Genomic DNA, 56223 nt, shown 5'->3' with positions numbered 1-56223 from the left:
AGTCCAGGGCGGTCGGTGACTGGATGATCGTCGCACCGCGCTCGACCCACAGGGCGTGCAAGGCATCCACGGCGGCCTTGTCGGCCAGGGACACGCCCACTTCACCGCCACCGCCCGTGAGCTGGGCCGCCGGCTGTACGGTATGGCGCGACCACAGCCCCAGTTTTACCCCATTGTCGAGAATGAACAGGGCGAAGGTCGGGTTGAGCTCCACCGGTGGCTTGTCCAGCAGACGGCTATAGAAGTTGGCGCTGGTGGCCGGGCTGTCGACGTACAGCAGGAAATAGTGAGCGATGGTGTTCATGCGGGCTCCTTGGACATGCGTGTTTGGGGAGCCGAGTCTATAAGGCGGTGCTGTCAGTTCCTGTCAGGAGTCTCACCGGTGTAGAGCTGGATGAGTTGATCGATCTCGCCCGACAGCTTCATCCGCAATAAGGTGCGCAGGATCTGCTGCACCGGCACATCCGGGTCGTTGCGTACGGCGCAGCCCAGGTGCTGTTCATCCATCACCGCCACCTTGTGCAGCCGTTTGCCGACCGGCATCCGCTGGTTGAAACGGTCGAGTATCCATTCATTGGCCACGGCGAACTTGAAGCGCCCGGCCACCAGTTTGTGCAGCACTTGCTCCTCGCTGCGCGCATCGTCGCGGCTGAGCTGGCCACTGGCAAACAGCGGGTCGAGGGTGGCGTAGCGGTAATTGAGCACCGTGCCGATGGCTTGCGGCGCGAGTGTGCTGACGTGTACGGGCTGCGCGGGGATGTGGGTGCTGACCAGCAGGTTGCGCTGCACCATCAGCGGGACGCTCCAGCTGTAGTCGCCGGACAGGTTGTCGACCCAGGCCTGGGTGACATAACAGCGCACATCAATGTCGCCATGCTCCATGGCGCCGGAGATGCGCGCCCGCGCCAGCACGTGGAATTCGGCCGGTCGGCCAACTTGGGTGGCCAGGCTCAACATCAGGTCATACAAAATACCCTGGGTCGGCCGGCCGTCCTCCAACTGCACTACGGGCATGGCCCAGCTGTCGGAGACCGAGAAGCGCAAGGGGGCGGGGGCTGCAAGGCAAGCCGAGGTGATCATCCATAAAGCGCCCAGGACTCCGCGCATACACTCTCCGGGTTCAGGCCTTTTTGGGGCCAATCAGGCAAGCTTAGTCAGATTAGGCGAGCGTGCCGGATGCAATTTCCCCCTTGCTCCGCTAGCATTACCGGCTTCCGCTTCCCAGTTGCGACGGTTTTCGATGAGTTATCAGGTTCTTGCACGTAAATGGCGTCCGCGCTCGTTCCGCGAAATGGTCGGCCAGACCCATGTGCTCAAGGCTCTGATCAATGCCTTGGACAGCCAGCGGCTGCACCACGCCTACCTGTTCACCGGTACTCGGGGGGTGGGCAAGACCACCATTGCGCGCATCATCGCCAAATGCCTGAACTGTGAAACCGGTATCACTTCGACGCCCTGCGGCACGTGCTCGGTGTGCAAGGAAATCGACGAAGGGCGTTTCGTCGACCTGATCGAGATCGACGCCGCGAGCCGCACCAAGGTCGAAGACACCCGCGAACTGCTCGACAACGTGCAGTACGCGCCAAGCCGCGGCCGCTTCAAGGTCTACCTGATCGACGAAGTGCACATGCTCTCCAGCCACTCCTTCAACGCCTTGTTGAAAACCCTGGAAGAGCCGCCGCCCTACGTCAAATTCATCCTGGCCACCACCGACCCGCAGAAACTTCCTGCAACGATTCTGTCGCGGTGCCTGCAGTTCTCCCTGAAAAACATGACCCCCGAGCGGGTGGTCGAGCATTTGACCCACGTGCTGGGCGTCGAGAACGTACCGTTCGAAGACGATGCCCTGTGGCTGCTCGGCCGCGCCGCCGATGGTTCGATGCGTGACGCCATGAGCCTCACCGACCAGGCCATTGCCTTTGGCGAGGGCAAGGTCATGGCCGCCGACGTGCGCGCCATGCTCGGTACCCTGGACCACGGCCAGGTATTCGACGTGCTGCACGCGCTGATCGAAGGCGACGCCAAGGCCTTGCTCGAGGCCGTGCGCCACTTGTCGGAGCAAGGCCCCGACTGGAATGGCGTGCTCTCGGAAATCCTGAATGTGCTGCACCGCGTTGCCATCGCCCAGGCGCTGCCTGAGGGTGTCGACAACGGCCATGGCGACCGCGACCGCGTGTTGGCCCTGGCCCAGGCGTTGCCGGCCGAAGACGTGCAGTTCTACTACCAGATGGGCCTGATCGGTCGCCGCGACCTGCCCCTGGCCCCCGATCCGAGGGGCGGCTTTGAAATGGTGCTGCTGCGGATGCTGGCCTTCCGGCCCGCCGACTCGGCAGACGCGCCGAGACAGCCGCTAAAGCCAGTGGGGATCAGCCAGGCCACAGTTGATTCCGCCAAACCAGTGGCTGGCGCGGCGGTGGTTGCGCCAGTGGTTGTTGCACCCGCGCCGGTTGCTTCGGTGCCTGAACCTGAACCTGAACCAGTGTCTGCTGCGCCGGCGGTTGAGCCGGAACCGGTCAGCGCGCCTGAGCCGGTCGTCGACCTGCCTTGGAATGACCCGGTGGAGGCTGACGCCGACGTCGAGCGGGTGCCTGCCGTAGAGCCCGTGCTGGAAACCATCGGCGAGCAGCCCGAGCTGACGCCGATGCCCACGCCGACCCCGGACAGCGTGGTGCCGGATGCCCCCGAGTGGGTGTCCGCGCCGGTCCCCGAGCCTACCGTGGCCCAGGTGGAAGCTGCCACGCCGGGCATCGACCTCGACGACGAACCGCCGCTGGACGAGGACTACATCGAGCCGGACATGGATTCGGCCTACAGCTACCTGGACGACCTGGCCAGCGAACACACCGCCGAGCCGGCCCCCGAGCCCGAGGCGGAACCCGCTGCGGCCCCGGCCACCGGCCTGGCCCTGCAATGGCTGGAGCTGTTCCCGAAACTGCCGATTTCCGGTATGACCGGCAGCATTGCCGCCAACTGCACACTGATCTCCATTGAGGGCGACCACTGGCTGTTGCACCTGGACCCGGCCCACAGCGCCCTGTTCAACGCGACCCAGCAACGCCGCCTCAACGATGCACTGAACCAGTATCATGAGCGCCCGCTGACCATCACCATCGAGCTGATCAAGCCCGAGCAGGAAACCCCGGCCCAGGCCGCGACCCGCCGGCGTATCAACCGCCAGCGCGAGGCCGAGGATTCGATCCAGGGTGATCCACTCATCCAGCAAATGATGCAACAGTTCGGTGCGGTCGTCCGTCACGATACTATTGAACCCGTCGAAGCCCCGGTGCCTCAGGCGTCATAACACCGGGCTACTAATTGATCCACGTACTTTGAGGTGATTCCCATGATGAAAGGTGGCATGGCCGGCCTGATGAAGCAGGCGCAGCAGATGCAGGAAAAGATGGCCAAGATGCAGGAAGAACTGGCCAACGCCGAAGTCACCGGTAAAGCCGGTGGCGATATGGTCAGTGTGGTGATGACCGGTCGTCACGACATCAAGCGCGTGAGCATCGACCCAAGCGTCCTGCCGGGCGTTGGCGAAGATGACCTGGAAATGCTTGAGGCGCTGTTCGCCGCGGCCGTTAACGACGCCGTGCGCAAGATCGAAGCCAACAGCCAGGAAAAAATGGGCGGCGTGACCGCCGGCATGCAACTGCCACCGGGCATGAAGCTGCCGTTCTGATCGATGTGTTTTAGCTACACTCCACTGCCAGGCCACGTGCCTGGCATTTTTTTGTGTGCCAATTGGATCGAACCCTGGTACGCCACGCAGGGTCTGCACCCTATACCGATACATTCGATAAAGGAGCCCCTTCATGCCTCAAGAACCGATCCTGAACCAGCGCATTGTCCTGGTCTCACGCCCTCAAGGCGCACCGACCCCGGAAAATTTCCGCCTGGAGCGTGTGAATCTGCCTGACTTGGCTGACGGCCAAGTCCTGCTGAAAACCCTGTACCTGTCCCTCGACCCCTACATGCGCGGACGTATGAGCGATGCACCGTCCTACGCAGCTCCGGTGGAAATCGACGAAGTGATGACCGGTGGGGCTGTCAGCCGTATCGAACAGTCGCGTAACCCGAAATTCGAAGTGGGCGACCTGGTCGTTGGCGCTACCGGCTGGCAGAGCCATAGCATTTCCGATGGTCGCAACCTGATCCCGGTGCCTAGCGGCCTGGCGAGCCCGTCCATGGCCTTGGGTGTGCTGGGCATGCCGGGTATGACCGCCTACATGGGCCTGATGGACATCGGGCAGCCCAAGGCGGGCGAAACCCTGGTGGTGGCCGCAGCGTCCGGCGCGGTGGGCTCGGTGGTGGGGCAGGTGGCCAAGCTCAAAGGCTTGCGTGTCGTGGGCATCGCGGGGGGCGCCGACAAATGCCGCTACGTGGTGGACGAATTGGGCTTTGATGCCTGCGTCGACCACAAGAGTGCGAATTTTGCCGATGACTTGGCCCAAGCGTGTTTCAACGGTGTGGACATCTATTTTGAAAACGTCGGCGGCAAGGTCTTTGATGCCGTGATGCCGCTGCTTAACCCCAAGGCGCGCATTCCGTTGTGCGGCCTGATCGCCGGCTACAACGCCCACGAGGCGCCCAGCGGTCCTGACCGGTTGCCGGCACTGCAGCGTACGTTGCTGACCAAGCGTGTGCGCATCCAGGGCTTTATCGTGTTCGATGACTACGGTGATCGCCAGCCGGAGTTCCTCAGCGCCATGGCGCCTTGGGTGCGCGATGGCAAGATTAAATTCCGCGAGGATGTGGTCGACGGCCTGGAGCAGGCACCCGAGGCCTTTATCGGTTTGCTGGAAGGGCGCAACTTCGGCAAGTTGGTGGTGCGCGTCGCGCAGGATTGAGGATTTGACGCTAATCCGGGGCGCGGGTATAAACCGCGTCTCGTTGTTTTGTCGGACCATTGCCCATGAGCTTCAGCCCCCTGATTCGCCAACTGATCGACGCCCTGCGCACATTGCCGGGTGTCGGCCAGAAAACCGCCCAGCGTATGGCGCTGCAATTGCTCGAGCGTGATCGCAGCGGCGGCACCCGGTTGGCCCAGGCCCTGAGCCAGGCCATGACCGGCGTGGGCCACTGCCGCCAGTGCCGCACCCTCACCGAGGAAGAGCTCTGCCCGCAATGCGCCGACCCGCGCCGCGACGACACACTGCTGTGCGTCGTGGAAGGGCCGATGGATGTCTACGCGGTAGAGCAGACCGGCTATCGTGGGCGCTACTTTGTGCTCAAGGGCCACCTGTCGCCGCTGGACGGCCTTGGCCCGGAAGCCATCGGCATTCCGCAACTGGTGGCGCGCATCGAAGAGCAGGGCACCTTTACCGAAGTGATCCTGGCCACCAACCCGACGGTGGAAGGTGAGGCGACCGCGCATTACATCGCCCAATTGCTGACCAACAAAGGCCTGATCACCTCGCGCATCGCCCACGGCGTGCCGCTGGGTGGCGAGTTGGAGTTGGTGGATGGTGGGACGCTGGCGCATTCCTTCGCCGGGCGTAAACCCATCGCCCTCTAAAGACCACCGCACTACGAATGTGGGAGCTGGCTTGCTGTGGTGAGCGGGCTTGCCCTGCGCTGGGCGGCGAAGCAGCCCCATTAGATTTGCTGGGAGACTGGCTCCTTCACCACAGCAAGCCCCTTTCCATATTGGGTTTGTGCCATTAGCAATAGCTGAGTACGGCTTGATAACCAAGCAAGCGCTTGGTAATTTCCCTCCACCCCCTCCGTGGAGTTTGCCGATGTCTGCCTACCTGGACTACTTCGACCCCAACCACCAATTGGTCCGCGACAGCGTGCGTCGCTTTGTCGAGCGTGAGCTGTTGCCAGGCATCGAGCAGTGGGAGGAGGCGGAAAGCTTTCCCCGCGAGCTGTACCTCAAGGCCGGCGCGGCGGGGATTCTCGGCATCGGTTATCCCGAAGCCCTGGGGGGTAGCCATGAAGGCGATCTGTTCGCCAAGGTGGCCGCCAGCGAGGAGTTGATGCGCTGCGGCTCTGGCGGTGTCGTGGCGGGGCTGGGGTCGTTGGATATCGGCCTGCCGCCCGTCGTCAAATGGGCCCGGCCCGAGGTGCGCGAACGGGTGGCGCCGCAGGTGCTGTCGGGTGAAAAGATCATCGCCCTGGCGGTCACCGAACCGGGCGGCGGTTCCGATGTGGCCAGCCTGCAGACCCGCGCCATTCGCGACGGTGACCATTACCGCGTCAGCGGCAGCAAGACCTTCATCACCAGCGGCATCCGCGCCGATTTCTACACCGTGGCCGTGCGCACCGGCGGGCCGGGCTTTGCCGGTATCAGTCTGCTGCTGATCGAAAAAGACACCCCCGGTTTCAGCGTCGGCCAGCCGCTGAAGAAAATGGGCTGGTGGGCGTCGGACACGGCTGAATTATTCTTCGACGATTGCCGCGTGCCCGTAGGCAACCTGATCGGCGCCGAGAACATGGGCTTTGCCTGCATCATGGGCAACTTCCAGAGCGAACGCCTGGCCTTGGCCCTGATGGCCAACATGACCGCGCAGATGGCCTTGGAGGAAAGCCTCAAATGGGCGGCCCAGCGCGAAGCGTTCGGCAAGCCTATCGGTAAATTCCAAGTGCTCAAGCATCGCCTGGCAGAGATGGCCACTGCCGTGGAAGTCTCCCGCGAATTCACCTACCGCCAGGCGGCAAAAATGGCCGCAGGTATCAGCGTGATCAAGGAGATTTCGATGGCCAAGAACCTGGCCACCGACACCGCCGACCGCGTCACCTACGACGCGGTGCAGATCCTCGGTGGCCAGGGGTATATGCGCGGCAGCCTGGTGGAGCGGCTGTACCGTGACAACCGTATCCTGTCCATCGGTGGCGGTACGCGTGAAGTGATGAATGAGATCATCAGCAAGCAGATGGGGTTGTGATGTGCTGTGCTGCGGATGGCCTCATCGGGGGCAAGCCCCCTCCCACATTTAATTGGGTTCACAGATTCATATCTGTGAATACGATCAAATGTGGGAGCGGGCTTGCTCGCGAAGAGGCCGGCCCAGGTAAACCTTAACGTTCAGTCAACGCAAACTGCGTCAAGCAAAACGTCGGAATCCCCATCTCTTCCAACCGCTGCGAGCCACCCAGCTCCGGCAGATCAATAATCGCCGCCGCTTCGAAGATCTTGGCCCCCATGCGCCGCACCAGGTTCGCCGCGGCGATCAGGGTGCCGCCGGTGGCGATCAAGTCATCGAACATCAACACCGAGTCGCCCTCGCACAGGCTGTCCGCGTGCACTTCCAGGAAGGCCTCGCAGTACTCGGTCTGATAACCCTCGGCCAGCACGTCGGCGGGCAGCTTGCCCTGCTTGCGGAACAGGATCAGCGGCTTGTTCAGTTGGTAGGCGATGATCGAGCCGATCAGGAAGCCCCGTGCATCCATCGCGCCGATATGGGTGAAGTCGGCTTCGACATAACGCTGGGCAAAGCTGTCCGCTACCAGGCGCAGGGCGCGGGGCGATTGGAACAGGGGAGTGATGTCACGAAAGATCACCCCAGGCTTGGGGAAGTCGATGACGGGGCGGATCAGGGATTTGATGTCGAACGAATCGAAGGTCATCGTCGAAGAGTCCTGGGCTGGAAACGGACTCGAAGTATACCTGCGACCTCGCCGATTGGCGCGCCGCAGGTGTCTGGATCAATCCTTCTCTTAACCTTCGAGTGCCTTAACCTTCGAGCGAACCACCGGCCAGTGCACACAGCTGGATCGGGTCGAGGATATGCACTTCCTTGCCTTCGGCGGCAAGCAGTGTGTTCTGCTGGAAGCGGGTGAATACGCGGGACACGGTTTCCACCGCGAGGCCCAGGTAGTTGCCGATTTCATTGCGCGACATGCTCAGGCGAAACTGGTTGGCCGAGAAACCACGGGCACGGAACCGTGCGGACAGGTTGACCAGGAACGTGGCGATGCGCTCGTCGGCGGTTTTCTTCGACAACAGCAGCATCATTTGCTGGTCGTCGCGAATCTCGCGGCTCATCACCCGCATCAGCTGGCGGCGCAGTTGCGGCAATTGCAGGGCCAGTTCGTCCAGGCGTTCGAAGGGGATTTCGCACACCGATGTGGTCTCCAGGGCCTGGGCCGACACCGGGTGAATCTCGGTGTCCATGCCCGACAACCCCACCAGTTCGCTGGGCAGGTGGAAACCAGTGATCTGCTCTTCGCCGCCATCGCTCAGGCTGAAGGTCTTCAACGCACCCGAACGTACTGCATAAACGGAATCGAACTTGTCACCCTGGCGAAACAGAAACTCGCCTTTTTTCAGCGGGCGACCGCGTTTAACGATCTCGTCCAGCGCATCCATGTCTTCCAAATTCAGCGAAAGTGGCAAGCAGAGGGGGGCCAGGCTGCAATCCTTGCAATGGGCCTGGCTGTGAGCGCGCAGTTTAACTGGCTCGGACATTTCTTAAATCCTTGTGGGAAAACACACATAAGACGTAAGGGTAACGCACTGGGTGGCAGTGAGGCCAGCCTGTACAAAAAAACGACAGCCGTATAAAGCTTTTTGTATCGATGCCGATACACGGTTACTACCTCGTGAGCCTGGGAGGCTCGAATCATGATTTCCATTGGTGCAACCAATCCGGCCAGTACTGGTGTTCAGTCCTTTTCGGAGCCTAAAGATCTGGTGGCGGAAGCCAAGGCTGCCAAGGCCGCCAAAGATCTCAAGGACAGCACTACCGCTCCGCTGCGCGCGCCCAAAGAGGAGGAGGGCGTGAAGGTGACCATTTCCGGTGCGGCGTTAAAAGCCCTCAGCGATGTTAAGCAATCCAACAACGATATCGAAGAGAGTGGTCTGCCGGACAACGTCCAACAGGTCCTCAAGATGATTCGCCAGATCAAGGCGCAGATCGCCGAAAAGCAGGCCGAGCTGCAGGCGGTGATGGCGGACAAGCGCCTCACCCCGGAAGAAGCGCGGATCAAGATCAGTAACCTGCAAGGCGCGCTCAGCAGCTTGCAAGCCAGCCTTGTGACCGCGCAGACCTCCCTGGCCAAGACGATGAAAGGTCTTAGCAGCCAAGATGCGCTCAAGGCCGCTTCGTTATCGGTATAACTAGATCACCCGTGAAAATCGTTGCCTGTTCTGGTGCTCCAGGTAGGCATCGAACACCATGCACACCGAACGTACCAGCAGTCGCCCGGCGGGCAATACACGAATGCCCTGGGCGTCGAGTTCGATCAGGCCATCTTCGGCCATTGCCTGGAGTTGCGGCCAGATCTCCTCGAAATACCCACGAAAATCAATGTTGAATGCCTGCTCGATGTTCGCGAATGCCAGGCTGAAATTGCAGATCAACTGCTGAATCACTTCCCGTCGCAAGCGATCGTCCGTGGTGCAGACCAGCCCGCGGCTGGTGGCCAGTTGCGCGCCCGCCAAGGTGTTCTGGTAGCCGGTGAGGTCACTGCTGTTCTGGCAGTAAAGATCACCGATCTGGCTGATCGCCGACACCCCGAGCCCGATCAAGTCGCAATGGCCGTGGGTGGTGTAGCCCTGAAAGTTGCGTTGCAGGGTGCCTTCTTCCTGGGCGATGGCCAGTTCGTCGTCCGGCAGGGCGAAGTGGTCCATGCCGATGTAGCGGTAACCGGCCTGGGTCAGTTGCTCGATGGTGGTTTGCAGCATCAGCAGCTTTTCCGCCGGGGAGGGCAGGTCGTCGGTGTTGATGCGCCGCTGGGGCATGAAGCGTTCCGGCAGGTGGGCGTAGTTGAACACCGACAGGCGGTCCGGTTGCAACTTGATCACTTCCTCTACCGTGCGCGCGAAGTTGATGGGCGTTTGCTTGGGCAGGCCGTAAATCAGGTCGACATTGATCGAGCGAAATTGCAGCGTACGTGCCGCATCGATCACCGCGCGGGTTTCCTCCAGGCTTTGCAGGCGATTGACGGCCCGTTGCACCTCGGGGTCGAGGTCTTGCAGGCCGATGCTTACGCGGTTGAAACCCAGCTCACGCAGCAGGCCCATGGTGGCCCAGTCGGCTTCACGCGGGTCGATCTCGATGCCGTAGTCGCCGGAGTCATCATCCAGCAGGTTGAAGTGCTGGCGCAGGCAGTTCATGACCTGGCGCAATTCGTCGTGGCTGAGAAAGGTCGGCGTGCCGCCGCCGAAGTGCAGCTGTTCCACCGGTTGTTTCGGGTCGAGGTGGCAGGCCACCAGCTGTATTTCCTGCTCCAGCCGTTGCAGGTAGGGCAGGGCGCGGCCGCGGTCCTTGGTGATCACCTTGTTGCAGGCACAGTAATAGCAAATGTTGGCGCAGAACGGCACATGCACATACAGCGACAGCGGCCGCGCGGCCTTGCGGCTCTCACGCAGGGCGTGGAGCAGGTCAAAGGTGCCGACCTGGCTGTCGAATTGTACGGCGGTGGGGTAGGACGTGTAGCGCGGTCCCGCTAGGTCGTAACGGTGAATCAGATTGGTGTCCCAACGAATGGCGTCGAGCATGCGGGCGTTCCCCCGGATAGGCTAGTGGGCCGAGTCTAGGGGCTGGCCGGGGGGCGCACCTTGATTTGCATCAACAGGGAGCGGCGCTATGCCACAGCGCGTTAGTGGCCCATCAACCAGTGCTGATGCGGACCGGGCAATGTCCATATGCCGAACAGCATCACCAGCAGCCCTCCGGCCATGCGCACGCTGCGTTTGCGCAATAGCGCCGTGACGCGCTCAGCCGCCAGGCCGGTCGCCAACAGCACCGGCCAGGTCCCCAGCCCGAACGCCAGCATCAACAGGCCGCTGTCCAGCGCATTGCCCTGGCTGGCTGCCCACAGCAACGTGCTGTAGACCAACCCGCACGGCAACCAGCCCCACAACGCGCCCAGCAGCAATGCGCGCGGCAGGCTGGAGACCGGCAACAAACGGCTGGCCATGGGCTGGATATGCCGCCACAGGCCGCGCCCGAGGCGTTCGATGCGGGTGAGGCCGCTCCACCAGCCGGCCAGGTACAGGCCCATGCTGATCAACAACAGCCCGGCCAGTACGCGCATGAACATCGCCGCCGGGCTGTTCGCCACCGCCCAGCCGGCCAGGCCGATCAACACCCCGGCCGCGGCGTAGCTGAGCACTCGGCCCAGGTTGTACGCCAGCAGCAGTTGAAACCTGCGGCCACGCTGTTCCTTGGGAATCGCCAGGGTCAGCGCGCCCATCAGCCCGCCGCACATGCCCAGGCAATGGCCGCCCCCCAGCAGGCCGAGGATCAGCGCGGAGACCAACAGCGGCGCCAGCTCAAGCATGGGGCGGGTCTTTGGGCTTGGACGGGTGTTCGGCATCGTTGGCTTCGTCGATGGCAGCCAGGTGGTTCGGGTCCTGGTCGTCGAACAACACGCTATGGGCCGGGCCGTCGAGGTCGTCGTACTGGCCGCTGTCCACGGCCCAGAAGAAGATGTAGATGGCCACACCCACTAATAGCAGCGCCGCCGGAATCATCACGTATAAAGCTGGCATCTGCACTCCATGCTCGCGCGGTTCACACCGGCAGCGGGCGGGTTACTGAGGGGGCTCGGGCCGTCGGCGCGTTCGGCAGGCGAGTCAGGCGCAGGGCGTTGAGCACCACGGTCAATGAACTGAGGGACATGCCGATCGCGGCCCAGATGGGGGTGATCCAGCCCAGGGCGGCAAACGGCAGCATAAGGCCATTGTACAGCCCGGCCCAGAGCAGGTTTTCAATGATCACCCGGCGGGTGCGTCGTGCCAGGGTAAAGGCGTGTACCAGCGCGTCCAGTCGATTGGACAGCAGCACGGCATCGGCGCTGGTCTTGGCCAGGTCCGTGGCCGTGCCCATGGCCACGCTGATGTCGGCGGCGGCGAGTACCGGCACATCGTTGACCCCATCGCCGAGCATCAGCACCTTGCGGCCTTCCTTGTGCAGGTGTTGCAGCACGCGCAGCTTGTCATCCGGGCGCAGGCCGCCGTGGGCTTCATCGATACCCAGCTCGGCGGCGACGCTGGCGACCATCGGCGAACTGTCCCCGGACAGCAGCAGCGTGCGCCAACCGCGCGCCTTGCACGCGGCCAGCAACGCAGGGGCGTCGCTGCGCAGGCGGTCATCGAGCACAAACCAGGCCAGGGCGCCTTCGCGGTCGCCAAGCAGCAGCCATTGGCCGGAAAGCTCCGGCGCAGCGGGAATCGCGCAGCCACTGAGTTCGCAGACAAAGCCCGGTTGACCAATGCGCAGTAGGCGCTCGCCCACGCGGCCTTCAAGGCCCAGTCCTGGCGAACTGAGCACCTCGTCGGCGGCCAGCGGTGCACGCCCAAAGGCACGCGCAATCGGGTGTTCGGAGCGGTTTTCGAGGGCGGCGGCGAGGCTCAGGCACAGGTCGGTGCTCAAGCTGCCCAAGGGCCGGATCGCTCTCAATGCCAGGCGCCCTTCGGTGAGGGTGCCGGTCTTGTCGAAAATCACTGTATCGATCTGGTTCAGCCCTTCCAGCACATGGCCCCGGGTCAGCAGCAGCCCCAGTTTGTGCAAAGTGCCGGTGGCGGCGGTGAGGGCAGTGGGCGTGGCCAGGGACAATGCACAGGGGCAGGTCGCTACCAGCATCGCCAGCACAATCCAGAACGCCCGTGACGCGTCCAGCTCCCACCACAGCAGACCGATCAGCGCGGCCGCGATCAGCGAGCACAACAGGAACCACTGCGCGGCGCGGTCGGCGATCTGCGCCAGGCGCGGTTTCTCGGCCTGGGCCCGTTCCAGCAGGCGCACGATGGCGGACAGGCGCGTGTCATGGCCCAATGCGCGGACTTCGACGGTCAAGGCACCTTCGACGTTAAGGGTGCCCGCCGTGACCGCATCCCCGGTCTGGCGCGGTTGCGGCAGGTACTCCCCGGTGAGCAGGGATTCATCAATGCTCGAGTGGCCGTCGAGGATCACGCCGTCTGCCGGCAGCACCGCGCCAGGATGCACCAGTACACGGTCGCCCAGCGCCAGTTCGGGGAGCAGGATGCGTTCACTCTGGCCATCGGCCTTGAGTCGCAGGCAGGAGGCGGGCAGCAGGTTGACCAGCTGCGCGGTGGCGGCGGCCGTACGCTCGCGGGCACGACGCTCCAGGTAGCGACCGGCCAGCAGGAACAGCGCAAACATGCCCACCGCATCGAAGTACAACTCACCCACGCCGGTGATCGCGGTCCAGATCCCCGCCAGGTACGCACCGCCGATGGCCAATGACACCGAGACATCCATGGTCAGGTGGCGCGTGCGCAGGTCGCGCATCGCACCCTTGAAAAACGGTGCGCAGCTGTAGAACACGATGGGCGTGGTGAGAAACATCGCCACCCAGCGCAGGATTACATGCAGCTCCGGGCTCAGGTCGATATTGAATTCCGGCCAGGTGGCCATGGTTGCCATCATCGCCTGGAACCACAACAGCCCGGCCACACCCAGTTGGCGCAGGGCCAGGCGGTTTTCGCCGGCCAGTTGCTCGGCGGCGCGGTCGGCTTGATAGGGGTGGGCGGCGTAGCCGATATGGCGCAGCTCACTGAGCAGCTGGCTCAGCGGCAGTTGCCCATCCGCCCAGCGCACCTGCAAGCGGTGGTTGGACAGGTTCAGCCGCGCCTCGGCCACGGCGGGCAGGCTGCGCAGGTGTTTTTCGATCAGCCAGCCGCAGGCGGCGCAGCTGATGCCTTCCATCAGCAGGGTGGCTTCGGCGAGGTCGCCTTCGTGGCGCACAAAGGGTTTTTGCACGTCGGCGCGGTCATACAGCGCCAGCTCGTCCAGCAACTGCACCGGCAGCGTTTCGGGGTTGGCCGAGGCTTCACTGCGGTGCTGGTAATAACTTTCCAGGCCCCCGGCCACAATCGCTTCGGCCACGGCCTGGCAGCCGGGGCAGCACAGCTCGCGGCGCGCGCCGAGGATCACGCTGGTAAACCGGCTGCCGGAGGGGACGGGGAGGGCGCAGTGGTAGCAGGGGGTGGTCATGATCTGGAATCTATAGGGGCTGGGAGGGCCTCATCGTGGGCAAGCCCACTCCCACAGGGGACCGCGATCCAGGGGGAGCGGGCTTGGCCGCGATGCACGAAGCGCAAGTGTTTATTTTTTCAGGTCTTCGGCACCCTGCAACGGTTCATCACCCAGCAGCAAGTCCTTGTCGTGGCTGACCTGTTCTTCCTCAAACATGCGCCAGGTGCGATCGCCTTCCACACCGAGCAACTCGACGAAGCGCCGGCCTTCGACCTTATCGGTGACCTGGCCGATGTAGCGGCCGGGTTCGCTGTCGCTGCGGGCCAGGTTGATCTTGCGATCCTTCTCTGGCTGGGTCGGGGAAATCAGGTTCAATTCCAGGGTGGTCGGGTTGCTGTTGCCGGTGAGGTTCACCTCGACTTCACCGGTCAGCTCATCCAGGTGCACCTTGGCGCGCAGTTGCAGGGTCTGGGCCAGCAGCTCGCGGTCCAGGGAACGGTTGATGCCTTTGCCGGCCTCGTAGTAGTTGTCGTTGACCAGGTTGTCCGGGTTATTCACCGCGATGGTCACCATGGACAAGGTCAAGGTCACCGAGCAGGCCAGGATCCCAATGATGATCCAGGGCCAGAGGTGCTTGTACCAAGGGCTTGCGGCAGTTGCTACGGACATTGTTCGGTTCTCTGTTAGCGATTAGCGGACTTGGGGGCCGATGAATCGGCTCTTGGCTTCAATGTGGACACTGGCGTTATCGGCATCGGTGAGGATGAATGTCACCTCGTTGGTGCTCGACGGCAACTGTTCCGGCGCACTCGACAGCTCAACCGGCATGCTGACGATATCGCCGGCAGCCACCTTGATTTCGCGACGGCCTTGCAGCTTGAGGTCCGGCAAGCCCGCGGCATCGAGCACGTAGGTGTGGTCGCGCTGGTCCTTGTTCATGATCTTCAGGCTGTAGACGTTTTCGATACGGCCTTCGGCGTTCTCGCGGTACAGCACACGGTCCTTGCTCACGTCGAAACCCACCAGCGAGCGCATGAAGAATGCCGCCGCCAGCAGGCCCATCATCGCCAGCAATACCAGGGCGTAACCGATCAGGCGCGGGCGCAGCTTGTGGGTCTTCTGCCCCGACAGGTTGTGCTCGGTGGTGTAGCTGATCAGGCCGCGCGGGTAGTCCATTTTGTCCATGATGTTGTCGCAGGCGTCGATACAGGCGGCGCAGCCGATGCACTCGATCTGCAGGCCGTCGCGGATGTCGATACCGGTCGGGCACACCTGCACGCACATCGTGCAATCGATGCAATCCCCCAGGCCCTGAGCCTTGTAGTCGATGCCTTTTTTGCGCGGGCCACGCACCTCGCCACGGCGTGGGTCGTAGGAAACGATCAGGGTGTCCTTGTCGAACATCACACTCTGGAAGCGCGCGTACGGACACATGTAGATGCACACTTGTTCGCGCAGCCAACCGGCGTTGCCATAGGTGGCGAGGGTGAAGAAGCCGACCCAGAAATACGACCAGCCATCGGCCTGGCCGGTGAAGAACTCGAACACCAGTTCGCGGATGGGGGAGAAGTAGCCGACGAAAGTCATGCCGGTGACAAAACCGATCAGCAACCACAGGGTGTGCTTGCTGAATTTGCGCAGGAATTTGTTGGCGCCCATCGGCGCTTTATCCAGCTTGATGCGCTGGTTGCGGTCGCCTTCGGTGACCTTTTCGCACCACATGAAGATCCATGTCCATACGCTTTGCGGGCAGGTATAACCGCACCACACGCGACCGGCATACACGGTGATAAAGAACAGGCCAAACGCCGCAACAATCAAAATACCTGAGAGCAGGATGAAGTCCTGGGGCCAGAAGGTCGCGCCAAAAATAAAGAACTTACGTTCGGGCAGATTCCACCACACGGCCTGGTGGCCGCCCCAGTTCAGCCACACGGTGCCGAAGTAGAGCAGGAACAGGCCGGCACCGCCGAGCATGCGCAAATTACGGAACAGGCCAGTGAAGGCGCGGGTGTAGATTTTCTCTCGCGAGGCGTAGAGGTCGACGGTTTTACTGTCGGAACCGTTTGTGTGTTTGGCAGGCGGGGTAACGTCATGTACCGGTATCTGGTTGCTCATCATTGCATCCCACGGCGGTGGAGATTTGCCTCGGCCAGTACGTGCCAACCGGGGTCAAATGAAGGGTGTTGCAGTGGTGTAATGATACGCCCCCGGTGGTGCTGAAAGGAGGCGACCTAAGTGATCTGGATCAATTGATCTGGCAAGTATGGTTGGTTTTGGCTGGCCCGGTCCTCTGAAACACTGCGGATCCAATGTGGGAGGGGGCTTGCCCCCGATAGCGGTGGATCAGCGACAGATGCACTGACTGACACACTGCAATCGGGGGCAAGCCCCCTCCCACATTGCTATTGCAGCGGCTTTTATTGCTCTTCAGCCTTCTTATCCCCATGGGACAAGCTGTAAACATAGGCTGCCAGCAAGTGCACCTTGTCGTTCCCCTGCAGTTGCTCCTGCGCAGGCATCTGGCCCTGGCGGCCCCAACGGATGGTCTGTTGCAGTTGGGCGAAGCTTGAGCCGTAGATGAACGCGCCAGGGTGGGTCAGGTCGGGCGCACCCATGGCGGGCGTGCCTTTACCGGCCGGGCCGTGGCAGGCCACGCAGTTGGCGGCGAAGAGTTTTTCGCCGTTGGCCACGTCGGCTTTCACCCCTTCCGGCAGTTTGCGCCCGTCGAGGTTGGTGACGACGAACGCGGCCACATCGCTGACGCCTTGTTCCTTGAGGATATCCAGCCAGGCGGGCATCACCGCATGGCGGCCCTTCATGATGGTTTCCTTGATGGTGGCCGGGTCGCCGCCCCAACGCCAGTCGGCATCGGTCAGGTTGGGAAAGCCGTAGGCGCCCTTGGCGTCGGAACCGTGGCACACCGAGCAGTTGGAGGCGAACAGGCGGCCACCCATCTTCAAGGCTTGCGGGTCCTTGGCCACTTCTTCAATGGGCATCGAGGCGAATTTGGCGAAGATCGGGCCGAACTTGGCGTCCGACCTGGCCATTTCCTTTTCCCATTCGTGCACGCCGGTCCAGCCGGTCTGGCCGTTGGCGAAGGGGGTTTGCTTGTCGTTGTCGAGGTAGTTGTAGCCCGGCAACAGGCCCTTCCAGTTGCCCAGGCCGGGGTACAGCGCGAGGTAGCCGAGGGCGAAGATGATGGTGCCGACGAACAGCATGAACCACCATTTGGGCAGCGGGTTGTCGTACTCCTCGATGCCGTCGAACGAGTGGCCGACGGTCTCGTCGGTTTGCTCGGCGCGCTGGCCCTTTCGGGTCGACAGCAGCAGCCAGGTCAGGGCGAAGATGGTACCCAGGCTGAGGACTGTGACGTACAGACTCCAGAACGTAGTCATTCTTTGTTACTCCTAGAAGCTTGCTCGACGTGCTTGATGGCTTCGGGATCATCCGCAAAAGGCAGCAAGGTCGCGTCTTCAAACTCCGACTTGCGCTTGGGGCTGAACACCCACAACGCCAGGCCGATAAAGGCCACCATCACCACAACGGTGCCCAAGCCACGAATCATCCCGATATCCATGAAGAATCACCGTTTGCTTTTGATGATGGTGCCAAGGCCTTGCAGGTAGGCCACCAATGCGTCCATTTCGGTCTTGCCCTTCACGGCTGCGGCTGCACCGGCGATGTCTTCGTCGGTGTAGGGCACGCCCAGGGTGCGCAAGACTTCCATCTTCTTCGCGGTGTCCTTGCCGTCGAGCTTGTTTTCCACGAGGAACGGGTACGCCGGCATTTTCGACTCAGGCACCACGTTGCGCGGGTTGTACAGGTGCGCACGTTGCCAGTCATCGGAGTAACGCCCGCCCACACGGGCCAGGTCCGGGCCGGTGCGCTTGGAACCCCACAGGAACGGGTGGTCCCACACGCTTTCACCGGCGACCGAGTAGTGGCCGTAGCGTTCGGTTTCGGCACGGAACGGGCGGATCATCTGCGAGTGGCAGCCGACACAACCGTTGGCGATGTAGACGTCGCGGCCTTCCAGTTCAAGCGCGGTGCGCGGCTTCATGCCTTCGACCGGTTTGTTGGTGACGTCCTGGAAAAACAGCGGAACGATCTGGGTCAAGCCGCCGATACTCACGGCGATGACCATGAAGAAGGCCAGCAGGCCGATATTCTTCTCGACTACTTCATGCTTCATCAGTGGGCTCCCACAACGGCGATCTTGGCGGCGGCTTCGGCTTCTGCAGGGTCCGAGGCACGCACGGTGCGCCAGACGTTGTAGGCCATGAACAGCATGCCGGTGGCAAAGAACGCACCGCCCAGGGCGCGGACGATATAGCCCGGGTGGCTGGCTTGCAGCGCTTCGACGAAGGAGTAGGTGAGGGTGCCGTCATCGTTGATCGCACGCCACATCAGGCCCTGGGTGATGCCGTTGACCCACATCGACGCGATGTAGAGCACGGTACCGATGGTCGCCAGCCAGAAGTGCGTGTTGATCAGCCCGACGCTGTGCATCTGCACGCGGCCGAACAGTCTGGGGATCATGTGGTAGATCGCGCCGATGGAGATCATCGCGACCCAACCGAGCGCGCCGGCGTGAACGTGGCCGATGGTCCAGTCGGTGTAGTGGGACAGCGAGTTGACGGTCTTGATCGCCATCATCGGCCCTTCGAAGGTCGACATGCCGTAGAACGCCAGGGATACCACGAGGAAGCGCAGGATCGGGTCGGTGCGCAATTTATGCCAGGCGCCCGACAGGGTCATCATGCCGTTGATCATGCCGCCCCAGCTCGGGGCCAGCAGGATGATCGACATCGCCATGCCCAGGGACTGTGCCCAATCCGGCAGCGCGGTGTAGTGCAAGTGGTGAGGACCGGCCCAGATGTACAGGGTGATCAGCGCCCAGAAGTGCACGATGGACAGGCGGTACGAGTAAATAGGACGTTCGGCCTGTTTCGGCACGAAGTAATACATCATCCCCAGGAAACCGGTGGTCAGGAAGAAACCCACGGCGTTGTGGCCGTACCACCACTGGATCATGGCGTCCGTGGCCCCGGCGTAGGCCGAGTAGGACTTGAACAGGCTCACCGGCAACGAAGCGTGGTTGACGATGTGCAGCATCGCCGTCACCAGGATAAAGGCACCGTAGAACCAGTTGCCCACGTAGATGTGCTTGGTCTTGCGCTTGACGATGGTACCGAAGAACACCACGGCATAGGTCACCCACACGATGGCGAGCAAAATGGCGATCGGCCATTCCAGCTCGGCGTATTCCTTGGTGGTGGTGTAACCCAGCGGCAGGGTGACGATGGCGCCCAGGATGACCGCTTGCCAACCCCAGAAGGTGAAGGCCGCGAGGCTGTCGGAGATCAGTCGCGTCTGGCAGGTTCGCTGCACGACATAGTAGGAGGTGGCAAACAGTGCACATCCACCGAAGGCGAAAATCACCAGGTTGGTGTGCAGCGGGCGCAGGCGGCCAAAGGTCGTCCATGGCAAACCGAAATTCAATTCCGGCCAAACCAGTTGCGAGGCGATGAACACCCCGAGCCCCATGCCAAGGATCCCCCAGACCACCGTCATGATGGCGAACTGGCGGACTACCTTATAGTTATAAGCAGTCGGACTGATTGCTGTGCTCATTCTAAGGTTCCACGGTTTAGGTTTTTTTATAGGTAAAATCGGCCGCAAGTATGGAGAAAGCGAGGGGCCATTGCAACGCAATGGCTGACCTGTATCAATGCGTTCCACGCCAGATTCTGCGCCCTTTCCATGTTTCGTGTAAGGATAAAATTCGAAATAGAAAGCTGATCAAGTGGACAGGATATTTATGGGGTCGCAACGGTTATCGTTACGTACGCCAGAATCGGTCCGCTGTGCAGGGAAGCGTAGACCCGAATGGCAGGAGGGGAAAGGTGTGCTTTGGAAGGGTGTGACACTGGGTCGCACAAGAAGGTACTGCTGTGGCGAGGGAGTTTGCTGTCGTTGGACCGGGCTGGCGCTCCAGTGCGAAGCGCTGCCAAGATTTTGGGGCCGCTTCGCAGCCCAACGGGAGCAAGCTCCCTCGCCACAGGTAGAGTTGCCGCCCCAAGGTGGGGCGGCATTCAGAGGTTACTGGGGCTGGCTTTCTGGCGTTGCGCCATCAGCGTTATGGGACAAGCTATACACGTAGGCGGCCAACAAGTGCACCTTGTCATTACCCTGTAGCACTTCCTGCGCCGGCATCTGGCCCTGGCGGCCGTGGCGGATGGTTTGCTGCAACTGCGCAAGGCTGGTGCCGTAGATGTAACCGGCCGGTTTGGTCAGGTCGGGCGCGCCCATGGCTTCCATGCCGTGGCCTTGCGGACCGTGGCAAGCGACACAGGTGGTGTTGAACGCAGTTTGGCCTGCTGCCAAGTCAGCGCTGCTGTCAGCCGGCAACGGCAGTTTGGCCACGTCGTGACGTACATAGGCGGCGACGTTTTTCACCCCTTCATCGCCGAGCATGTCACCCCAGGCCGGCATTGCTGCATGACGGCCGTTGAGAATGGTGGTCTTGATCGCCTCGGCCGAACCGCCCCAGCGCCAGATGTTATCCGCCAGGTTGGGGAAACCAAACGCGCCCTTGGCGTCCGAGCCGTGGCACACCGCACAGTTGGAGGCAAACAGGCGACCGCCCATCTTCAACGCTTGCGGGTCTTTGGCGACTTCTTCCACGGGCATGGCCGAGAATTTGGCGAAGATCGGCCCGAACTTGGCGTCGGCCTTGGCCATTTCCTTGTCCCATTCCTTGGTCTGGGTCCAGCCGTCTTCATAGCCCGGTAACACGCCTTTCCAGTTGCCCAGGCCCGGGTAGAGGATCAGGTAGCCGACCGCAAACACCAAGGTGCCGGCGAACAGCATGAACCACCACTGGGGCAGCGGGTTGTCGTATTCCTCGATACCGTCGAAGGCGTGGCCCATGGTCTGGTCGACGCTGCCCTTGGTCTCGCCCTTGCGGGTGCCGATCAAGAGCCAAGTCAGGCCGATCAGGCTGCCGAGGGTCAGTACGCAGATCCATGTACTCCAGAATAGGGTCATGGCCGTGTGCTCCTTATTGCAGGCTCTTCTTGAGCGTCGGATGGAGAAGGTTCATCGGCGAAGGGCAGCAGGCGCGCCTGCTCGAATTCCGCATTGCGCCGGTTGTTGAACACCCACAGCGACAGGCCGATAAAGGCGATGGCGACCACCAGCGTGCCGAGGCCGCGGATGGTGCCCGCATCGAATTCAAATCCCATGGCTCACCTCTTGCTCTTGATGGCAGTACCGAGCACTTGCAGGTACGAAACCAGCGCGTCCATCTCGGTCTTGCCCTTGAGGCTGGCGACGGCGCCACTGATGTCGTCGTCTGTGTACGGCACGCCGAGGGTGCGCATCACTTTCAACTTGGTCTCGGTGTGGCTGCTGTCGACGGCGGCGGTGACCAGCCATGGGTAGGCCGGCATTTTCGACTCGGGCACGACGTTGCGCGGGTTGTACAAGTGCGCGCGGTGCCAGTCGTCCGAGTAGCGAGCGCCGACGCGCGCCAGGTCCGGACCGGTGCGCTTGGAGCCCCACAGGAACGGGTGGTCCCAGACGCTCTCGCCGGCGACCGAGTAGTGGCCGTAGCGTTCGGTCTCGGCGCGGAACGGGCGGATCATCTGCGAGTGGCACTGTACGCAGCCTTCGCGGATGTAGATGTCACGGCCTTCCAGTTGCAGCGCGGTGTAGGGCTTCATGCCTTCGACCGGCTTGTTGGTCACGTCCTGGAAGAACAGCGGGACGATCTGGGTCAGGCCGCCGATGCTCACGGCGAGCACCATGAGCAGCATCAGCAGGCCGACGTTCTTTTCAATCGTTTCGTGTTTCATCATCGACTCCTCAGGCCAACTGCGCAGTAGTGGCGGCTTCGACGGGCTGCGCGGAACGCACGGTGCGCCACGTGTTGTAAGCCATCAGGAACATGCCGCTCAGGAAGATGGCGCCGCCCACCAGCCGCACGATGAAGCCTGGGTGGCTGGCCACCAGGGTTTCGACGAAGGAGTAGGTCAGCGTGCCGTCTTCGTTGACCGCACGCCACATCAGGCCCTGGGCGATGCCGTTGACCCACATCGAGGCGATGTAGAGCACGGTGCCGATGGTGGCCAGCCAGAAGTGCGCGTTGATCAGGCCGAGGCTGTACATCTGCTCGCGACCGAAGATTTTCGGGATCATGTGGTACAGCGCGCCGATGGAGATCATTGCCACCCAGCCGAGGGCGCCGGCGTGGACATGGCCGATGGTCCAGTCGGTGTAGTGGGAAAGGGCGTTGACGGTCTTGATCGCCATCATCGGGCCTTCGAAGGTCGACATGCCGTAGAACGCCAGCGACACCACCAGGAAGCGCAGGATCGGGTCGCTGCGCAATTTATGCCAGGCGCCCGACAGGGTCATCATGCCGTTGATCATGCCGCCCCAGCTCGGTGCCAGCAGCACCAGCGACATCACCATGCCCAGCGACTGTGCCCAGTCCGGCAGTGCGGTGTAGTGCAAGTGGTGCGGGCCGGCCCAGATGTACAGGGTAATCAGCGCCCAGAAGTGCACGATGGACAAGCGATACGAATACACCGGACGCTCGGCCTGCTTGGGCACGAAGTAGTACATCATCCCCAGGAAGCCGGCTGTGAGGAAAAAGCCTACTGCGTTATGCCCGTACCACCACTGCACCATGGCATCCGTCGCACCGCCATAGAGGGAGTAGGACTTGGTCAGGCTGACCGGGATTTCCAGGTTGTTAACGATATGCAGGATGGCCACGGTGATGATGAACGCACCGAAGAACCAGTTGCCGACGTAGATGTGCTTGGTGTTGCGCTTGGCCACGGTGCCAAAGAACACAATGGCGTAAGCCACCCACACGATGGTGATCAGGATGTCGATCGGCCATTCCAGCTCGGCGTATTCCTTGGAGCTGGTGTAGCCCAGCGGCAAGGAGATGGCGGCCAAGAGAATGACCAACTGCCAGCCCCAGAAGCAGAACGCGGCGATCTTCGGCGCGAACAGCTGGGTTTGGCAGGTGCGTTGTACCGAGTAGAAGGAGCTGGCGAACAAGGCGCAGCCACCGAAGGCGAAGATCACCGCGTTGGTGTGCAGCGGGCGCAGGCGTCCGAAGCTGGTCCACGGCAAATCGAAGTTGAGTGCAGGCCAGACCAATTGGGCCGCGAGAAAAACCCCGAGCCCCATGCCGACGATGCCCCACACCACCGTCATAATGGCGAATTGGCGGACCACCTTGTAGTTATAGGCGGTACTTAAAGTAGTGTTCATGGTTCCCCATCCACGGTTCAACCCAAGCAGATGCGGCACTTGGGCTGGAGTTATAGGCAGACTAAAAAGCGAGGCAAGCATGGGCAAAGAGCACAAGGCCAGTATTGACGGGGATCAATGGGCGCAGTGTGTGCGCGAACGCGGCGGGTTGTGGGATGCCGCGTCGACTGCCGCGAAGGGCACGCCAGTGACGCTGATCCTGGCCCACGGTGCCGGCGCACCGATGGACTCAGCCTTCATGAACGACATGGCTGCGCGCCTTGCCGGGCATGGCGTGAACGTGTTGCGCTTCGAGTTTCCCTACATGGCCCAGCGCCGTGTGGACGGTGGCAAACGTCCGCCGAACCCGGCGCCCAAACTGCTGGAAGCCTGGCGTGAGGTGTATGCCGAGGTGCGACGTCATGTCGCTGGGAAACTGGCCGTTGGTGGCAAGTCGATGGGCGGGCGCATGGCCAGTTTATTGGCCGATGAATTAGGCGCCGATGCACTGGTGTGCCTGGGGTATCCGTTCTATGCGGTGGGTAAGCCGGAAAAGCCACGGGTCGAGCATTTGGCCGGGTTGAAGACGCCGACGTTGATCGTGCAGGGCGAGCGGGATGCGCTGGGCAATCGGGCGGCGGTGGAGGGGTATGAATTATCGCCGAGCATCGAGATGATGTGGCTGGTGGCGGGGGATCATGACTTGAAGCCGTTGAAGGCGTCGGGGTTCAGTCATGAGCAGCATCTGGAGGCTGCGGCGGTGCGGGTTTCTAGCTTTCTTAGAGCGCTTGAGTGAAACCTGTGGCGAGGGAGCAAGCTCCCTCGCCACAGTGTATTTACCGGTTAAAACGCTCGACCAGCGAGTACTGGGTATTGGCGGTATGCGTCAATTCCTCACTCAACTGCGCCGAGTTCATCGCCTGTTCCGAAGTCTGGTCGGCCAACAGCGCAATGGTGCTGATGTTACGACTGATCTCTTCGGCCACCGAGCTTTGCTCTTCGGTGGCAGCGGCGATCTGCGTGGTCATGTCGGTGATATGCGCTACCGCCTCACTGATCCCCACCAACGCCTGATCCGCTTCCATTACCCGCGCCACGCCTTCTTCGGCCTGGCGATGCCCGGCGTCCATGGTTTGCACGGCGGCGGCGGCGGTTTGCTGCAGCTTGGCGATCAGGGCGTGGATCTGCCCGGTCGATTCCGCGGTGCGCTGTGCCAGTTGACGGACTTCGTCGGCAACGACCGCAAACCCGCGGCCCATCTCGCCGGCACGCGCCGCTTCAATGGCGGCGTTGAGCGCCAGCAGGTTGGTCTGGTCGGCAATGCCTTTGATCACATCGACCACGCCGCCGATTTCATCGCTGTCCTTGGCCAGTTGCGTGACGGTCACGCCAGTCTCGCCCACCGCGACAGACAGGCGCTGGATCGCCTCGCGGGTTTCCCCGGCGATGTCGCGGCCACGGCCGGTCAGGCGGTTGGCTTCCTGGGTGGCGTCGGCCGTGCGCTGCACGTGGCTGGCGACTTCCTGGGTGGTGGCCGCCATCTGGTTGACCGCCGTGGCCACCTGTTCGGTTTCCACGCGCTGGCGTTCCAGGCCGCTGGAGCTGTTATGCGCCAGGGTGTTGGATTGCGCGGCCTGGTCGTTGAGGTGTTCGGCGGTGTCCTGCAAGCGCGTGAGACAGGTCTTAAGACGCGCCTCTTGGCTGAGGATCGACATCTCCAGGCGCGCCTGGGCGCCACGGCTGTCGGTGTACATCTGCGCGATCAACGGGTCGGAGGTGGTCTGCTCGGCCAGGCGCAGCAAACGCTTGAGACCGCGCTGTTGCCAGCTCAGGCCGAGCAGGCCCAGCGGCACCGACAACCCTGCCGCCAGGGCAAAGCCCCAGTGGGAGTTGAGTGACGCACCGATCATGAAGCTCAACTGGCTCACCAGGATAAACGGCAGCCAGTCCTGCAACACCGGCAGCCACTTATCGCGTTGGGGAATCGCCGACTTGCCTTGATTGATGCGTTGGTAGAGCGCTTCGGCGCGGCGGATCTGCTCGGCGGTGGGCTTGATGCGCACCGATTCGTAGCCGACCACCTGGTTGCCTTCGAAAACCGGCGTCACGTAGGCGTTAACCCAATAGTGATCACCGGTCTTGCAGCGATTCTTGACAATGCCCATCCATGGCAAGCCTTGTTTGAGCGTCGACCACATATGCGCGAAGACCGCGCCCGGCACATCCGGGTGACGCACCAGGTTGTGCGGGGCACGCACCAGTTCGTCGCGGGAGAACCCACTGATCTCGACAAAGGCGTCGTTGCAGTAGGTGATCACGCCTTTGGCATCGGTGGTGGAGATCAACCGTTGCTGAGCGGGGAAGGTACGTTCGCGCTGGGTAACGGGTTGGTTATTACGCATGGTTGTTCAATCCGCAAGGCTTTCAAGGGTTGTCGGCCGGAAAACGCTTTTATTTAACTTAATTTTGCAACAATCACCCGGCCAGCATCGGGTAGGTAAACAACCCGAAGTGAAGCAGATTCAAACCAAAGTGCGTGGCAACCGCCGCGCCCAGGCCACCAAAGCGATAAGCCAAGCCATACCCTACGCCGGCGATGCTCGCCAGCAGCACCCAGTGCCAGCCCGCCCCGATGTGCACCAGACCGAACACGAGCGATGCCAGCAACAAGGCGAGGTTCTCGCCGTAAGGCAGGTGTTTGAAGCGTCGGCTCAAGCCGCCCTGTACATAGCCCCGGAACAAGGCCTCTTCCACCAGGGTCACCAACAGCAGGTTATTGAGGACCCACAGCCACGCCTGTTCCGGCCATTTCGGCGCCCAACTGATCACACCCAGCAAGGTGGCGCCGCCCAGCGCGGCGATGGCGGTGAGGGTCAGGGCCAGGGCGGCCACGCAGATCGACAGGCGCAGCGAGCGCCGCGCCACGATCCACGGGCAGGCCAGCAACAGCCAGAAGCCAATCAGCGGCTTGTCTTGGTTCAAGTACATCGAGAAGGGCACGGCATCGTCGGTGAAACGCTGCGGGGCAATGCCGCGCCCATTGTAGAAACCCGGCAGCCAATGCATCGCCAGGCTCAGCGCGAGTACGATAAACAGCCCGTGGCCGAGGTAGCGCGCCCAAGGCGTACGTTGCTGGCGGACCGCGTAGCCGGCGATCAGCAGCAGCGCGATGGACACGCCCGCCAGCATCCCCAGTTGCCCGTAGATCAAGGCCAGCAGATAGCCGATGGAAAGAAGCGCCAGGTACAGCCAGGGCAATGCGATCATGGGGAGTCCTTGGAAAAATCTGGGCGGCATTATAGCGAGCCGTCCCTGGGGGCCACATGAAAACTCCGGCAAGCCCGCTCACCCCAAGCGCGCTGACAGTCTCTTCGGGCGTAACACCAACCACAACGCTCCCGCGATCAATACCCCGCCATACAGGTGCGCCATCGACAACGGCTCATCCAACAGCAACGCGCCCCACAGCACGCCGAACGGCGGGATCATGAAGGTCACGGTCATCGACTTCACCGGCCCGATGGAGGTCAGCAGGCGGAAGTACAGGATGTAGGCAAACGCCGTGCACACCAAGCCCAACCCCAGCAGCGACAACCACACCTGCCACCCACCCCAGCTGGCGGGCGGCTGGCTGACGGCGCTGTAAGCGAAGAGCGGTAACAGGAACAAGGTGGCGCCGAGCATGCTGCCCAGGGCAGAGAGGCGGCTGTCCAACCCTCCGCGCTGATCCAACCAGCGCCGTGCGAGGAACCCGGCAAAGCCGTAACAGGTGGTCGCCAGCAAACACGCGAGCGCGCCCATCAGCAATTCCAGGTCAAACGCCACGGGCCCCGCGCGGGTCAGCACGCCCACGCCCAACAGGCCCAGGCAGACGCCGGCGACTTTCGACGGGGTCAGGCGTTCGCTGAAAAACAGCCCGCCGATCAATACGCCCATCAATGGCGTGGTGGCGTTGAAAATCGCCGAGTAACCCGCCGGCAGCACTTGGGCGGCCACCGAATACATCGTCGCCGGGATTCCGGAGTTGATCACCCCCAAGAGCAACACCGTCTTGAACTTGCCCTGGAAGTCCCATTTCACCCGCATGGCCGCCAGGATCACCAGCAACCCGGCGGCGGCAATCGACACGCGGAAAAACGCCGTCGGTAGCGTGCCGATCTCCGGCGCGATGATGCGCATGAACAGGAAGCTCGCCCCCCAAATGGCGGCGAGCCCCAGCAAGTACAAGGTGTCCACAGGTCTCACGGAAAACTCTCCTATCAATAAGGCGGCGAGTGTTGCACGCCGCTTTCATTGATTACAGGACAAACCGCGTCACCAACCCATTCAAATCCACCGCCAAGCGCGACAACTCCTGACTGGCTGCCGAAGTCTGGGTGGCGCCGGCGGCGGTCTGGGTAGACAGGTCGCGGATGTTGACCAGGCTGCGGTCGACGTCGCGCGCCACCAGCGCCTGCTGCTCGGCGGCGCTGGCGATCACCAGGTTGCGCTGGCTGATCTGCGAGATGGCGGCGGTGATTTTTTCCAGCGCGCTGCCGGCGCTGTTGGCGCGTTGCAGAGTTTGGCCGGCGTGATCGGCGCTGCTGTTGAGGGCTTCGACGGTGTCTTGGGTGCCGCGCTGGATACCGACGATCATCTGCTCGATTTCTTCGGTGGAGTCCTGGGTGCGTTGCGCCAGGGAGCGCACCTCATCCGCCACCACCGCAAAACCACGCCCGGCCTCACCCGCGCGGGCGGCTTCAATCGCCGCGTTGAGCGCCAGCAGGTTGGTTTGCCCGGCGATGCCGCGGATCACTTCCAGCACCTTGCTGATGTCCTGGGCCTGCACCGCCAGGCCTTCGGCCTTGTTCGACGCACCGAGCACTTCGTCCACCAGGTTCTGGATCGAGCTGATGGTCTCGCTGATCTGGTAGTGACCGTGCTTGCTGTCCTCGTCGGAAGCCTGGGACGCCTCGGCGCTGGACACCGCATTGCCGGCGACTTCGTCCACCGCCGCGCTCATTTCGGTGACGGCCGTGGCAGCCTGTTCGATCTCATCGTTCTGCGCCTGCAGGCCACGGGTGCTTTGTTCCATCACCGAACTCATCTCTTCGGCAGCCGACGCCAGTTGTTGCGCCGACTCGCTGATGCCGCGGATGGTGCCTTGCAGCTGCGCCTGCATGGTGGCCAGGGCGGTGAGCAACTGGGCGGGTTCGTCCTTGCCGCTGACGGCGATCGGCTGGCTCAGGTCGCCGCCGGCAATGGTGCGTGCCACGGTCAGCGCCTGGCCGAGCGGGGCGGTGATGCTGCGGGTCAGCAGCCACGCCAGCAGCAAGGTGGCGATCAGTGCGACGACGATGATCAGGCCGACAATCCACTGCGCACTGGCGTACATCTGCGCCGCTGCATCCGCCGCGGCCTCGACGCCGTTCTGGTTGAACACGATCAGGTCTTCCAGGCTCTGGTTGAGCACCGTGCCCTGGGGGGCGAGGCGGCTGGTGAGCAGGTCGATGGCGTCTTGCTGTTGATCCTTGTCCACCAGGGCGACCATCTGGGTCACGATGCTGAGGTAGGTGGCCACATTGGCTTTCAACTTATTCAGCAGCTCGCGCTCGCCATCACTGCTCAGCATTGTTTCCTGACGGTCCAGCAGCCCTTGCAGTTCGCCGCGATGGCGGGTGAGGAGGGCTTTGCTGGCATCGCGCACCCGTGATTCGTCGGTGGTCGCCAGGCGCAGCGCCTCCAGGCGGATGCTGGCCACATAGGCCGCGCTGTCGTGGATGTTCTCGATGCTCGGCATCCATGACTGTTCGATGACCAGCGCACTTTGCCGCAGCTTGGCCATCTGGCCCAGGCCGAACATCCCGACAATTACCAGCAAGCTGGCCAAAACCGCAAAACTCAGACTGGCACGCAGACCGATCTTCATGTTCCTCAATGACATCTCAATGCTCCTTAGGCGATTAGAACCTGTTCCCGGATCGGTCTTCTGACCTTGTTAGGGTGGGAGAGGGCGCGCTGTATATCAAAGTGCCATCAAGGTGGTAATCAGGGTTTCCCTTAGTTGGATCCAACGCTCTAAGAGGTTCATCAAGACCAGCGCGGCGGGCCCTTTGCCTGCCTCAACCTTCCAAGCCCCAGGGTTGAAGGCGTGCAGGTAAAACTCGCGATAACTCACAAGTGTGTTTATTGACCGGATGGTCGACTTTAAAAATTGCAAATAAATGTACGAAATGAACGAACTTGTACAAGCTGGCGTAAAAAATGACCCTTCTCCTGTTTCCGTACACTGGCTAAGCTCAGGGGCTCCAGATGCTCGTCGAGGTTTCCCGCATGTCGCCTTCCGCCCGCGCTATCGCCCAGATGATCCTCGATGGCTTCGACGATTACCGTGAACACTTCCGCCAGATCACCGATGGCGCTCGCGAGCGTTTTGAAAAAGCCCAGTGGCAACTAGCCCAGGCCGCTTCAGCGGCGCGGATCAACCTCTATGAAGAGAAGGTCAATGAAGTGACCGCGCGTCTGCATGAGCACTTCGATGACGCCACATTGCTCGACATTGATGCGTGGCCCGTGGTGAAAAGCGCCTACATCGGCCTGATCGACCTGCGCTTCGACGATGAGCTGTCCGAAACCTGGTACAACTCGATCTTCTGCGGCCTGTTCAGCCACGACCTGATCAGCGACGGTTGCATGTTTATCCACACCACGCGGCCCAGCCTGCGCCGGGCACGGGCCGCGCAGACACGTACCTACACGCCCGCCGGGAACATCCCGCAGATGCTCGCGCAGGTGTTTGCCGACTACCGCTTCAGCGAACCCTACGCGGACCTGGCAGCCGACCTGCGTCGCCTCGAAGTCCAACTGCGGGAAAACCTGCCGGACTGGGTGTGCAAGGACCCGGACCTCAAGGTCGAGCTGTTTTCCTCGGTGCTCTACCGCAATAAAGGCGCGTACCTTGTAGGACGCATCTACACCCGCGACGAACAATGGCCACTGGTCATCCCGCTGCTGCACCGTGAAGGCCAGGGCATCCAGATCGATGCGCTGATCACCGACGAAGCCGAAGTGTCGATCATTTTCTCGTTCACCCGTTCCTACTTCATGGTCGACGTGCCGGTACCGGCGGAGTTCATTGGCTTTCTCAAGCGCATTTTGCCGGGCAAGCATATTGCCGAGCTGTACACCTCCATTGGTTTCTACAAGCACGGCAAGTCGGAGTTCTACCGCGCGCTGATCAACCACCTGGCGACCACCGACGATCAGTTCATCATGGCCCCCGGTGTGCGCGGCATGGTCATGAGCGTATTCACCCTGCCGGGCTTCAACACGGTGTTCAAGATCATCAAGGACCGCTTTTCGCCGTCGAAAAACGTCAACCGCGCCACGGTGATCGAGAAATACCGCCTGGTCAAAAGCGTCGACCGCGTTGGGCGCATGGCCGATACCCAGGAGTTCGCCGACTTCCGTTTTCCCCTGAGCAAGTTTGAACCGCAGTGCCTGGCCGAGCTGTTGGAAGTGGCCGCCGGCACCGTCGAAGTGGAAGGCGATACCGTGCTTATCCGTCACTGCTGGACCGAGCGGCGCATGACCCCGCTCAACCTCTACCTCGACAACGCCAACCCCGCCCAAGTGCGCGAAGCCCTGGAAGACTACGGCTTGGCGATCAAGCAACTGGCGGCGGCGAATATTTTCCCCGGTGACATGCTGCTGAAGAACTTCGGCGTCACCCGTCACGGCCGCGTGGTGTTCTACGACTACGATGAAATCTGCTTTCTCACCGAAGCCAACTTCCGTCACATCCCCGCACCGCGCACCCCCGAGGATGAAATGGCCTCCGAGCCCTGGTATTCCATCGGCCCGCTGGATGTGTTCCCCGAGGAGTTCCCGCCGTTCCTGTTCGCCGACGCCGGCCAACGCAAGCTGTTCGATGAGCTGCATGGCGAGTTGTACAACGCCGATTACTGGAAGGGCCTGCAGGCCGCGATTCGGGCGGGGAAGGTCATTGATGTGTTTCCGTATCGGCGCAAGGACCCGCAGGATGAAGGGGGGCTGTCGACGTGATCGTGGAGGGCATTGCCCACTGGCTGACTGCGGGTGTGCTGCCGTCAGCCAGGGTTGACGGTCAATGATCGCCAATGGCGATGAACGCTAGGCGCCTTCTTTGCGATTTTCTTTGCGGATGTCTTTGAGCCAGGGTTGGCCCTTGCCCAGCGTAGTCAATGTGTCTGTTACGTTGGAGGCGCGGTTTCTGTCAGTAGGGTTGGAGCCACGGGTCTGTACGTCCCGGGCTTGCTTGTAGAGGGATCCCATCTCTTTATTGAATGCCTTATCGGTTTTTTTGTTCTCCCGGTAATCGTTGAATTGGTTGATCGGGTTTTTGCTTCCGGGGCTGACCTCAAGCTTTTTGATCCGTTGTTCCAACAGATTGATAGGGGGTTGGTAGGACGTTTTTGGAAGCGCGGGTGTCGGGAAGTCGACGGGGAGTTTTTCCAGTGCGTCCTTGGTCTTTTTCAGTTGATCGAGTTCTTTTTGCCTGGAGGGGCTCATGGCGGAGTAGGGCTGTTTATCCAGCAGCGGCGCCGATGCGCCAGTGTTGCTTGAACCTTGCATCCAAGAGCTTTGTGTCGAATGGGTTTGAGGCGCAACGTCCTGATGCTTGGTGGCGTATCGGTCTGAGTAATTGTTGGCGCTGCTGTTGGCATAGCGGTCGATGGGTAATGGCATACGAAATCCTTAAGTCACAGTAACGTGTTGAATGGGGCTTAACCGCTGTATTAAGGGCTGTCCATGAAGTTCGTTCCCCGAATGGCGCGGCTTATCGCGTGGAAGTTCGCGATCCTGGTCGCCGTCAGGTTGGTTGCAGGTTCCGACGACTCCCGGTTGTCGGGCGAAGACGATGGCTGCTGTGTATAGGCCGGAGGGAACTCGTATCTGGGAGGGGGCTGCGACTCGTGCGAGCGCGGTTGAGCCTGCATGGCAGCTGAATAGCTCGGCAGGTTGGGGGAGGAAACAGGGGCGTCGATGGGCATAAAGCCTCCGTATCAGGTTGGAATATCCTGGTTGTCCAGACCTCTCTGGATGACTTATTGGGCGCCTGCCAGCGCTTACGGAAAATCGGACTTTTGCTTTTCAACCGTCGGATGAACTGGTCATTTTTTGTAGTCAGAATCTCTGTGGAGTAGCCCCATAAGTCTTTTGCCTACCTGGGTTCATCCCGGCAACGTTAGGGAAGGGACGTGGTTATGTGGTGAATGGCCAGGTGGCTTCTGAGGTCGGTGTAGAGGGTGTGCAAATCGGTATTCAGTTCAGCAATCAGCGCCCGCTGTTTGTTGTCGTCTTTAAGCTGACGGATGGCGGCATGTTTGACATGGGGGTTGTTGGCCGACTGAATCAACGCTTTGAACGCCTGGCGATCCTTGGCGCTGCCGGCTTGCTCCGTGCGGGGAACGGTGTTCAGTTGCACAAAGGCATGTTCGATAACCGCCAGCTCCAGTTTGATTCGCTGATTATTCGGCGAGGTTAAAATCAGCATGGGGTCCATGCCTGCCTCCGAACTGCCATCAAGCCTGCCGTTACGCCAGGCATCGCGTAAATTCGCCAGGGCATTGCGCGCCGCGTTCACCGCTTGTGGCGACAGTTTTTCTCCCACGCCGTTGCGGTGGGCGGTTTCGAGCGTGCGCTCCAGTCGGTGGAGTGTCAGTTCCACCGGTGCAGATTGATGGTTGCGCTCAAGATTCTGCTCCAAGCGTTTACGCTCCGGGGTGAGGCCAACGGTGGTGGTGAATTGACTGCTGCCTTTCAGGCGTCCCGTTGCCCAGGCGTTGCGGTATTCGGTCAGGGCGTTACGTTGCTTGATAAAGATCTCTTCCTCGACTTGAGACAACGGGTGCGGTTGTTGCTTGATGTGAGCATCCAGCAGGCCCGTCTCCTTATCCAGGGCGTTGACGTGTTTGACGGCCTGTTTCAGGTCTTGCGCGGTCAACCTGCTGTTCAGCGGTGCAGGTAGCAGGACGTGGAGGGTGATCGGGTCCAACTCACTGGACGCTGGAGGGGTGGCGGCCGCCCATGCGGCGCGTCGATCCAGCAGGGCGTTGCGTGCTTCCACGCGGGTTGCCAGTTGCTCATTGCGTTGCGCAAGTGCTTGCAGGCGTGTGTTTGCATCCGGTTGCAGGGCAAAGCGTTTGCGGCTTTCCTGGTCGAAGGCCTCAAGCGCCGCGTCGAGCCTTGAAACGTGCATCCAGGCTTGAAGTTGATGCCCTTTTTCCTGTGGCGCACTTTCCGGCATTCGACTGATGGGGCGAAGCAATGCGTGTTCGAGGCTGCGGGTGTTCCCGAGCAGATGACTGTGCCCTTGGTCGACCAGGCTTTTAACCACGGCGCCCTGGATAAAGTGGGTTTGTTGTACCAGTCGGCCCAGGGTGGCGCCGGACTCGGGGGGTGAAAACGGTGTGGGTCTGATCACAGGGGCTTCTCCGGGTGATGGCTTCAGATTCGAGAATTTTTCAGGCCTTCAACCAACCTGTAGACGTCTACCAGGATGTGGTCTGCGTTCAGTGGGTCGGTCAGGTACTTATCCCGGTACTCCGTTTTTGCAACATCCCACAGGTTGTTTATCAATGCTTTCAAAGCGTCCTCCTGCAGTGTTCGCGGGACGGGAGCGCAATGACTGGCCAATTGCGTGCCTATCCGTGATGACCCCGCAAATGCGCCAGCGGCCCAGGCAGACCTGAGCTGATCCAACTTGCGACAAAGCGTCACCACGGTTTGTAAGTCGATGGACGTTCCGCCCTGCTGATCACGCTCCAGCAACAGCGTGCCTAATTGCTCGGCCTGTTCGAGCACAGGGTTGAGGCGGTCCACATGCTTCACCGCCTGCGCCAGCGCCCTGCCTGATAGGCTGGGTGAAAAACTCACTGGATCCTCGTCGATGGAGGGGGTGTTTCCAACCTGTTCAGGCAGGGGGCTGTCCCTGCCCATGGCTTGCCAGTAAGTCGGCGCAAGAGACGATGGCCGTCGTGATTCGAGCTGCCTGACCGAATCCGGATGCGTATCTTCGGCGTACATGCCCAACGTATCGACGTAGGTCTGGGCAGCACGTGCGCGCGGCTCCAAGGCAGGATCCTGCTCCGTGTACATGGGGGCCGCATGCGAGGTCCATGTCGTTGAGAGGGGGGGCAAATTATCTGTTGGGCTTGGCATGACGTTTTTCCGGTGCGGGCAGCGTTGGGCATGAAGGGAGGCGTTTTTTGCGTGCCGCAGTAGAGCGCGCCGGGTCATGGGCAAGCCATATAGAAAACCCTGATGGTTGCGTGCGAAAAGTCATGTAAGGGTGTGGGTTGGGACGTTCCCGTCAGGCTCAAACAGCCTGCCACCCTTGTATGAATCGGTGGTTTTGCGGCTTTGAAATGGCTTGCCTCGTTCACAGCGACTGAAATCTGCGACAATTGCCACCCACGATCACGTCACCGCAGGCTCACCTGCCTCACTAGAAGACCTTTGCGTACCTGATGACTGACCAAGCACCCACTATCGACCAACTGCTCAAAACCCTCGACCACGCCATGCTCGCCGACCGCCACCGCTTGCGCCGGCAGTTGCTTGAGCTGCGCAAGAAACCCGACGAGGAAAAGCTGGCGCAGTGGGTGGCGCGCATGCAGGCGTCCTGCGCGCAGGTCACGGCGCGGCGCGCCAGCCTGCCGGTGATCCGCTATGACGACAGCCTGCCGATTGCGGCCAAGCGCGATGAAATCAAGGACGCGCTGCTCAAGCATCAGGTGCTGATCATTGCCGGTGAAACCGGTTCGGGTAAAACCACCCAGTTGCCGAAAATCTGCTTGGAGATCGGTCGTGGCCAGTTCGGTTTGATCGGCCACACCCAGCCGCGCCGGATCGCGGCGCGCAGTGTCGCCAGCCGCGTCGCTGAAGAACTCGCCACGCCGCTTGGCGCGCTGGTCGGCTATCAAGTCCGGTTTGAAGACCAAAGTGATTCCAATACCCTGATCAAGCTGATGACCGACGGCATCCTGCTGGCGGAAACCCAGAACGACCGTTACCTCGAACGCTACGACACGATCATCGTCGACGAAGCCCACGAACGCAGCCTGAACATCGACTTCCTGCTGGGTTACCTGAAGACCCTGCTGCCGCGCCGCCCGGACCTGAAGGTCATCATCACCTCGGCGACCATCGACCTGGAGCGTTTCTCCAAGCACTTCGACGATGCGCCGATTGTCGAGGTGTCGGGCCGCACCTTCCCGGTGGACACCTGGTATCGCCCGCTGACCCTGGAACAGGACGAGGAGGGCAACCGTGTCGAAGACGACTTGACGGTCGATCAGGCGATCCTCGCGACCCTCGACGAAATCGCCGCTTATGAGCGCAGCGAGCGGCGCAGCCCCGGCGATGTGCTGGTGTTCCTGCCGGGGGAGCGCGAGATTCGCGACGCTGCCGACATGTTGCGCAAGGCCCAGCTCAAGCACACCGAAATCCTGCCGTTGTATGCGCGCCTGTCGCCGGCCGAACAGCAGCGCATCTTCCAGTCTCATCCGGGCCGGCGCGTGGTGCTGGCGACCAACGTCGCGGAAACCTCGCTGACCGTGCCGGGCATTCGTTATGTGATCGACAGCGGTACCGCACGCATCAGCCGCTACAGCTACCGTGCCAAGGTGCAGCGCCTGCCGATCGAAGCGATTTCCCAGGCCAGCGCCAACCAGCGTAAAGGCCGTTGCGGTCGGGTCGAGCCCGGCATCTGCATTCGCTTGTACAGCGAAGAAGACTTTATCGGCCGTCCGGAATTTACCGACCCTGAGATCCTGCGCACCAACCTCGCTGCCGTGATCCTGCAGATGCTGCACCTGCGCCTCGGCGAAATCACCGATTTCCCGTTTATCGAACCGCCGGACGGCAAGGCCATCAGTGATGGTTTCAACCTGCTGCAAGAGCTTTCGGCAGTGGACCGTAACAGCCAGCTCACCCCGTTGGGCCGCCAGCTGGCGTGCCTGCCGGTCGACCCGCGCATGGGCCGCATGTTGCTCGAAGCCGCCAAGCTCGGCAGTTTGCAGGAAGTGCTGATCGTCGCCAGCGCCATGTCGATCCAGGACCCGCGCGAGCGGCCGCCGGAGCGTCAACAGGCCGCCGACCAGGCCCACGCACAGTGGAAAGACCCGGATTCGGACTTCGCCGGTCTGGTCAATCTGTGGCGCGGCTTTGAAGAGCAACGCCAGGAACTGACCGCCAGTCCGTTGCGTAACTGGTGTCGCAAGAACTTCCTCAACTACCTGCGCCTGCGCGAGTGGCGCGACTCCCATCGCCAGTTGAGCCTGATTTGCCGCGACATGCAGCTGACCGTTAATAAAGAGCCGGCGGACTTTCCGAAACTGCACAAGGCCGTGCTGTCCGGCCTGCTCAGCCAGATCGGCCAGAAGACCGAAGACGGCGATTACCTCGGCGCACGTCAGCGGCGTTTCTGGATTCACCCGTCCTCGGGCATCGGCAAGAAGCGCCCGCAATGGTTGATGACTGCCGAACTGGTGGAAACCACCAAGCTGTATGCGCGCATGGTCGCCAAGATCGACGCGGACTGGATCGAGCCGCTGGCCGGGCACCTGATCAAGAAAAACCACTTCGAACCCCACTGGGAGAAGAAGCGCGGCCAAGTCGTGGCCTTTGAGCAGATCACCCTGTTCGGCCTGATTGTGGTCGGCCGCCGGCCGGTGCATTACGGGCCGATTGACCCGGTGGTGTCCCGCGAGCTGTTTATCCGCGAAGGCCTGGTGCGTGGCGAGATCCAGTCGCGAGCCAAATGCCTCACGGCCAACCAGCAGTTGCTGGAACAGCTCGACGAACTCGAAGCCAAGGCGCGCCGTCGCGACATCCTGGCGGATGAAGAAACCCTGTTCGCCTTCTACGATGCGCGCTTGCCGGCGGAGATTCACCAGACCGCGACCTTCGACAGTTGGTACAAGGTCAACAGCCAGAAAGACCCGCAACTGCTGATCATGCGCGAGGAAGATGTGCTGGCGCGCGAAGCCAGTGAAGTCACCGCCGCGCATTACCCGGACACCCTGCACCTGGGCGACCTGGAACTGGCCTTGAGTTACCACTTCGAACCCAACCACCCGCGTGACGGCGTGACCCTGCGCGTGCCGGCTCCGTTGCTGCCGGCCCTGCCGCCGGAGCGCCTGGAGTGGCTGGTGCCGGGGGTGATCGAAGCCAAATGCATCGCCCTGGTGCGCAACCTGCCCAAGGCGCTGCGCAAGAATTTCGTGCCGGTGCCGGACTTCGTCAAGGCCGCCCTGCAACGGATCGAGTTCGGCCAGGGCTCGTTGCCCCAGGCGCTGGGCCGTGAATTGCTGCGCATGACGGGGGCGCGGGTCAGCGATGAAGCCTGGGCCGAAGCCGCGCAGCAGGTCGAAAGCCACTTGAAGATGAACCTGGAAGTGGTCGACGGCGAGGGCAAGTTCCTCGGCGAAGGCCGCGACCTGGCTGAACTGACGGCGCGCTTCGCCGAGGCCAGCCAGGCCGCGTTGGCCGTGCCGCAAACCGCGAAAAGCCAGCAGCCGGTCGAGGCCAAAGTGTTTGCGGCGGTGGCGGAAAAGACTCAGCAGAAGATCGCCGGGCTGTCGATGACGGTGTACCCAGCACTGGTGGAAGACAACGGCACGGTCAAGGAAGGGCGCTTCTCCACCGCCGCCGAGGCTGAATTCCAGCATCGCCGCGCCTTACAACGCTTACTGATGCAGCAACTGGCGGAACCGGCGAAGTTCCTGCGTGGCAAATTACCGGGTCTGACCGAATTGGGGCTGATGTACCGCGAACTGGGGCGCATCGATGCGCTGGTGGAAGACATCCTGTTGGCCAGCCTCGACACCTGCGTACTCGAAGGCGAAGCCAGCCTGCCGCGTGATGGCGCCGGTTTGGCGGCCTTGGCCGAGCGTAAGCGCGGCAGCTGGACCGAGCACGCCGAGCGTTTGGCGCGCCTGACCCTGGAGGTGCTGAAACTCTGGCACGGCCTGCAAAAACGCTTCAAAGGCAAGATCGACCTGGCCCAGGCCGTGGCCCTGAACGATATCAAGCAGCAACTGAGCAACCTGGTGTATCCCGGTTTTGTGCGGGAAACCCCGGCGCAGTGGTTCAAGGAGTTGCCGCGTTACCTCAAGGCCATCGAATTGCGCCTGGAGAAACTGCCGAGCCAGGTGCAGAAAGACCGGGTATGGAGCAGCGAGCTGGGCGGGCTGTGGACGCAGTATGAAAACCGCCTGAAAAAACACGCCCAGGAAGGCAAGCGCGATCCCCAGCTTGAGCTTTACCGCTGGTGGTTGGAGGAATACCGGGTCTCGTTGTTTGGCCAGCAGTTGGGCACCAAGGTGCCGATTTCCGATAAGCGTCTAAGCAAGCAATGGAGCCTGGTAGAGGCCTGATATTTACACGGTTTCCAGGGCAATACAGGTCCAGTGTGGGAGGGGGCTTGCCCCCGATTGCGGTCTGTCAGTAAAGGATGTGTTGACTGGCCCACCGCTATCGGGGGCAAGCCCCCTCCCACAGATAGCGCCAAATTTCGACGTTTGTGGCAAACTTCGCGGTTATAAATGCCGGGATCGTCGTGAAGGGCTGCGGCGCGATGGAATAAAGCGACGCCAGTTTGATGTCCGCTGCGCGGCATTGGACTACTTACAGTTTGGTACGACGGTACCAATATCTTCTGCCTGACAGATTTAGAGGAACGACCGTGCATAACGTCGTCATCAGCGGCACTGGCCTGTACACCCCGGCCAACAGCATCTCCAACGAAGAGCTGGTGCAGTCTTTCAATGCTTACGTGCATCAGTTCAACAGCGATAACGCCGCCGCTATCGAGCGCGGTGACGTGCAGCCGCTGACCGAATCCAGCGCGGCCTTCATCGAGAAAGCCTCGGGCATCAAGAGTCGCTTCGTGATGGACAAAGACGGCATTCTCGACCCGCAGCGCATGGCCCCGCGCCTGCCCGAGCGCAGCAACGACGAATGGTCGGTGCTCTGCCAGATGGCCGTCGGCGCCGCCGAGCAAGCCCTGCAACGCGCCGGTAAGACTGCCGCCGACATCGACGGTGTAATCGTCGCCTGCTCCAACCTGCAACGCGCTTACCCGGCCATCGCCATTGAAGTCCAGGAAGCCTTGGGCATCGAAGGGTTTGGCTTTGACATGAACGTGGCCTGTTCTTCGGCCACCTTCGGCATCCAGAACGCCGCCAATAGCATCCAATTGGGCCAGGCGCGGGCGATCCTGATGGTCAACCCGGAAGTCTGCACCGGGCATCTGAACTTCCGCGACCGTGACAGCCACTTCATCTTTGGTGATGCGGCCACTGCCGTGGTGCTGGAGCGCGCCGACCTGGCGACCTCCGAGCATCAGTTCGACGTGGTGAGCACCAAGTTGCTGACCAAGTTCTCCAATAACATCCGCAACAACTTCGGCTTTCTCAACCGCGCCGCGGAAGAGGGCGTCGGCGCGCCGGACAAGCTGTTCGTGCAGGAAGGCCGCAAGGTGTTCCGTGACGTATGCCCGATGGTGGCGGAATTGATCGGCGTGCACTTGGAAGAGAACCAGTTGAACGTGGCCGATGTGAAGCGCTTCTGGCTGCACCAGGCCAACCTGAGCATGAACCACCTGATCGTGAAAAAACTGCTGGGCCGCGAAGCCTCGGTGGAAGAAGCGCCGGTGATCCTCGATACCTACGCCAATACCAGCTCGGCGGGTTCGGTGATTGCGTTTCACACCTACCAGGATGATTTGCCCAAGGGCTCCGTGGCAGTGCTCAGTTCGTTTGGTGCGGGCTATTCGATCGGCAGCGTGATCCTGCGCAAGCGCTGATTGGTCGGTCGGACTCGGTCAAATGTGGGAGCAGGCTTGCCTGCGATAGCATCACTGCGGTGTGACTGATACACCAAGGTGTCCGCATCGCAGGCAAGCCAGCTCCCACAGGAATCGGGTTTCCACGGTGGAATCGAGGTAGACATGGCAGCAGCGGACGACGCGCACCTGCTTGAACGCCTGCTCAAGGGTGAGCAGCGGGCCTACAAGGAATTGGTCACCACCTACCAGAGCTCCATGCGGGCGGTGGCCTATGCCATCGTCGGCCATCGCCACGCCGACGAAGTCGTGCAGGACGCCTGGCTGTCGGTGGTACGCAACCTGGCCAAGTTCGAAGGGCGCTCCAGCCTCAAGACCTGGCTGCTGACCATCACCGCCAACGCCGCCAAGGGCCGCTACAAGCAGAACCGTCGTGAGGTGTTGCTCGACGATTTGCCTTCGCCCCATGGCACCATCGGTGACGAGCGCTTTTCCCCGGACGATGGCCACTGGGCCGTCGCCCCCTACGCCTGGCATCAAGACACCCCGGAAGCACTGCTGACCGAAGATGAACTGCGCAAATGCCTGGAGCATACGTTGCTGAGCCTGTCGGAGTTGCAAAGCAGCGTGCTGGTACTGCGTGAGCGCCAGGGCCTGGAGCTGGAAGAGATCTGTAATCTTCTGACGCTGTCGCTCTCCAATGTCCGTGTGCTGTTGCATCGGGCGCGGCTTAAAGTCTTCGCCTCGGTGGAGCATTTTGAGGAAACGGGCGAATGTTGACCTGTAAAGAGCAAGTGGCACGTTCCAGTGACTACCTCGATGGGCAATTGACCTTTCGCGAGCGTCTGCTGGTGCGTCATCACTTGATGTTCTGCCCGAACTGCCGTCGGTTTATCCGCCAGATGCGCCTGCTGCAGGCGACGCTGAAGATCATGCCGGATGAGCCGGTAGAGGGTGTGGATGCCCTGGCGCAGCGGCTGGCTGCCGAGCGGCTCAAGGATCACAAAGGCGGGGAATAAGCAGGCTCGCGTGGTTGAATCGGACGGATGATGGGGACCGATCCACCCACGCAAGGCTGTAGAGCCACCTCGGGCCGTCCTGGCCCAAGGCTTATGACGCGTGCAGTTAGAACTTGGCTTCTGCGTCCAGCTGGAAGGTGTTGGCTTTCGCACTACGGTCCACGAGTGTGCGGCTGTAGGTGTCGGTCTTGGTCAGGAAGTAGGTGGCGCCGATGGCGAAGTTCTTGTCGATGTCATAGCCGACTTTGAACTTGTGGCCACGGGAGCCGGTGAAGCCGCCGCCGAAGTCCGAGTCGGTAAAGGCACCCACCACGGCGTTTTTCTCTACGTCGCGATAGTTGTAGTCCAGGTTGAAGCCGAACACCTTGGACTTGGCACCCAACAACCAGGCAGTGTCGGCATCGTCGATAGCGTCGTTGTTTTTTACGTACTGGCCGTAGAACGCCAGAGGTACTGCCAGGCCGCCGATATCGACTTGGCTGAAACCTTCATACAGGCGGAACTCGCCGTTTGGCGTGTTGCCGTTGGTCGCCAGTACGTTCGGGGTGCTGGTCCCGGAGGCACGGCTGTCTTCGTCGTTCTGGTAGGCGTAGATGCTGCCGCCCAGGGTCACTTTCAGGTTGTCGGTCACCGAGAAACGGGTGCCCAACTGGCCGGTGGTCAGGCGCAGGTCGTGGCGGTACTGCACGCCGTCACCGTCCACGTTGTCCTTGAGGTTGTAGTTACCCAGGCTGCCGAACAGCTCGGCGCTGCCACCCAGTGGGTACTTGTAGGTGACTGCCAGGCCTTCGGGGTTGATGTCGCTATCCCAGATCACGTCGCCCATGTTGACCCACGGCTGCAGCATTTTGCCGCCAATGATGTGCAGGTTCTTGATCTGGTCGGGGTGGTAGTCGATGTAGCCGAGGTCCAGCCAGATCGATTTTTTATCGAAGTAGCCGTCCAGGTCCTGGTTGGTGGAGCGCGCATCGCTGCCGCCGCCGGTGGCGATACGAATACCGGTGTCCACCTGCGGGTTGATCTCGGTGTAGGCGCCGAGGCGTGCACGGATCCGTTCGCGATCTTTGTCACGGCCGGTGACGCCGGCGCGGGTGACGCCATTTTCGCCTTCGACCTTGATGGTCTCGTGGCGCATGCGCACATCACCCTTGAACTGAGTCTTGGCGGCCCAGGCCAGCTTCTGGTCGAAGCTGCTCAGCTCGTTGGTTTTTTTCGCGGTGGCCGCGATCTGTTCGTTGGTCTCTTGTTGAGCTTGCCGTGCGATCTGCTGTTCTTTCTGGTCTTTGGCCAATTCGCTTTGCAGTTCAGTGTACTGCGCAGCGGTGATCTGGCCGTTGGCCTTGAGCATGTCGAGCAATTTAGCGTCGACTGCAGCGCTGGCCGGAACGCTCAGGGCCAGTAACAGGCCGCCGCACAGGACCGCCGCAGTTTTAGTGGAAGCAAGACGCATATCAATCTCCGAAAGTGAGGAGGGATGGCAAACCATCCAGGACACAACCGACCGATGACGGACGGAACACATAACCACCTGATAGAACCAGGCGCTCTAAAAACAGGCGTCAGTATCACGATCGTTTATGACGCCGCAGTGGCTAAGTGATGTCATCTACATGACAAATTATTCATCTTCGGAACTATTGGTTTAGAGCCTTGTCGCGCGAATCGGGGGTGTGCGAAGGCCGGCGATCAGCGATACTCGCCAAGCTTTCACGCCCTGAAGTAGTGAGGATGCCGATGCCGTTGCAACGCCTGGACAGCCTGTCCGAAATCGCCCCGCAAGCCTGGGATTCGCTGGTGCCACAGGGCCAGCCGTTCGTGCGCCATGCGTTCCTGAGCGCGTTGGAAGACAGCGCCAGCCTGGGTCCGCAATCGGGCTGGCAACCGGAGCATCTGTTGCATTGGGAGGGCGATCGACTGGTGGCGGCGTTACCCAGTTATCGCAAGTGGCATTCCTACGGCGAGTACGTGTTTGATCACGGTTGGGCCGATGCCTGTGAGCGGGCCGGTATCGATTACTACCCCAAGCTGCTGACGGCGGTGCCGTTCAGTCCCGTGGGTGGCCCACGCCTGTTGGCGGCCCGTGCCGAGGACGGTTTCGAGCTGCTCAAAAGCCTGCCGGGTTACCTTGAAATCGAAGGGCTCTCCAGTGCCCATGTCAACTTCACCGATGACCTGGCCGATGAGGCACTGGCCCAACAACCGGGCTGGTTGCAGCGCCTGGGGTGTCAGTTTCACTGGCAGAACCGCGGCTACCGCGACTTCCAGGACTTCCTCGACGCCTTGAGTTCACGCAAGCGCAAACAAATGCGCAAAGAGCGTGAACAAGTGGCGGGGCAGGGGATCGACTTCGAGTGGCTGCAAGGCCATGAACTGAGCGAAGCCCAGTGGGATTTCGTCTACGCCTGCTACGCCAACACCTACGCCGTGCGCCGCCAATCGCCTTACCTGACTCGCGCGTTTTTCAGCCTGTTGGCCGAGCGCATGCCCGAATCGATCCGCGTGGTGCTGGCCAAACAAGGCACACGCCCGGTGGCCATGGCCTTCAGCCTGATCGGCGGCGACAGCTTCTATGGCCGCTACTGGGGCTGCCTGGCAGAGTTCGATCGCCTGCACTTCGAAACCTGCTTCTACCAGGGCATGGACTACGCCATCGCCCACGGCCTGCAACGCTTCGACGCGGGGGCACAGGGCGAGCACAAATTGATTCGCGGGTTTGAACCGGTGATTACGCGCTCGTGGCACTACCTGCGTCATCCGGGGTTGAAGAACGCCGTGGAGGATTTCCTTGAGCGCGAGCGGGTGGGGATTGTGGCGTATGCCGAAGAGGCGAGGGCAGCCCTGCCTTATCGGCAGGTGTAAAGGGCGTGCTATATCCTGCTGTGCGCGCGAGTGATTCGGCTGCATAGATGGGCAGCAGAGTCCGTCGGTGAGGGACCCGTGGATGACACGTCGAAGAAAGGGCAGGTGGTATTTGTGGTGAGCGGGCTTGCCCCGCGCTGGGTTGCGAAGCGGCCCTGACCAAGGCACTGCATTCTTTCAGGCAAATCGCGGTGCCAGGGTTTGGGGCTGCTGCGCAGCCCAGCGCGGGGCAAGCCCGCTCACCACAGTAAGCCTGCTCACCACAGTAAGCCTGTTCACCACAGCAAGCCTGCTCCCCCATTTAGAAAACCGTGGCATCAATCGATGCCGACAAAACCCCCGGTCTGGTGCTGCCATAACCGCGCATACAAACCGCCGTGTTCCAGCAATTCGGCGTGGCTGCCGCTCTCGGCAATCTGGCCTTTCTCCAGCACCACCAGGCGGTCCATTCGTGCAATGGTCGACAAGCGGTGCGCAATCGCGATCACTGTCTTACCCTGCATCAGGGTCTCCAGGCTTTCCTGGATCGCGGCTTCCACTTCTGAGTCCAGCGCTGAGGTGGCTTCGTCCATGATCAGGATCGGCGCGTCCTTGAGCAGCACGCGGGCGATGGCAATGCGTTGACGCTGCCCGCCGGAGAGTTTTACCCCGCGCTCGCCCACGTGTGCGTCCATCCCGGTACGGCCTTCGGCGTCCGACAGCAGCGGAATGAACTCATCGGCGCGCGCCTTGTGCACCGCCGCCCAGAGCTCTTCCTCGGTTGCATCCGGCTTGCCGTACAGCAAGTTGTCGCGGATCGAACGGTGCAGCAGCGAGGTGTCCTGGGTGATCATGCCGATTTGCTCGCGCAGGGTTTCCTGGGCGACCTCGGCAATGTTCTGGCCGTCGATCAGGATGCGCCCGCCTTGCAGGTCATAGAGACGCAGCAGCAGGTTGACCAGGGTCGACTTGCCCGCACCGGACGGGCCGATCAGGCCGATTTTTTCACCGGCCTTGATCTCAAGGTTGAGGCCGCCAATGATCCCGCTCTTCTTGCCGTAGTGGAAATCCACCTGCTCAAAGCGCACTTCGCCACGGGGGACGCTCAGGCGCGGGGCGTTGTCGCGGTCGATCACGGCCAGCGGCTGGGCGATGGTTTTCAGGCCGTCCTGCACGATGCCGATGTTTTCGAAAATGCCGTTGACCACCCACATGATCCAACCGGACATGTTGACGATGCGAATCACCAACCCTGTGGCCAGGGCGATGGCGCCCACGGTAATCAGCGACTGGGTCCACAGCCACAACGCAAGGCCGGTGGTGGTGACGATCAGCAGGCCGTTCAGGACCGTGATCACCGCATCCATGCTGGTGAGCACGCGTGCGGCCAATTGGGTCTTTTCGGTCTGCTCGATGATCGCTTCCTTGGCGTACTCCTGCTCATTCTGCGTATGGGCGAACAGTTTCAAGGTGGTGATGTTGGTGTAGCCGTCGACGATACGCCCCATGAGTTTGGAGCGTGCTTCGGAGGAGATCACCGAACGTTCCTTGACCCGCGGCACGAAGTAACGCAAGGCCAGGCAGTAACCAATGATCCACGTGATCAACGGAATCATCAGCCGCCAGTCGGCTTCTGCAAACAACACCAGGGAGGTGATCGCGTAGATCGACACGTGCCAGATGGCTTCCGCCGTCGCTACCGCCGAGTCACGCAACGAGTTACCGGTTTGCATGATGCGTTGGGCAATACGCCCGGCGAAATCGTTCTGGAAGAAGTTCAGGCTCTGCTTGAGCACGTAGCTGTGGTTCTGCCAGCGGATCAGGCTGGTCATGCCAGGGTTGATGGTCTGGTGCACCAGCAAGTCATGCAGGCCGTTGAAAATCGGACGCAGGAGCAGGGCGACCACGGCCATCCAGATCAGCTCAGTGCTGTGGATCTGGAAGAAGTTCGCCGGTGGCGTGCCCTGGGCCAGGTCGATGATGCGGCTGAGGTAGCTGAACAGCGCCACTTCGATCAGGGCGCCGACCAGGCCCACCACCAGCAACGCGGCGAAGCACGGCCACACTTGGCGCAGGTAGAAGAGATAGAAGGGCAGGACTTTATCGGGAGGAGCGGCGCCAGGGGCATCGCGGAAAATATCGATCAGTTGTTCAAAACGACGATAGAGCATTAGGGTTGACGCCCGCCGCGCGGGCTCTCCTGTTCAAATGCGCGCGCGGCCTTGTGGGCTGCGCGCGGAACTACCTGCTATCTCAGTCGATGCGCTTGGCCGACTTGATGTACACAGGATCGATTGGCACGTTCTGCATGCCCTGCTTGGTGGTGGTCTGCGAGTTGACGATCACATCAACGACGTCCATGCCCTTGACCACTTTGGCGAATACCGCGTAACCGCGATCACGGCCTGGGTCGAGGAAGGCATTGTCGGCCACGTTGATGAAGAACTGGCTGGTGGCCGAATCCGGGTCACTGGTACGCGCCATGGACAGGGTGCCACGTACGTTATGCAGGCCGTTGTTGGCTTCGTTCTTGATCGGTGCATCAGTGGGTTTTTGTGTCATTGCCTGGGTGAAGCCGCCGCCCTGGACCATGAAGCCTGGGATCACGCGGTGGAAAATCGTGTTGGTGTAGAAGCCTTTATCGACATAGGCCAGGAAGTTCTTGGTGCTGATCGGCGCCTTGACCGGGTCCAGTTCGATCTCGATGTCGCCGTTGGTGGTGGTGATCAATACGTGGGGCGCCTTGGCCGGCTGGGCCGCCATCAGGTTAGCAGCGAACAAAACAGAACCGGCAAAGAAGGCGATTTTTTTCAGCATGGGTCAGTGATCCTGGGTAGTGGTTTCGACTGTCTTTAGAAAATCGAGCAGGGTTGCGTTAAAGACTTCGGGTTGATCCAAGGGCGTGGCATGGCGGGAATCTTCGATCACCACCAGTCGCGCATCGGGCAGCAGTTTTACATAGTTTTCTTTCTGCGCCACGGGGGTGTAGTCGTGGTCGGCGCTGATGACCAGGGTTGGACAGGTTATCCTCGAAAGTCGTTCCTGCACGCCCCAGCCCACAATCGCATCGAAGCTGGCGAGATAAGCACGTTTGTCGTTTTTTGCCCAGCGCTCGGCCATCTTGCGGCGCAGGTCGGCTTGGTGCGGTTTGGGGAATAGCCGTTCACCCAGCGCATTGCCGATGGTGGCCAGGCTGAGCACCCGCGCGAGGGTCCAGCGCTTGGCCCACTGCCAATAGTCGTCGGCACTGCGCACCTTGACCTCGGGCGCACTATTGACGATGCACAGGCTTCTAACGAGCGCAGGCTCGTCCACCGCCAATTGGAAGGCGATCATGCCGCCCATCGACAAGCCCACCACATGCGCCGGCGGCAGGTGCAGGTGCTCGATAAGGGCGAGCACGTCGTGGGTGAACCCTTGGATGCTGTAGCGTTCGCGCGGTTTATCCGAGCGTCCGTGGCCACGCACATCCACCACGATCAGGCGGTAATGCCTGGCCAGTACCGGAACCTGCAACTCCCAATCCTGGCTGCTGGAACCCAGGCCGTGGATCAGGATCAGCGGCGTGCCGTGGCCGTATTCCTCGTAGTGCAGGCTGCAGCCTTCGTGGTCGAACCAGGCCATCGGTGAACTCCGTTTCAGGCCTGCCGGGGCGCGGCGAAAGGCGCGTCCAGCGGGGCGGTGTCAAAGGTGCGCAGCAGTTCCACGAGGATCTGCGTCGCCGGCCCCAAGGGTTTGTCCTTGTTGGAATACAGGTAGAACGTGGGGTGGCGGCTGCCGCCCTGTTCCAAGGGTAGCTGCTTGAGCACGCCCTCGGCGAGTTCGCGTTCGATCATGTGCCGAGGCAACCAGGCGAAGCCCAGGCCGCTGCCCACAAAGGCGGCGGCCGTGGCCAGGCTGCCGACGGTCCAGCGCTGTTCGGCACCGAGCCAGCCGACGTCGCGCGGTTGCTGGCGGCCGGAGTCGCGGATCACCACCTGCATCTGGCTTTCTAGGTCTTGGAAGCTCAGTTCGCGGTGCATGCGGTGCAAGGCATGTTCGGGATGGGCCACGGCGACAAACTCTACGTCGCTCATTTCCGTGCCCAGGTAACCGGGGATGCTGAAGCCGCAGATCGCCAGGTCGGCGACGCCCTCGATCAACAACTCCTCAACGCCCGACAACACCTCTTCACGCAGGCGCACCCGGCAACCACGGCTTTGCGGCATGAACGCGGTGAGCGCGCGCACCAGGCGTGCGTTCGGATACGCCGCGTCCACCACCAAGCGTACTTCGGCTTCCCAGCCCTGCTCCATATGGTGGGCGAGGTCTTCCAGTTGGCTGGCGTTTTTTACCAATTGCCGGGAGCGGCGCAGCAGCACTTCACCGGCGTCGGTGAGGACCGCCTTGCGCCCATCGATGCGCAGCAGCGGCACGCCGAGCTGGTCTTGCATGCGGGCCACGGTGTAGCTCACCGAGGATTGCGAACGGTGCAGCGCTTCGGCCGCCTGGGCGAAGCCGCCATGGTCGACCACGGCTTGCAGCGTGCGCCATTGATCGAGGGTAACGCGGGGCGCTTTCAAGATGGGTTCCTCTTGTCCTAAGCTGGCGGTCCTTATTGGAGACTGCCGAATGAGAAAATTCTGTTGTGTGTTGCTGGCGCTGCTGCCGATGAGCGCGTTTGCCTACCCCATCGACGTGACTAAAAAGATCGACGGCGTGAGCATCGATTACACCGCCTCCGATGTGGACGGCGATATCAGTTCGATCCAACTCAATAACTACGGCACCCAGGACGCCGTCTGCTCGGTAATCTTCACCAACGGCCCGGAAGCGCCGCGTCGCAGAACGGTCACGGTGCCGGCAGGCAAAAGCACCAACACCACGGTCAAGTTCAACCGCGCCATTATCAAGATGCGCATTGCACTGACCTGCGCACCCAAGTAACGCTGCAGCGGAGCATGCCCACGGCGCACTCCGCCTATAAACAAATTTATAGATGGGTTATAGCAGTTTTTTGCGCTTTTTAATCGAATTGGCTCTGTTTAATCTTCACTCCATCGACTTACAGCAATTACAGATGGAGCCTACAACGCCATGTCCAATGTTCTGATCATCGAAAGCAGTGCCCGCCAGCAGGATTCGATCTCTCGCCAACTGACCCAGCAGTTCATCAGCCAATGGCAGGCCGCCCACCCGGCGGATCAGATCACCGTGCGTGACGTGGCCCTCAACCCGGTGCCGCACTTGGACGCCAACCTGCTCGGCGGCTGGATGAAGCCGGCGGATCAGCGCAATGGCCACGAACAGGCGTCCCTGGATCGCTCCAACGAATTGACCGACGAACTGTTGGCCGCCGACGTGCTGGTAATGGCCGCGCCGATGTACAACTTCGCCATCCCCAGCACCCTCAAGGCCTGGCTGGACCATGTGTTGCGAGCCGGCGTGACCTTCAAGTACACCGCCACCGGCCCTCAGGGTCTGCTCACCGGCAAGCGTGCCGTCGTGCTCACCGCTCGCGGCGGCATCCATACCGGTGCCAGCTCTGATCACCAGGAACCCTACCTGCGTCAGGTCATGGCGTTTATCGGGATTCACGATGTCACGTTCATTCACGCCGAAGGGGTGAACTTGAGCGGGGACTTCCAGGAGAAGGGCATCAACCACGCCAAGGCGCTGCTGGCACAGGTCGCTTGATCCTTTAATCGCCACATAATCGCGCAGTGTTTATATCGCTCCACGCAAACCCTTCAAGTACGCGTAACGAACCTCCCTTTGCACTTTTGCTCCTGAGTGCTACCGCCCGACTGACGCTTTAGCGAGGTCGGGTTTTTTTTACCCCGAGTTTCTTCACTCGCCGAAAACCTTTAATGTCCCGCCCATTCGAAATGAGGCGCGCATGGGCTACTTACTGGTTGTCACCCTGATTCAGGCATTTTCCTTCAGCTTGATCGGCGAATACCTCGCCGGTCACGTCGACAGTTACTTCGCGGTGCTGGTGCGTGTGTTGCTGGCCGGTCTGGTGTTTATCCCACTGACCCGCTGGCGCTCGGTAGAACCGGCGTTCATGCGGGGCATGCTGGTGATCGGCGCGCTGCAGTTTGGCGTGACCTACGTGTGCCTGTACCTGAGCTTTCGCGTGCTCACGGTGCCGGAGGTGTTGCTGTTCACCATCCTCACGCCGTTGCACGTGACCCTGATCGAAGACGCCCTGAACCGGCGCTTCAACCCTTGGGCGCTGATCGCCGCGCTGGTCGCGGTGGCGGGCGCGGCGGTGATCCGTTTCGACCAGATCACCCCGCACTTCCTCGGAGGCTTCCTGCTGCTGCAACTGGCCAACTTCACCTATGCCGCCGGGCAAGTGATGTACAAACACTTGGTGGCGCGTTACCCGAGCGACCTGCCGCACTACCGACGCTTCGGTTATTTCTACCTGGGCGCGTTGCTGGTGGTATTGCCGGCATTCCTGCTTTTCGGCAAAGCCAACTTCCTGCCTGAAGCGCCGCTGCAATGGGGTGTGCTGGTGTTCCTCGGGTTGGTCAGCACTGCGCTGGGCATGTACTGGTGGAACAAGGGGGCTTGCCTGGTGCAGGGCGGCACCCTGGCGGTGATGAACAACCTGCATGTGCCGGTGGGGTTGCTGCTGAACCTGCTGATCTGGAACCAGCACGAGCCGTTGGGGCGACTGGCATTGGGTGGGTTGGTGATTCTGGCGGCGGTGTGGATCAGCCGGTTGGGCGTGAAGGCGCCCAACCGCTCCGTGGTTTAGCCAGCGCGACTTTCAGGGGCCGGCAAATGACTGGCCCCCAACACCGCCGGCAACACCCCCGCGCGCAAGTCATTCCCACTCGGCTGCTGATACAAACTCAAGCCAAATTCCGGCAACACCGCGAGCAGGTAATCAAAAATGTCCCCCTGGATCCGCTCGTAATCCGCCCACGCCGTGGTGCGGGTAAAGCAGTAGATTTCCAGCGGCACGCCCTGGGCGGTGGTCTGCATCTGGCGCACCATGCAGGTCATGTTCGGCTGGATGTCCGGATGGCTTTTCAGGTAGGCCAGGGCATAGGCGCGAAAGGTGCCGAGGTTGGTCATGCGGCGGCGGTTGGCCGACAGCTGTGCGCTGTGGCCCTGGGCTTCGTTCCAGGCCTTGAGCTCGGCCTGCTTGCGCCCGATGTAGTCGGTGAGCAGGTGCACCTGGGTCATGCGCAGTTCTTCGTCGTCGCGCAGGAAGCGCACGCCGCTGGCGTCGATAAACAGGCTGCGCTTGATGCGCCGTCCGCCGGAGGCCTGCATGCCGCGCCAGTTCTTGAACGACTCGGACATCAGGCGCCAGGTAGGGATGGAGACGATGGTCTTGTCGAAATTCTGCACCTTGACCGTGTGCAGGGTGATGTCCACGACATCGCCGTCGGCGCCGACCTGGGGCATCTCGATCCAGTCGCCGACCCGCAGCATGTCGTTGCTGGTCAACTGCACGCTGGCGACGAACGACAGCAGCGTGTCCTTGTACACCAACAGGATCACCGCTGACATGGCGCCAAGACCCGACAGCAGCAACAGCGGCGAACGGTCGATCAGGGTGGCGACGATGATGATTGCGCCAAACACGAACAGCACCATCTTCGCCAACTGCACATAGCCCTTGATCGAGCGGGTGCGGGCGTGTTCGGTGCGGGCGTAGATGTCCAGCAGGGCGCTGAGCAGGGCGCTCATGGCCAGTACCAGGAACAGGATGGTCAGCGCCAGGGCCACGTTGCCGATAAACAGGATGGCGGTCTTGCTCAGGTCCGGCACCAGGTACAGGCCGAATTGGATCACCAGCGAGGGCGTCATCTGTGCCAGGCGATGGAAGACTTTGTTGTGCCGCAGGTCATTGAGCCAATGCAGGGCCGGTTGCCGGCCGAGCAGTTTGACGGCGTGGAGGATGAGGTAACGTGCCACCCGTCCAAGCAATAGAGCCACCACCAACAACACCACAAAACCGAGGCTGGCATGCAGCAGCGGGTGTTCATCGAGGGCGCCCCAGAGATCTTGGACGTTGAGCCAGAGCTGTTTGATATCCATGGGTGAAACCGATTCTTCTATGGGACAAGACGGGGCGATTAGAGCATTTAAGTGCAACAAAGTTGATGTCATGGACAAATGCCCTGACAAAAAAGCGCCTGAATGACACCGTTCGCGTAAAGAAACTCGGTTTGGACGGCCGAAACCGGTACCCTATGCAGCTGATTTTTTGTATTTCTTCGAGGTAGCACCCGTGTTTTCCCAATTCGCCCTGCACGAACGCCTGCTCAAAGCCGTGGCCGAGCTTAAATTTGTCGAGCCTACGCCGGTGCAAGCAGCGGCCATCCCGCTCGCGCTCGAAGGGCGTGACCTGCGGGTGACGGCTCAAACCGGGAGTGGCAAGACCGCCGCTTTCGTCCTGCCGATTTTGAATCGCCTGATCGGCCCGGCCAAAGTCCGCGTCAGCATCAAGACCCTGATCCTGCTGCCGACCCGCGAGCTGGCCCAGCAGACCTTGAAGGAAGTGGAGCGCTTCTCGCAGTTCACCTTCATCAAGTCCGGCCTGATCACCGGCGGTGAAGACTTCAAGGTGCAGGCCGCCATGCTGCGCAAGGTACCGGACATCCTGATCGGCACCCCAGGCCGCATGATCGAGCAGCTCAACGCCGGCAACCTCGACCTCAAGGAAGTCGAAGTGCTGGTGCTCGACGAAGCCGACCGCATGCTCGACATGGGGTTTGCCGATGACGTGCAGCGCCTGGTGGCCGAGTGCATCAATCGCCAGCAGACCATGCTGTTCTCCGCCACCACCGGCGGTTCCACCCTGCGCGAGATGGTCGCCAAGGTGCTGAACAACCCTGAGCACCTGCAGGTCAACAACGTCAGCGACCTCAACGCGACCACGCGCCAGCAGATCGTCACCGCTGACCACAATGTGCACAAAGAGCAGATCCTCAACTGGCTGTTGGCCAACGAGACCTATCAGAAAGCCATCGTGTTCACCAATACCCGCGCTGCCGCCGACCGTATCTACGGCCGCCTGGTTGCCCAGGAATACAAGGCGTTCGTGCTGCACGGCGAGAAAGACCAGAAGGACCGCAAGCTGGCCATCGACCGCCTCAAGGCCGGCGGTGTGAAGATCCTCGTGGCCACCGACGTTGCCGCGCGCGGCCTGGACGTGGACGGCCTGGACCTGGTGATCAACTTCGATATGCCACGCAGTGGCGACGAATATGTGCACCGCATCGGCCGTACCGGGCGTGCCGGCAATGATGGCCTGGCGATCTCGCTGATCTGCCATGGCGACTGGAACCTGATGTCGAGCATCGAGCGCTACCTCAAGCAGTCGTTCGAGCGTCGCACCATCAAGGAAGTCAAAGGCACCTACACCGGGCCGAAGAAGGTCAAGGCATCGGGCAAGGCCGTTGGCGTGAAGAAGAAAAAGACCGACGCCAAGGGCGACAAGAAAAAGGCCGGCGCCAAGTCGCCGACCAAACGCAAGATTGCCAACCGGCCGAAGACCGACAACCTGTCGCTCGTCAGCAAGGACGGCATGGCGCCACTCAAGCGCCGCAAGCCGGAAGCGCCGGCTGCTGAATAAGGCTTGAGTGATATGAAAAAACCGGACGTTTGTCCGGTTTTTTTATGCCATCAGCTTTTGGCTTTGGCCGCTGCTTCCTTGAGCTCCTTGAGACGGGCGTCGATCAACTGGCATTTATCGGGGAACTCAGCGCTTTCGGTATCCAGGTCCATCTTCTGCAGCTCGTCGTTCATCTCCTTGGCCTTGGTCGGGTTCTGTTCGGTCAGTTTGGCCACTTCCTGCGCCAGTTGCTCGCGCTTGGCCGTGGCCTCGTCGGGCGTGCAGGCCCAAGCGGGCAGGGCGGCGGTTAGCGTGGCGACGATGGCCAGGTTCATCAGGGTTTTCATGGGCAGACCTCCTTGGCGGTTATGTGCTGTTGAGGGCGCGAACGTCTGGAAAGTTCAGAGAAATGACGTCCGTCTATTCGGCTGAACGGCCAGTGACCCGGCCTGTCACAACCTTGACGGGCTACTTTCCACCAGCCTGCAGGAGGAATCAGGATGACGACTTACAACTGGGATCTGATCGAACGTCTGCTGCATGAAGTGCAGAACGGCGAGGGCAGCTTCGCCCCGCGCAAATACGCCGAGCAGGAAGCGGCCGAAAAGGCCACGGCGGGCGAGTCCACCGGCAACCTGGATGCGCTCAAGAAGACGGCGGCAGATTATGAAGCGCTGCTGTTCAAACGTGGCTTTATTGAGTCGCGCCCTGAGGAAGAGGGCGGAAATGGCGAGAATTTCATCCTCACTCCGCTGGGCGCACAACTGTTGGCGCTGATCGACAGTTCGATTCCCGGCAATGATCACCCGCGTCAGGTGCTGGATGAGCAGGCGGACGCGCTGGATCCGGCGACCTTTGCCGAGGTGGCTTCCAAGGCTCAGATTGCCTGATCGGCCGCTGCGCTCATCTAATGTGGGCGGGGGCCAGCCCCTCTCACATTAGCTTGCGCTGCCTTTGAGGCATTTCAGTGCCTTGAAGTCGCTGCGTACGCCGTCGATTTTTTGCGTCAGTTTCAGGCGCTGTTGCACGCTGCTTTGCGCCATCAGGTCGACGATCAGGCTGCGTGCCGCCGCTTCCGTCTCGGCGTAGGCGACGCGGTACTCCGGCGTCCACAGGCTTTCCCGGTCCACCAGCAGTTGCTGCATTTTCTGCGGGAAGTCGGCGCTCTGGCGTTGCTTCACGGCGTCGATAAATTGCGCCTGCCAGTGCGCGCGGTTACCGATCCATTGCTGGTTTTGCTCACCCAGGCTGATAGACCAGGCCGTGACGCGGTTTTTCTGGCTATCGCTCAGCGGCCCCATCCACGCATCCAGGCGTTTATTCATGCGCTCGGCGCGTTCTTGGATCTGCTTGGCCAGCGGTGGCTTGAGGTACTCGTCCTGGCGCTTGCGCAGGTCTTTGGCCAACGCGTCGTTCATCTCTTTGACCTGTTGATCGTCCAGCCCCTGCAACAACTCGATGGCCGACGGTGTGACCTCGCGGGCGACCTCGGCGATGGCCTGCTTGGCCTCTACGGTGCGCGTCTGCAAGGCCGCGTCGGTAACCTGGTTGTCGTCGACCATCTGCTGCAGGCGGTCCAGCCAGTCCAGGTAGCCCGGCAGTTGTGTGGTGCAATGCCAGGCCAGGTGCTCCTTGAGCTTGTCGTTGAACCAGCTCTTCTGCCCGGCGTTCATGTCCAGGTAGTCGTTGAGGGTCCAGGGAATGATCACGTCCAGGTTGCGATAGGCCAGGCCTACGCGATTGCAGCCGGCGAGCACCAGGCTCAGGGTCAGCAGTACGACGAGTAATTTGAGCCGACGCAGCATGGGCGGGTCCTTCGCAATGTGGGTTATCACATGTGAGCCTGCGCGGGGGGCGACAGTTCAGCCGATTAATAAAACGACCGCGCCGCCTTCAGCGTCAACAGACCATCGCATTGCGAATTGTGTCCGGAATAGGCCGAGCAGTCCCCGCCGCTGAGGCTGGAGTCGCTGTAGATGAGGTTCAGGTCAACGCCCATCCATTCTCGGGAGAATTGCACCGACCAGTCGCTGAAGCTGCGAATGGAGCCGCCGTCCACTGAGACCGGCGTGCCCAACTGATGCGTGGTGTATTTCATGCTGACGCCAATACCGAAAGGCTGGGTGCCACCCAGGTCGGCGAACAGTGTGCTGTCCTGGCGATCCGGATCGTTGCTGAAGGAGGCACCGAAGCGATTACCCAGCAGGTTCAGGCCGCCGTAGAACTCCTGGCTGTCGAGCGGGCTGAGCTTGGGGTAGCTGTAGTGGATCAAGCCGACTTCATAGCCCAGGGTCTGGTCGAAAGGGTGTTTGAAGCCCATGTAGGAATCGACTTCAAGGGTGCTGGCCGAGGACAGGCCCATGTTCGGTGAGAACTGGCCGAAATACAGGCCGCTGTCATGACTCAGGTCCAGCCCGCCGTGGAACGAGTCGCTGCCGGGAGACGTCGGCTTGACCAGGCCCTGGGCCATGCTGCGGCTGGGGGTGGTGCCCAATTTCAGGTCGAAGTCGCCCAGTTCACGCTGGAATATTTGCGCTTGGGCAAGGGGGCACGCGACAAGGGCGCTGACCAGAAAAATGCACGATTTGAGCATGCTTCACTCCATGAAAAGCGAGGAGCAGTGACGAAGGAATCGGGCAGATGCCCGTGCTAGACGTGTGCAAGGATACCGGCGAATGTCGGGAGGTGAGGCCCGTTCGTCGATTAGCGCTAATGGAAAATAGGCAGTGAGGGTATTTCGGGCTCTAGTCCTAGCGCCTTGAAGGCAAGACGCTTAGGGACCAGTGGTGTTGCGCGGTATTACTTTTTACCCAGGCTGATCTGCTT

Annotated in this window: 54 protein-coding genes (3 of these 54 running past the window's edge); 19 read left to right on the top strand and 35 right to left on the bottom strand. The window is 61.3% G+C overall.

All coding sequences use genetic code 11. From position 1 onward, the window contains the following. On the top strand, window positions 1-19 hold the 3' end of the coding sequence (locus QCBJ_RS28185; RefSeq protein ID WP_015885317.1) for a DMT family transporter. The gene continues 941 nt to the left of window position 1, outside the view; the window shows 19 of its 960 coding nt (coding positions 942-960); its start codon lies off the left edge, out of view; its stop codon occupies window positions 17-19. Here QCBJ_RS28185 and QCBJ_RS28180 read toward each other — a convergent pair. Next, window positions 1-304, bottom strand: partial view of a VOC family protein gene (locus QCBJ_RS28180; RefSeq protein WP_102062034.1) — the 5' portion only. 68 nt of this gene lie to the left of the window's left edge; the window shows 304 of its 372 coding nt (coding positions 1-304); its start codon is at window positions 302-304; its stop codon lies beyond the left edge, outside the window. The two genes, QCBJ_RS28185 and QCBJ_RS28180, sit on opposite strands and share 87 nt — an antisense overlap. A gap of 53 nt (window positions 305-357) precedes the next feature. Then, the gene (locus QCBJ_RS28175) at window positions 358-1107 is read right to left on the bottom strand and encodes an ABC transporter substrate-binding protein (RefSeq protein WP_102062033.1); all 750 of its coding nucleotides are present in this window, start codon (window positions 1105-1107) and stop codon (window positions 358-360) included. Between the two features lie 133 nt (window positions 1108-1240). Here QCBJ_RS28175 and dnaX point away from each other — a divergent pair, with 133 nt between their 5' ends. The 5 genes from dnaX to QCBJ_RS28150 all read left to right on the top strand — a co-directional run bounded on the left by dnaX (window position 1241) and on the right by QCBJ_RS28150 (window position 6890). Next, window positions 1241-3301, top strand: coding sequence for a DNA polymerase III subunit gamma/tau (gene dnaX, locus QCBJ_RS28170; protein WP_102062032.1), 2061 nt, complete (start codon window positions 1241-1243; stop codon window positions 3299-3301). Window positions 3302-3343: 42 nt separating this feature from the next. Beyond that, window positions 3344-3682: a YbaB/EbfC family nucleoid-associated protein gene (locus QCBJ_RS28165; RefSeq protein ID WP_003175481.1), complete on the top strand. Its 339-nt coding sequence runs from the start codon at window positions 3344-3346 to the stop codon at window positions 3680-3682. A gap of 133 nt (window positions 3683-3815) precedes the next feature. Next, a complete protein-coding gene (locus QCBJ_RS28160) occupies window positions 3816-4850 on the top strand; it encodes an NADP-dependent oxidoreductase (RefSeq protein ID WP_046036433.1) in 1035 nt (344 codons plus the stop codon). Between the two features lie 65 nt (window positions 4851-4915). Then, complete coding sequence (recR, locus tag QCBJ_RS28155; RefSeq protein ID WP_015885312.1) at window positions 4916-5518, top strand: recombination mediator RecR; 603 nt, start codon at window positions 4916-4918, stop codon at window positions 5516-5518. A gap of 223 nt (window positions 5519-5741) precedes the next feature. Beyond that, entirely contained in the window at window positions 5742-6890 is a 1149-nt protein-coding gene (locus QCBJ_RS28150) for an acyl-CoA dehydrogenase family protein (protein ID WP_093543467.1), read from the top strand. A 133-nt stretch (window positions 6891-7023) separates the two neighbouring features. Here the strand turns inward: QCBJ_RS28150 and QCBJ_RS28145 are convergent, their stop codons facing one another. Beyond that, window positions 7024-7572 (bottom strand): adenine phosphoribosyltransferase, encoded by a 549-nt coding sequence (locus QCBJ_RS28145; RefSeq protein WP_102062031.1) that lies wholly within the window; start codon window positions 7570-7572, stop codon window positions 7024-7026. A 106-nt stretch (window positions 7573-7678) separates the two neighbouring features. Then, window positions 7679-8413 carry a fumarate/nitrate reduction transcriptional regulator Fnr gene (gene fnr / locus QCBJ_RS28140; protein WP_102062030.1) on the bottom strand — a complete coding sequence of 245 codons (735 nt, stop codon included), beginning with the start codon at window positions 8411-8413 and terminating at the stop codon, window positions 7679-7681. Between the two features lie 156 nt (window positions 8414-8569). Here fnr and QCBJ_RS28135 point away from each other — a divergent pair, with 156 nt between their 5' ends. Continuing rightward, window positions 8570-9064: a hypothetical protein gene (locus tag QCBJ_RS28135; RefSeq protein ID WP_102062029.1), complete on the top strand. Its 495-nt coding sequence runs from the start codon at window positions 8570-8572 to the stop codon at window positions 9062-9064. On the opposite strand, the gene hemN is transcribed toward QCBJ_RS28135, so the two are convergent. The 14 genes from hemN to ccoN (QCBJ_RS28065) form a co-directional block, all read right to left on the bottom strand. Next, entirely contained in the window at window positions 9065-10447 is a 1383-nt protein-coding gene (gene hemN, locus QCBJ_RS28130) for an oxygen-independent coproporphyrinogen III oxidase (RefSeq protein WP_102062028.1), read from the bottom strand. 101 nt (window positions 10448-10548) lie between these two features. Continuing rightward, entirely contained in the window at window positions 10549-11232 is a 684-nt protein-coding gene (locus QCBJ_RS28125; protein ID WP_102062027.1) for a sulfite exporter TauE/SafE family protein, read from the bottom strand. Then, on the bottom strand, window positions 11225-11443 hold the full coding sequence (ccoS, locus tag QCBJ_RS28120; RefSeq protein ID WP_064052672.1) for a cbb3-type cytochrome oxidase assembly protein CcoS: 219 nt from the start codon (window positions 11441-11443) through the stop codon (window positions 11225-11227). The genes QCBJ_RS28125 and ccoS overlap by 8 nt, the downstream gene beginning before the upstream one ends. 22 nt (window positions 11444-11465) lie before the next feature. Continuing rightward, entirely contained in the window at window positions 11466-13910 is a 2445-nt protein-coding gene (locus QCBJ_RS28115) for a heavy metal translocating P-type ATPase (protein WP_102062026.1), read from the bottom strand. 111 nt (window positions 13911-14021) lie between these two features. Then, window positions 14022-14561 carry a FixH family protein gene (locus QCBJ_RS28110; RefSeq protein ID WP_015885303.1) on the bottom strand — a complete coding sequence of 180 codons (540 nt, stop codon included), beginning with the start codon at window positions 14559-14561 and terminating at the stop codon, window positions 14022-14024. Window positions 14562-14582: 21 nt separating this feature from the next. Next, entirely contained in the window at window positions 14583-16010 is a 1428-nt protein-coding gene (gene ccoG / locus QCBJ_RS28105) for a cytochrome c oxidase accessory protein CcoG (protein WP_102062025.1), read from the bottom strand. A 302-nt stretch (window positions 16011-16312) separates the two neighbouring features. Further along, window positions 16313-17290, bottom strand: a complete 978-nt coding sequence (gene ccoP / locus QCBJ_RS28100) for a cytochrome-c oxidase, cbb3-type subunit III (protein ID WP_015885301.1) — start codon at window positions 17288-17290, stop codon at window positions 16313-16315. Beyond that, a complete protein-coding gene (locus QCBJ_RS28095) occupies window positions 17287-17472 on the bottom strand; it encodes a CcoQ/FixQ family Cbb3-type cytochrome c oxidase assembly chaperone (RefSeq protein WP_003175465.1) in 186 nt (61 codons plus the stop codon). The genes ccoP (QCBJ_RS28100) and QCBJ_RS28095 overlap by 4 nt, the downstream gene beginning before the upstream one ends. Window positions 17473-17478: 6 nt before the next feature. Next, complete coding sequence (ccoO, locus tag QCBJ_RS28090) at window positions 17479-18087, bottom strand: cytochrome-c oxidase, cbb3-type subunit II (protein ID WP_003193167.1); 609 nt, start codon at window positions 18085-18087, stop codon at window positions 17479-17481. After that, entirely contained in the window at window positions 18087-19529 is a 1443-nt protein-coding gene (ccoN, locus tag QCBJ_RS28085; RefSeq protein ID WP_015885300.1) for a cytochrome-c oxidase, cbb3-type subunit I, read from the bottom strand. Before ccoN (QCBJ_RS28085) ends, ccoO (QCBJ_RS28090) begins: the two co-directional genes overlap by 1 nt. Window positions 19530-19997: 468 nt before the next feature. Then, window positions 19998-20945, bottom strand: coding sequence for a cytochrome-c oxidase, cbb3-type subunit III (ccoP, locus tag QCBJ_RS28080; RefSeq protein WP_046035981.1), 948 nt, complete (start codon window positions 20943-20945; stop codon window positions 19998-20000). Further along, a complete protein-coding gene (locus tag QCBJ_RS28075; RefSeq protein ID WP_010208563.1) occupies window positions 20942-21142 on the bottom strand; it encodes a cbb3-type cytochrome c oxidase subunit 3 in 201 nt (66 codons plus the stop codon). The genes ccoP (QCBJ_RS28080) and QCBJ_RS28075 overlap by 4 nt, the downstream gene beginning before the upstream one ends. 3 nt (window positions 21143-21145) lie before the next feature. Continuing rightward, entirely contained in the window at window positions 21146-21754 is a 609-nt protein-coding gene (gene ccoO, locus QCBJ_RS28070) for a cytochrome-c oxidase, cbb3-type subunit II (RefSeq protein ID WP_017735321.1), read from the bottom strand. A 10-nt stretch (window positions 21755-21764) separates the two neighbouring features. Further along, window positions 21765-23189, bottom strand: coding sequence for a cytochrome-c oxidase, cbb3-type subunit I (gene ccoN, locus QCBJ_RS28065; protein ID WP_015885297.1), 1425 nt, complete (start codon window positions 23187-23189; stop codon window positions 21765-21767). A gap of 79 nt (window positions 23190-23268) precedes the next feature. On the opposite strand from ccoN (QCBJ_RS28065), the gene QCBJ_RS28060 reads away from it, so the two are divergent. After that, entirely contained in the window at window positions 23269-23964 is a 696-nt protein-coding gene (locus QCBJ_RS28060; RefSeq protein WP_015885296.1) for an alpha/beta family hydrolase, read from the top strand. 40 nt (window positions 23965-24004) lie between these two features. Here QCBJ_RS28060 and QCBJ_RS28055 read toward each other — a convergent pair whose 3' ends face one another. The 4 genes from QCBJ_RS28055 to QCBJ_RS28040 all read right to left on the bottom strand — a co-directional run bounded on the left by QCBJ_RS28055 (window position 24005) and on the right by QCBJ_RS28040 (window position 29076). Then, window positions 24005-25570 carry a PAS domain-containing methyl-accepting chemotaxis protein gene (locus QCBJ_RS28055; RefSeq protein ID WP_046035983.1) on the bottom strand — a complete coding sequence of 522 codons (1566 nt, stop codon included), beginning with the start codon at window positions 25568-25570 and terminating at the stop codon, window positions 24005-24007. A 73-nt stretch (window positions 25571-25643) separates the two neighbouring features. Continuing rightward, the gene (locus QCBJ_RS28050; protein ID WP_064052678.1) at window positions 25644-26435 is read right to left on the bottom strand and encodes a CPBP family intramembrane glutamic endopeptidase; all 792 of its coding nucleotides are present in this window, start codon (window positions 26433-26435) and stop codon (window positions 25644-25646) included. A gap of 78 nt (window positions 26436-26513) precedes the next feature. Further along, on the bottom strand, window positions 26514-27413 hold the full coding sequence (locus tag QCBJ_RS28045; protein WP_046035985.1) for a DMT family transporter: 900 nt from the start codon (window positions 27411-27413) through the stop codon (window positions 26514-26516). 52 nt (window positions 27414-27465) lie between these two features. Then, window positions 27466-29076 carry a methyl-accepting chemotaxis protein gene (locus QCBJ_RS28040; protein ID WP_371916691.1) on the bottom strand — a complete coding sequence of 537 codons (1611 nt, stop codon included), beginning with the start codon at window positions 29074-29076 and terminating at the stop codon, window positions 27466-27468. A 404-nt stretch (window positions 29077-29480) separates the two neighbouring features. On the opposite strand from QCBJ_RS28040, the gene aceK reads away from it, so the two are divergent. Then, on the top strand, window positions 29481-31211 hold the full coding sequence (aceK, locus tag QCBJ_RS28035) for a bifunctional isocitrate dehydrogenase kinase/phosphatase (RefSeq protein WP_064052855.1): 1731 nt from the start codon (window positions 29481-29483) through the stop codon (window positions 31209-31211). Window positions 31212-31298: 87 nt separating this feature from the next. Here the strand turns inward: aceK and QCBJ_RS28030 are convergent, their stop codons facing one another. The 3 genes from QCBJ_RS28030 to QCBJ_RS28015 form a co-directional block, all read right to left on the bottom strand. After that, entirely contained in the window at window positions 31299-31874 is a 576-nt protein-coding gene (locus QCBJ_RS28030; RefSeq protein ID WP_102062023.1) for a hypothetical protein, read from the bottom strand. A 499-nt stretch (window positions 31875-32373) separates the two neighbouring features. After that, window positions 32374-33612, bottom strand: a complete 1239-nt coding sequence (locus QCBJ_RS28025) for a hypothetical protein (RefSeq protein ID WP_145994254.1) — start codon at window positions 33610-33612, stop codon at window positions 32374-32376. A 23-nt stretch (window positions 33613-33635) separates the two neighbouring features. Further along, window positions 33636-34286, bottom strand: coding sequence for a hypothetical protein (locus QCBJ_RS28015; RefSeq protein WP_102062020.1), 651 nt, complete (start codon window positions 34284-34286; stop codon window positions 33636-33638). Window positions 34287-34657: 371 nt separating this feature from the next. Here QCBJ_RS28015 and hrpA point away from each other — a divergent pair, with 371 nt between their 5' ends. The 4 genes from hrpA to QCBJ_RS27990 all read left to right on the top strand — a co-directional run bounded on the left by hrpA (window position 34658) and on the right by QCBJ_RS27990 (window position 40997). Next, a complete protein-coding gene (gene hrpA / locus QCBJ_RS28010) occupies window positions 34658-38569 on the top strand; it encodes an ATP-dependent RNA helicase HrpA (protein WP_102062019.1) in 3912 nt (1303 codons plus the stop codon). Between the two features lie 308 nt (window positions 38570-38877). Beyond that, on the top strand, window positions 38878-39999 hold the full coding sequence (locus QCBJ_RS28005) for a beta-ketoacyl-ACP synthase III (RefSeq protein ID WP_064052685.1): 1122 nt from the start codon (window positions 38878-38880) through the stop codon (window positions 39997-39999). A 144-nt stretch (window positions 40000-40143) separates the two neighbouring features. Beyond that, on the top strand, window positions 40144-40758 hold the full coding sequence (locus tag QCBJ_RS27995; RefSeq protein ID WP_102062018.1) for an RNA polymerase sigma factor: 615 nt from the start codon (window positions 40144-40146) through the stop codon (window positions 40756-40758). Continuing rightward, entirely contained in the window at window positions 40752-40997 is a 246-nt protein-coding gene (locus tag QCBJ_RS27990; protein WP_015885283.1) for an anti-sigma factor, read from the top strand. The genes QCBJ_RS27995 and QCBJ_RS27990 overlap by 7 nt, the downstream gene beginning before the upstream one ends. Window positions 40998-41103: 106 nt before the next feature. On the opposite strand, the gene QCBJ_RS27985 is transcribed toward QCBJ_RS27990, so the two are convergent. Next, window positions 41104-42447 carry a putative porin gene (locus tag QCBJ_RS27985; protein WP_015885282.1) on the bottom strand — a complete coding sequence of 448 codons (1344 nt, stop codon included), beginning with the start codon at window positions 42445-42447 and terminating at the stop codon, window positions 41104-41106. A gap of 284 nt (window positions 42448-42731) precedes the next feature. Between QCBJ_RS27985 and QCBJ_RS27980 the strand changes: the two genes are divergently transcribed. Beyond that, window positions 42732-43856 carry a GNAT family N-acetyltransferase gene (locus tag QCBJ_RS27980; RefSeq protein WP_102062017.1) on the top strand — a complete coding sequence of 375 codons (1125 nt, stop codon included), beginning with the start codon at window positions 42732-42734 and terminating at the stop codon, window positions 43854-43856. Between the two features lie 317 nt (window positions 43857-44173). On the opposite strand, the gene QCBJ_RS27975 is transcribed toward QCBJ_RS27980, so the two are convergent. From QCBJ_RS27975 to QCBJ_RS27960, 4 genes are all read right to left on the bottom strand, one after another. Continuing rightward, complete coding sequence (locus tag QCBJ_RS27975; RefSeq protein ID WP_102062016.1) at window positions 44174-46006, bottom strand: ABC transporter ATP-binding protein; 1833 nt, start codon at window positions 46004-46006, stop codon at window positions 44174-44176. A gap of 82 nt (window positions 46007-46088) precedes the next feature. Continuing rightward, complete coding sequence (locus QCBJ_RS27970) at window positions 46089-46652, bottom strand: peptidylprolyl isomerase A (protein ID WP_015885279.1); 564 nt, start codon at window positions 46650-46652, stop codon at window positions 46089-46091. A 3-nt stretch (window positions 46653-46655) separates the two neighbouring features. Next, window positions 46656-47459: an alpha/beta fold hydrolase gene (locus tag QCBJ_RS27965; RefSeq protein WP_015885278.1), complete on the bottom strand. Its 804-nt coding sequence runs from the start codon at window positions 47457-47459 to the stop codon at window positions 46656-46658. Between the two features lie 14 nt (window positions 47460-47473). Next, window positions 47474-48397, bottom strand: coding sequence for a LysR family transcriptional regulator (locus tag QCBJ_RS27960; RefSeq protein WP_015885277.1), 924 nt, complete (start codon window positions 48395-48397; stop codon window positions 47474-47476). Between the two features lie 49 nt (window positions 48398-48446). Between QCBJ_RS27960 and QCBJ_RS27955 the strand changes: the two genes are divergently transcribed. The 3 genes from QCBJ_RS27955 to QCBJ_RS27945 all read left to right on the top strand — a co-directional run bounded on the left by QCBJ_RS27955 (window position 48447) and on the right by QCBJ_RS27945 (window position 50583). Further along, entirely contained in the window at window positions 48447-48761 is a 315-nt protein-coding gene (locus QCBJ_RS27955; RefSeq protein WP_043205731.1) for a 3-phosphoglycerate kinase, read from the top strand. 150 nt (window positions 48762-48911) lie between these two features. Continuing rightward, window positions 48912-49511: an FMN-dependent NADH-azoreductase gene (locus QCBJ_RS27950; protein ID WP_015885275.1), complete on the top strand. Its 600-nt coding sequence runs from the start codon at window positions 48912-48914 to the stop codon at window positions 49509-49511. A gap of 202 nt (window positions 49512-49713) precedes the next feature. Further along, a complete protein-coding gene (locus QCBJ_RS27945; protein WP_015885274.1) occupies window positions 49714-50583 on the top strand; it encodes a carboxylate/amino acid/amine transporter in 870 nt (289 codons plus the stop codon). Here QCBJ_RS27945 and QCBJ_RS27940 read toward each other — a convergent pair. After that, entirely contained in the window at window positions 50580-51878 is a 1299-nt protein-coding gene (locus tag QCBJ_RS27940; protein ID WP_046035997.1) for a mechanosensitive ion channel family protein, read from the bottom strand. The genes QCBJ_RS27945 and QCBJ_RS27940 overlap by 4 nt on opposite strands. 193 nt (window positions 51879-52071) lie before the next feature. Here QCBJ_RS27940 and QCBJ_RS27935 point away from each other — a divergent pair, with 193 nt between their 5' ends. Further along, complete coding sequence (locus QCBJ_RS27935; protein WP_043205730.1) at window positions 52072-53418, top strand: DEAD/DEAH box helicase; 1347 nt, start codon at window positions 52072-52074, stop codon at window positions 53416-53418. A 50-nt stretch (window positions 53419-53468) separates the two neighbouring features. On the opposite strand, the gene QCBJ_RS27930 is transcribed toward QCBJ_RS27935, so the two are convergent. Beyond that, on the bottom strand, window positions 53469-53744 hold the full coding sequence (locus QCBJ_RS27930; protein ID WP_064052693.1) for a hypothetical protein: 276 nt from the start codon (window positions 53742-53744) through the stop codon (window positions 53469-53471). 153 nt (window positions 53745-53897) lie between these two features. Between QCBJ_RS27930 and QCBJ_RS27925 the strand changes: the two genes are divergently transcribed. Further along, entirely contained in the window at window positions 53898-54287 is a 390-nt protein-coding gene (locus QCBJ_RS27925; RefSeq protein WP_015885270.1) for a hypothetical protein, read from the top strand. 48 nt (window positions 54288-54335) lie between these two features. Here QCBJ_RS27925 and QCBJ_RS27920 read toward each other — a convergent pair whose 3' ends face one another. The 3 genes from QCBJ_RS27920 to QCBJ_RS27910 form a co-directional block, all read right to left on the bottom strand. Next, a complete protein-coding gene (locus QCBJ_RS27920) occupies window positions 54336-55202 on the bottom strand; it encodes a DUF6279 family lipoprotein (protein ID WP_043205729.1) in 867 nt (288 codons plus the stop codon). Window positions 55203-55267: 65 nt separating this feature from the next. Beyond that, entirely contained in the window at window positions 55268-55990 is a 723-nt protein-coding gene (locus QCBJ_RS27915) for a TorF family putative porin (RefSeq protein ID WP_102062015.1), read from the bottom strand. Window positions 55991-56196: 206 nt separating this feature from the next. Continuing rightward, on the bottom strand, window positions 56197-56223 hold the final stretch of the coding sequence (locus QCBJ_RS27910) for a hypothetical protein (RefSeq protein WP_003193095.1). 153 nt of this gene lie beyond the right edge of the window; only the last 27 of its 180 coding nucleotides appear in the window; the start codon falls outside the window, past its right edge; the stop codon is at window positions 56197-56199.

This window comes from Pseudomonas sp. QC2, assembly GCF_002859085.1.
Lineage (GTDB): Bacteria > Pseudomonadota > Gammaproteobacteria > Pseudomonadales > Pseudomonadaceae > Aquipseudomonas > Aquipseudomonas petroselini.
Note: the sequence above shows the minus strand (reverse complement) of the source record. Positions and strands in the feature narration are given on the sequence as shown.

Coding starts and splice junctions, on each gene's coding strand:
- QCBJ_RS28050 (WP_064052678.1), bottom strand. CDS start 26,435: ATGATCGCATTGCCCTGGCTGTACCTGGCGCTTCTTTCCATCGGCTAT.
- QCBJ_RS28095 (WP_003175465.1), bottom strand. CDS start 17,472: ATGGATATCGGGATGATTCGTGGCTTGGGCACCGTTGTGGTGATGGTG.
- QCBJ_RS28060 (WP_015885296.1), top strand. CDS start 23,269: ATGGGCAAAGAGCACAAGGCCAGTATTGACGGGGATCAATGGGCGCAG.
- QCBJ_RS28030 (WP_102062023.1), bottom strand. CDS start 31,874: ATGCCATTACCCATCGACCGCTATGCCAACAGCAGCGCCAACAATTAC.
- QCBJ_RS27970 (WP_015885279.1), bottom strand. CDS start 46,652: ATGCTGAAAAAAATCGCCTTCTTTGCCGGTTCTGTTTTGTTCGCTGCT.
- ccoN (WP_015885300.1), bottom strand. CDS start 19,529: ATGAGCACAGCAATCAGTCCGACTGCTTATAACTATAAGGTAGTCCGC.
- QCBJ_RS28135 (WP_102062029.1), top strand. CDS start 8,570: ATGATTTCCATTGGTGCAACCAATCCGGCCAGTACTGGTGTTCAGTCC.
- recR (WP_015885312.1), top strand. CDS start 4,916: ATGAGCTTCAGCCCCCTGATTCGCCAACTGATCGACGCCCTGCGCACA.
- ccoO (WP_017735321.1), bottom strand. CDS start 21,754: ATGAAACACGAAACGATTGAAAAGAACGTCGGCCTGCTGATGCTGCTC.
- ccoG (WP_102062025.1), bottom strand. CDS start 16,010: ATGAGCAACCAGATACCGGTACATGACGTTACCCCGCCTGCCAAACAC.
- ccoS (WP_064052672.1), bottom strand. CDS start 11,443: ATGCCAGCTTTATACGTGATGATTCCGGCGGCGCTGCTATTAGTGGGT.
- ccoO (WP_003193167.1), bottom strand. CDS start 18,087: ATGAAGCATGAAGTAGTCGAGAAGAATATCGGCCTGCTGGCCTTCTTC.
- QCBJ_RS28175 (WP_102062033.1), bottom strand. CDS start 1,107: ATGCGCGGAGTCCTGGGCGCTTTATGGATGATCACCTCGGCTTGCCTT.
- fnr (WP_102062030.1), bottom strand. CDS start 8,413: ATGTCCGAGCCAGTTAAACTGCGCGCTCACAGCCAGGCCCATTGCAAG.
- QCBJ_RS27955 (WP_043205731.1), top strand. CDS start 48,447: ATGAGAAAATTCTGTTGTGTGTTGCTGGCGCTGCTGCCGATGAGCGCG.
- QCBJ_RS28040 (WP_371916691.1), bottom strand. CDS start 29,076: ATGAAGATCGGTCTGCGTGCCAGTCTGAGTTTTGCGGTTTTGGCCAGC.
- QCBJ_RS27940 (WP_046035997.1), bottom strand. CDS start 51,878: ATGGATATCAAACAGCTCTGGCTCAACGTCCAAGATCTCTGGGGCGCC.
- QCBJ_RS27995 (WP_102062018.1), top strand. CDS start 40,144: ATGGCAGCAGCGGACGACGCGCACCTGCTTGAACGCCTGCTCAAGGGT.
- QCBJ_RS27975 (WP_102062016.1), bottom strand. CDS start 46,006: ATGCTCTATCGTCGTTTTGAACAACTGATCGATATTTTCCGCGATGCC.
- QCBJ_RS28125 (WP_102062027.1), bottom strand. CDS start 11,232: ATGCTTGAGCTGGCGCCGCTGTTGGTCTCCGCGCTGATCCTCGGCCTG.
- hemN (WP_102062028.1), bottom strand. CDS start 10,447: ATGCTCGACGCCATTCGTTGGGACACCAATCTGATTCACCGTTACGAC.
- QCBJ_RS27925 (WP_015885270.1), top strand. CDS start 53,898: ATGACGACTTACAACTGGGATCTGATCGAACGTCTGCTGCATGAAGTG.
- QCBJ_RS28110 (WP_015885303.1), bottom strand. CDS start 14,561: ATGTCCGTAGCAACTGCCGCAAGCCCTTGGTACAAGCACCTCTGGCCC.
- QCBJ_RS28055 (WP_046035983.1), bottom strand. CDS start 25,570: ATGCGTAATAACCAACCCGTTACCCAGCGCGAACGTACCTTCCCCGCT.
- QCBJ_RS27990 (WP_015885283.1), top strand. CDS start 40,752: ATGTTGACCTGTAAAGAGCAAGTGGCACGTTCCAGTGACTACCTCGAT.
- QCBJ_RS27915 (WP_102062015.1), bottom strand. CDS start 55,990: ATGCTCAAATCGTGCATTTTTCTGGTCAGCGCCCTTGTCGCGTGCCCC.
- QCBJ_RS27945 (WP_015885274.1), top strand. CDS start 49,714: ATGGGCTACTTACTGGTTGTCACCCTGATTCAGGCATTTTCCTTCAGC.
- QCBJ_RS27930 (WP_064052693.1), bottom strand. CDS start 53,744: ATGAAAACCCTGATGAACCTGGCCATCGTCGCCACGCTAACCGCCGCC.
- QCBJ_RS27950 (WP_015885275.1), top strand. CDS start 48,912: ATGTCCAATGTTCTGATCATCGAAAGCAGTGCCCGCCAGCAGGATTCG.
- QCBJ_RS28115 (WP_102062026.1), bottom strand. CDS start 13,910: ATGACCACCCCCTGCTACCACTGCGCCCTCCCCGTCCCCTCCGGCAGC.
- QCBJ_RS28150 (WP_093543467.1), top strand. CDS start 5,742: ATGTCTGCCTACCTGGACTACTTCGACCCCAACCACCAATTGGTCCGC.
- ccoP (WP_046035981.1), bottom strand. CDS start 20,945: ATGACCCTATTCTGGAGTACATGGATCTGCGTACTGACCCTCGGCAGC.
- hrpA (WP_102062019.1), top strand. CDS start 34,658: ATGACTGACCAAGCACCCACTATCGACCAACTGCTCAAAACCCTCGAC.
- QCBJ_RS27980 (WP_102062017.1), top strand. CDS start 42,732: ATGCCGTTGCAACGCCTGGACAGCCTGTCCGAAATCGCCCCGCAAGCC.
- QCBJ_RS27965 (WP_015885278.1), bottom strand. CDS start 47,459: ATGGCCTGGTTCGACCACGAAGGCTGCAGCCTGCACTACGAGGAATAC.
- QCBJ_RS28160 (WP_046036433.1), top strand. CDS start 3,816: ATGCCTCAAGAACCGATCCTGAACCAGCGCATTGTCCTGGTCTCACGC.
- ccoN (WP_015885297.1), bottom strand. CDS start 23,189: ATGAACACTACTTTAAGTACCGCCTATAACTACAAGGTGGTCCGCCAA.
- aceK (WP_064052855.1), top strand. CDS start 29,481: ATGTCGCCTTCCGCCCGCGCTATCGCCCAGATGATCCTCGATGGCTTC.
- QCBJ_RS28165 (WP_003175481.1), top strand. CDS start 3,344: ATGATGAAAGGTGGCATGGCCGGCCTGATGAAGCAGGCGCAGCAGATG.
- QCBJ_RS27985 (WP_015885282.1), bottom strand. CDS start 42,447: ATGCGTCTTGCTTCCACTAAAACTGCGGCGGTCCTGTGCGGCGGCCTG.
- ccoP (WP_015885301.1), bottom strand. CDS start 17,290: ATGACTACGTTCTGGAGTCTGTACGTCACAGTCCTCAGCCTGGGTACC.
- QCBJ_RS28145 (WP_102062031.1), bottom strand. CDS start 7,572: ATGACCTTCGATTCGTTCGACATCAAATCCCTGATCCGCCCCGTCATC.
- QCBJ_RS28015 (WP_102062020.1), bottom strand. CDS start 34,286: ATGTACACGGAGCAGGATCCTGCCTTGGAGCCGCGCGCACGTGCTGCC.
- QCBJ_RS28075 (WP_010208563.1), bottom strand. CDS start 21,142: ATGGGATTTGAATTCGATGCGGGCACCATCCGCGGCCTCGGCACGCTG.
- QCBJ_RS27920 (WP_043205729.1), bottom strand. CDS start 55,202: ATGCTGCGTCGGCTCAAATTACTCGTCGTACTGCTGACCCTGAGCCTG.
- dnaX (WP_102062032.1), top strand. CDS start 1,241: ATGAGTTATCAGGTTCTTGCACGTAAATGGCGTCCGCGCTCGTTCCGC.